This is a genomic window from Bradyrhizobium sp. R2.2-H, from assembly GCF_004346455.1.
GTDB classification, from domain to species: Bacteria; Pseudomonadota; Alphaproteobacteria; order Rhizobiales; family Xanthobacteraceae; genus Bradyrhizobium; species Bradyrhizobium diversitatis.
The window spans coordinates 1-55,362 of the sequence record NZ_SMBR01000025.1 but is presented as its reverse complement, the minus strand read 5'-3'; the positions used below and the strand labels follow the sequence as shown (position 1 = coordinate 55,362).

At 64.6% G+C, this 55,362-nt stretch carries 57 protein-coding genes (1 of these 57 only partly in view); 40 read left to right on the top strand and 17 right to left on the bottom strand.

Annotation, left to right across the window (positions count from 1 at the left end):
* The 9 genes from EDE08_RS37000 to EDE08_RS36960 all read left to right on the top strand — a co-directional run.
* On the top strand, positions 1-470 hold the 3' portion of the coding sequence (locus EDE08_RS37000; protein ID WP_061877700.1) for a motility protein A. Its footprint begins 304 nt before the window's first position; the window shows 470 of its 774 coding nt (coding positions 305-774); its start codon lies beyond the left edge, outside the window; the stop codon is at positions 468-470.
* A 23-nt stretch (positions 471-493) separates the two neighbouring features.
* On the top strand, positions 494-1,324 hold the full coding sequence (locus EDE08_RS36995; RefSeq protein ID WP_131874557.1) for an OmpA/MotB family protein: 831 nt from the start codon (positions 494-496) through the stop codon (positions 1,322-1,324).
* Positions 1,325-1,497: 173 nt separating this feature from the next.
* Entirely contained in the window at positions 1,498-3,399 is a 1,902-nt protein-coding gene (locus EDE08_RS36990) for a potassium transporter Kup (RefSeq protein WP_131874556.1), read from the top strand.
* 140 nt (positions 3,400-3,539) lie between these two features.
* Positions 3,540-5,468, top strand: a complete 1,929-nt coding sequence (locus EDE08_RS36985) for a potassium transporter Kup (RefSeq protein WP_131874555.1) — start codon at positions 3,540-3,542, stop codon at positions 5,466-5,468.
* A 325-nt stretch (positions 5,469-5,793) separates the two neighbouring features.
* On the top strand, positions 5,794-6,120 hold the full coding sequence (locus EDE08_RS36980; protein ID WP_162500327.1) for a rhodanese-like domain-containing protein: 327 nt from the start codon (positions 5,794-5,796) through the stop codon (positions 6,118-6,120).
* Between the two features lie 8 nt (positions 6,121-6,128).
* Positions 6,129-7,307: an aminotransferase gene (locus EDE08_RS36975; RefSeq protein ID WP_131874553.1), complete on the top strand. Its 1,179-nt coding sequence runs from the start codon at positions 6,129-6,131 to the stop codon at positions 7,305-7,307.
* 2 nt (positions 7,308-7,309) lie between these two features.
* Positions 7,310-8,449 (top strand): polyamine ABC transporter substrate-binding protein, encoded by a 1,140-nt coding sequence (locus EDE08_RS36970; protein ID WP_131874552.1) that lies wholly within the window; start codon positions 7,310-7,312, stop codon positions 8,447-8,449.
* A gap of 79 nt (positions 8,450-8,528) precedes the next feature.
* A complete protein-coding gene (locus EDE08_RS36965) occupies positions 8,529-8,759 on the top strand; it encodes a DUF433 domain-containing protein (protein ID WP_131874551.1) in 231 nt (76 codons plus the stop codon).
* 1 nt (position 8,760) lies between these two features.
* Entirely contained in the window at positions 8,761-9,117 is a 357-nt protein-coding gene (locus tag EDE08_RS36960; RefSeq protein WP_131874550.1) for a DUF5615 family PIN-like protein, read from the top strand.
* Between the two features lie 7 nt (positions 9,118-9,124).
* Here the strand turns inward: EDE08_RS36960 and EDE08_RS36955 are convergent, their stop codons facing one another.
* From EDE08_RS36955 to EDE08_RS36930, 6 genes are all read right to left on the bottom strand, one after another.
* Positions 9,125-10,057: a lipid A biosynthesis lauroyl acyltransferase gene (locus EDE08_RS36955; RefSeq protein ID WP_131874549.1), complete on the bottom strand. Its 933-nt coding sequence runs from the start codon at positions 10,055-10,057 to the stop codon at positions 9,125-9,127.
* Positions 10,058-10,065: 8 nt separating this feature from the next.
* Complete coding sequence (locus EDE08_RS36950; RefSeq protein ID WP_131874548.1) at positions 10,066-11,343, bottom strand: beta-ketoacyl-ACP synthase; 1,278 nt, start codon at positions 11,341-11,343, stop codon at positions 10,066-10,068.
* 21 nt (positions 11,344-11,364) lie between these two features.
* Positions 11,365-12,567: a beta-ketoacyl-ACP synthase gene (locus tag EDE08_RS36945; protein WP_131874547.1), complete on the bottom strand. Its 1,203-nt coding sequence runs from the start codon at positions 12,565-12,567 to the stop codon at positions 11,365-11,367.
* Entirely contained in the window at positions 12,564-13,034 is a 471-nt protein-coding gene (locus EDE08_RS36940; protein ID WP_061877689.1) for a 3-hydroxyacyl-ACP dehydratase FabZ family protein, read from the bottom strand. Before EDE08_RS36940 ends, EDE08_RS36945 begins: the two co-directional genes overlap by 4 nt.
* 10 nt (positions 13,035-13,044) lie before the next feature.
* Positions 13,045-13,332, bottom strand: coding sequence for an acyl carrier protein (locus EDE08_RS36935; RefSeq protein ID WP_007592476.1), 288 nt, complete (start codon positions 13,330-13,332; stop codon positions 13,045-13,047).
* A 234-nt stretch (positions 13,333-13,566) separates the two neighbouring features.
* Positions 13,567-13,908 (bottom strand): hypothetical protein, encoded by a 342-nt coding sequence (locus tag EDE08_RS36930; RefSeq protein ID WP_131874546.1) that lies wholly within the window; start codon positions 13,906-13,908, stop codon positions 13,567-13,569.
* A gap of 310 nt (positions 13,909-14,218) precedes the next feature.
* Here EDE08_RS36930 and EDE08_RS36925 point away from each other — a divergent pair, with 310 nt between their 5' ends.
* From EDE08_RS36925 to EDE08_RS38775, 3 genes are all read left to right on the top strand, one after another.
* The gene (locus EDE08_RS36925; RefSeq protein ID WP_131874545.1) at positions 14,219-14,842 is read left to right on the top strand and encodes a ParB-like protein; all 624 of its coding nucleotides are present in this window, start codon (positions 14,219-14,221) and stop codon (positions 14,840-14,842) included.
* 138 nt (positions 14,843-14,980) lie between these two features.
* A complete protein-coding gene (locus EDE08_RS38780; RefSeq protein ID WP_165936396.1) occupies positions 14,981-15,124 on the top strand; it encodes a hypothetical protein in 144 nt (47 codons plus the stop codon).
* A gap of 150 nt (positions 15,125-15,274) precedes the next feature.
* A complete protein-coding gene (locus EDE08_RS38775) occupies positions 15,275-15,442 on the top strand; it encodes a hypothetical protein (RefSeq protein ID WP_165936397.1) in 168 nt (55 codons plus the stop codon).
* Positions 15,443-15,551: 109 nt separating this feature from the next.
* Here the strand turns inward: EDE08_RS38775 and EDE08_RS36920 are convergent, their stop codons facing one another.
* From EDE08_RS36920 to EDE08_RS36910, 3 genes are all read right to left on the bottom strand, one after another.
* A complete protein-coding gene (locus EDE08_RS36920; protein ID WP_131874544.1) occupies positions 15,552-16,055 on the bottom strand; it encodes an MgtC/SapB family protein in 504 nt (167 codons plus the stop codon).
* Positions 16,056-16,065: 10 nt separating this feature from the next.
* Positions 16,066-16,647 carry a peroxidase-related enzyme gene (locus EDE08_RS36915; RefSeq protein ID WP_131874543.1) on the bottom strand — a complete coding sequence of 194 codons (582 nt, stop codon included), beginning with the start codon at positions 16,645-16,647 and terminating at the stop codon, positions 16,066-16,068.
* 223 nt (positions 16,648-16,870) lie between these two features.
* On the bottom strand, positions 16,871-18,610 hold the full coding sequence (locus EDE08_RS36910) for an ATP-binding protein (protein WP_028178555.1): 1,740 nt from the start codon (positions 18,608-18,610) through the stop codon (positions 16,871-16,873).
* Between the two features lie 436 nt (positions 18,611-19,046).
* On the opposite strand from EDE08_RS36910, the gene EDE08_RS36905 reads away from it, so the two are divergent.
* Positions 19,047-20,012 carry a catechol 2,3-dioxygenase gene (locus tag EDE08_RS36905; RefSeq protein ID WP_131874542.1) on the top strand — a complete coding sequence of 322 codons (966 nt, stop codon included), beginning with the start codon at positions 19,047-19,049 and terminating at the stop codon, positions 20,010-20,012.
* A 137-nt stretch (positions 20,013-20,149) separates the two neighbouring features.
* Here EDE08_RS36905 and EDE08_RS36900 read toward each other — a convergent pair whose 3' ends face one another.
* Both EDE08_RS36900 and EDE08_RS36895 read right to left on the bottom strand, forming a co-directional pair.
* Positions 20,150-23,680, bottom strand: coding sequence for a molybdopterin cofactor-binding domain-containing protein (locus tag EDE08_RS36900; RefSeq protein WP_131874541.1), 3,531 nt, complete (start codon positions 23,678-23,680; stop codon positions 20,150-20,152).
* A complete protein-coding gene (locus EDE08_RS36895) occupies positions 23,680-24,162 on the bottom strand; it encodes a (2Fe-2S)-binding protein (protein ID WP_131874540.1) in 483 nt (160 codons plus the stop codon). The genes EDE08_RS36900 and EDE08_RS36895 overlap by 1 nt, the downstream gene beginning before the upstream one ends.
* 240 nt (positions 24,163-24,402) lie before the next feature.
* On the opposite strand from EDE08_RS36895, the gene EDE08_RS36890 reads away from it, so the two are divergent.
* From EDE08_RS36890 to EDE08_RS36855, 8 genes are all read left to right on the top strand, one after another.
* Positions 24,403-25,860 (top strand): 6-hydroxynicotinate reductase, encoded by a 1,458-nt coding sequence (locus EDE08_RS36890; protein WP_131874570.1) that lies wholly within the window; start codon positions 24,403-24,405, stop codon positions 25,858-25,860.
* Positions 25,857-26,753 carry a UPF0280 family protein gene (locus EDE08_RS36885; protein WP_131874539.1) on the top strand — a complete coding sequence of 299 codons (897 nt, stop codon included), beginning with the start codon at positions 25,857-25,859 and terminating at the stop codon, positions 26,751-26,753. The genes EDE08_RS36890 and EDE08_RS36885 overlap by 4 nt, the downstream gene beginning before the upstream one ends.
* A 26-nt stretch (positions 26,754-26,779) precedes the next feature.
* On the top strand, positions 26,780-27,364 hold the full coding sequence (locus EDE08_RS36880; protein ID WP_024338309.1) for an amino acid synthesis family protein: 585 nt from the start codon (positions 26,780-26,782) through the stop codon (positions 27,362-27,364).
* 77 nt (positions 27,365-27,441) lie between these two features.
* Positions 27,442-28,644, top strand: coding sequence for an ABC transporter substrate-binding protein (locus EDE08_RS36875; protein ID WP_131874538.1), 1,203 nt, complete (start codon positions 27,442-27,444; stop codon positions 28,642-28,644).
* A 148-nt stretch (positions 28,645-28,792) separates the two neighbouring features.
* The gene (locus EDE08_RS36870) at positions 28,793-30,682 is read left to right on the top strand and encodes an ABC transporter permease (protein WP_131874537.1); all 1,890 of its coding nucleotides are present in this window, start codon (positions 28,793-28,795) and stop codon (positions 30,680-30,682) included.
* On the top strand, positions 30,679-31,470 hold the full coding sequence (locus EDE08_RS36865) for an ABC transporter ATP-binding protein (protein WP_124158685.1): 792 nt from the start codon (positions 30,679-30,681) through the stop codon (positions 31,468-31,470). The genes EDE08_RS36870 and EDE08_RS36865 overlap by 4 nt, the downstream gene beginning before the upstream one ends.
* Complete coding sequence (locus tag EDE08_RS36860; RefSeq protein ID WP_027571698.1) at positions 31,467-32,171, top strand: ABC transporter ATP-binding protein; 705 nt, start codon at positions 31,467-31,469, stop codon at positions 32,169-32,171. The genes EDE08_RS36865 and EDE08_RS36860 overlap by 4 nt, the downstream gene beginning before the upstream one ends.
* Positions 32,172-32,189: 18 nt before the next feature.
* Positions 32,190-32,657 (top strand): MarR family winged helix-turn-helix transcriptional regulator, encoded by a 468-nt coding sequence (locus tag EDE08_RS36855; RefSeq protein ID WP_131874536.1) that lies wholly within the window; start codon positions 32,190-32,192, stop codon positions 32,655-32,657.
* Between the two features lie 16 nt (positions 32,658-32,673).
* Here the strand turns inward: EDE08_RS36855 and EDE08_RS36850 are convergent, their stop codons facing one another.
* Entirely contained in the window at positions 32,674-33,363 is a 690-nt protein-coding gene (locus tag EDE08_RS36850; RefSeq protein ID WP_131874535.1) for a hypothetical protein, read from the bottom strand.
* 120 nt (positions 33,364-33,483) lie between these two features.
* A complete protein-coding gene (locus tag EDE08_RS36845; protein ID WP_028178544.1) occupies positions 33,484-34,680 on the bottom strand; it encodes an amidohydrolase family protein in 1,197 nt (398 codons plus the stop codon).
* Between the two features lie 157 nt (positions 34,681-34,837).
* Here EDE08_RS36845 and EDE08_RS36840 point away from each other — a divergent pair, with 157 nt between their 5' ends.
* The 6 genes from EDE08_RS36840 to EDE08_RS36815 all read left to right on the top strand — a co-directional run bounded on the left by EDE08_RS36840 (position 34,838) and on the right by EDE08_RS36815 (position 38,326).
* Entirely contained in the window at positions 34,838-35,611 is a 774-nt protein-coding gene (locus EDE08_RS36840; RefSeq protein WP_131874534.1) for a ferredoxin--NADP reductase, read from the top strand.
* 106 nt (positions 35,612-35,717) lie between these two features.
* Positions 35,718-36,038 (top strand): hypothetical protein, encoded by a 321-nt coding sequence (locus EDE08_RS36835; protein WP_131874533.1) that lies wholly within the window; start codon positions 35,718-35,720, stop codon positions 36,036-36,038.
* 92 nt (positions 36,039-36,130) lie between these two features.
* Positions 36,131-37,396, top strand: a complete 1,266-nt coding sequence (locus tag EDE08_RS36830) for a cytochrome P450 (protein ID WP_131874532.1) — start codon at positions 36,131-36,133, stop codon at positions 37,394-37,396.
* Positions 37,397-37,532: 136 nt separating this feature from the next.
* Positions 37,533-37,718: a hypothetical protein gene (locus EDE08_RS36825; RefSeq protein WP_131874531.1), complete on the top strand. Its 186-nt coding sequence runs from the start codon at positions 37,533-37,535 to the stop codon at positions 37,716-37,718.
* Between the two features lie 15 nt (positions 37,719-37,733).
* On the top strand, positions 37,734-37,934 hold the full coding sequence (locus tag EDE08_RS36820) for a hypothetical protein (protein ID WP_131874530.1): 201 nt from the start codon (positions 37,734-37,736) through the stop codon (positions 37,932-37,934).
* Positions 37,935-38,083: 149 nt separating this feature from the next.
* Positions 38,084-38,326: a hypothetical protein gene (locus EDE08_RS36815; RefSeq protein WP_061877670.1), complete on the top strand. Its 243-nt coding sequence runs from the start codon at positions 38,084-38,086 to the stop codon at positions 38,324-38,326.
* 33 nt (positions 38,327-38,359) lie between these two features.
* On the opposite strand, the gene EDE08_RS36810 is transcribed toward EDE08_RS36815, so the two are convergent.
* Positions 38,360-39,610 carry a DUF763 domain-containing protein gene (locus tag EDE08_RS36810; RefSeq protein WP_131874529.1) on the bottom strand — a complete coding sequence of 417 codons (1,251 nt, stop codon included), beginning with the start codon at positions 39,608-39,610 and terminating at the stop codon, positions 38,360-38,362.
* A gap of 128 nt (positions 39,611-39,738) precedes the next feature.
* On the opposite strand from EDE08_RS36810, the gene EDE08_RS36805 reads away from it, so the two are divergent.
* Positions 39,739-40,881, top strand: coding sequence for a mechanosensitive ion channel family protein (locus EDE08_RS36805; RefSeq protein ID WP_131874528.1), 1,143 nt, complete (start codon positions 39,739-39,741; stop codon positions 40,879-40,881).
* A 228-nt stretch (positions 40,882-41,109) separates the two neighbouring features.
* Here EDE08_RS36805 and EDE08_RS36800 read toward each other — a convergent pair whose 3' ends face one another.
* Positions 41,110-42,087 (bottom strand): tripartite tricarboxylate transporter substrate binding protein, encoded by a 978-nt coding sequence (locus tag EDE08_RS36800; RefSeq protein ID WP_131874527.1) that lies wholly within the window; start codon positions 42,085-42,087, stop codon positions 41,110-41,112.
* Positions 42,088-42,204: 117 nt separating this feature from the next.
* On the opposite strand from EDE08_RS36800, the gene EDE08_RS36795 reads away from it, so the two are divergent.
* The 6 genes from EDE08_RS36795 to EDE08_RS36770 all read left to right on the top strand — a co-directional run bounded on the left by EDE08_RS36795 (position 42,205) and on the right by EDE08_RS36770 (position 47,155).
* Positions 42,205-42,915: a TetR/AcrR family transcriptional regulator gene (locus tag EDE08_RS36795; RefSeq protein WP_131874526.1), complete on the top strand. Its 711-nt coding sequence runs from the start codon at positions 42,205-42,207 to the stop codon at positions 42,913-42,915.
* A gap of 39 nt (positions 42,916-42,954) precedes the next feature.
* Entirely contained in the window at positions 42,955-43,833 is an 879-nt protein-coding gene (locus EDE08_RS36790; RefSeq protein ID WP_131874525.1) for an amidohydrolase family protein, read from the top strand.
* A 51-nt stretch (positions 43,834-43,884) separates the two neighbouring features.
* Entirely contained in the window at positions 43,885-44,598 is a 714-nt protein-coding gene (locus EDE08_RS36785) for a PIG-L deacetylase family protein (RefSeq protein ID WP_131874524.1), read from the top strand.
* Positions 44,595-45,278 (top strand): 4-carboxy-4-hydroxy-2-oxoadipate aldolase/oxaloacetate decarboxylase, encoded by a 684-nt coding sequence (locus EDE08_RS36780; RefSeq protein ID WP_131874523.1) that lies wholly within the window; start codon positions 44,595-44,597, stop codon positions 45,276-45,278. The genes EDE08_RS36785 and EDE08_RS36780 overlap by 4 nt, the downstream gene beginning before the upstream one ends.
* Before the next feature lie 84 nt (positions 45,279-45,362).
* Positions 45,363-46,232 carry a substrate-binding domain-containing protein gene (locus EDE08_RS36775; protein ID WP_131874522.1) on the top strand — a complete coding sequence of 290 codons (870 nt, stop codon included), beginning with the start codon at positions 45,363-45,365 and terminating at the stop codon, positions 46,230-46,232.
* Positions 46,232-47,155 (top strand): DUF1932 domain-containing protein, encoded by a 924-nt coding sequence (locus tag EDE08_RS36770; RefSeq protein WP_131874521.1) that lies wholly within the window; start codon positions 46,232-46,234, stop codon positions 47,153-47,155. Before EDE08_RS36775 ends, EDE08_RS36770 begins: the two co-directional genes overlap by 1 nt.
* Before the next feature lie 79 nt (positions 47,156-47,234).
* Here EDE08_RS36770 and EDE08_RS36765 read toward each other — a convergent pair whose 3' ends face one another.
* Positions 47,235-48,476 (bottom strand): amidohydrolase family protein, encoded by a 1,242-nt coding sequence (locus tag EDE08_RS36765; protein ID WP_131874520.1) that lies wholly within the window; start codon positions 48,474-48,476, stop codon positions 47,235-47,237.
* Positions 48,477-48,624: 148 nt separating this feature from the next.
* Between EDE08_RS36765 and EDE08_RS36760 the strand changes: the two genes are divergently transcribed.
* A complete protein-coding gene (locus EDE08_RS36760; protein ID WP_131874519.1) occupies positions 48,625-49,041 on the top strand; it encodes a nuclear transport factor 2-like protein in 417 nt (138 codons plus the stop codon).
* Here the strand turns inward: EDE08_RS36760 and EDE08_RS36755 are convergent.
* Positions 49,038-49,796: a GntR family transcriptional regulator gene (locus EDE08_RS36755; RefSeq protein WP_131874518.1), complete on the bottom strand. Its 759-nt coding sequence runs from the start codon at positions 49,794-49,796 to the stop codon at positions 49,038-49,040. The two genes, EDE08_RS36760 and EDE08_RS36755, sit on opposite strands and share 4 nt — an antisense overlap.
* A 210-nt stretch (positions 49,797-50,006) precedes the next feature.
* On the opposite strand from EDE08_RS36755, the gene EDE08_RS36750 reads away from it, so the two are divergent.
* From EDE08_RS36750 to EDE08_RS36730, 5 genes are all read left to right on the top strand, one after another.
* The gene (locus EDE08_RS36750; RefSeq protein ID WP_245524995.1) at positions 50,007-50,864 is read left to right on the top strand and encodes an ABC transporter ATP-binding protein; all 858 of its coding nucleotides are present in this window, start codon (positions 50,007-50,009) and stop codon (positions 50,862-50,864) included.
* A complete protein-coding gene (locus tag EDE08_RS36745) occupies positions 50,864-51,640 on the top strand; it encodes an ABC transporter permease (protein ID WP_131874516.1) in 777 nt (258 codons plus the stop codon). The genes EDE08_RS36750 and EDE08_RS36745 overlap by 1 nt, the downstream gene beginning before the upstream one ends.
* 39 nt (positions 51,641-51,679) lie before the next feature.
* A complete protein-coding gene (locus tag EDE08_RS36740; protein WP_131874515.1) occupies positions 51,680-52,705 on the top strand; it encodes an ABC transporter substrate-binding protein in 1,026 nt (341 codons plus the stop codon).
* Positions 52,706-52,732: 27 nt separating this feature from the next.
* Complete coding sequence (locus tag EDE08_RS36735; RefSeq protein ID WP_131874514.1) at positions 52,733-54,166, top strand: amidohydrolase family protein; 1,434 nt, start codon at positions 52,733-52,735, stop codon at positions 54,164-54,166.
* A 137-nt stretch (positions 54,167-54,303) separates the two neighbouring features.
* Positions 54,304-55,212 carry an amino acid ABC transporter substrate-binding protein gene (locus tag EDE08_RS36730; RefSeq protein WP_131874513.1) on the top strand — a complete coding sequence of 303 codons (909 nt, stop codon included), beginning with the start codon at positions 54,304-54,306 and terminating at the stop codon, positions 55,210-55,212.
* Positions 55,213-55,362: the final 150 nt, after the last annotated feature.

The following is a 55,362-nucleotide window of genomic DNA, read 5'->3' as shown; positions in this document are numbered from 1 at the left end:
ACGAGCCGTTCCTTGCCAAGGGCATCCGCTACGTCGCCGATGGTTACGACCTCGACTTCATTCGCGACAATCTGGAGCGCGACCGCGACAATTTCCTGATGCACCTCGACGAAGGCAGCAAGATCTACCGCGCCGTCGGCGACTGCGCTCCGGCCTTCGGCATGATCGGCACGCTGCTCGGCATGGTGCAGATGTTCTCCAACATGTCGGATCCGTCCAAGCTCGGCCCGTTCATGGCCACCGCGCTGCTGGCGACGCTGTATGGCGCGGTTGTCGCCAACCTGATCTGTTTGCCGATCGCCGACAAGCTGCATGGCAAGCTGCTCGACGAAGAAACGAACCGCACCTTGATCATCGACGGCATCCTGATGATCCGCGATTCCAAGAGCCCGACGCTCGTGCGCGAAATGCTGCTGGCCTATCTGCCTGAGAAGCATCGTCACACCGAGGGAGAGCCGGTGCCGGCGTAAGGCCGCGCGCCGGGATTTGAGAGATGGCCAAGAAGAAGCGCGGCGATGCTCACGGCGGCGGTCACGGCTGGTTCGTGACCTTCGCCGACCTGATGGCGCTGCTGCTGGCATTTTTCGTGATGCTGGTTGCGTTCTCCACGCAGGACGCCAACAAGCTGAAGATCGTCGCGGGCTCGATGCGCGAGGCGTTCGGCGTTCAGAGCGAAGCGCGCTACTCCGGCATCGTCGAATCCGACGGCCTGCCGACCCGTCCGCGGCTGAAGAATGTCGACCACATCCAGCCCGAGGACGCCTCCAACACGCCGACGCCGGACCAGGAAGACCGCGACAAGACGTCCGGCGCGAAGATCAAGGTCGACCGCAATTTCGCGCTGGCCGCGGCCTCGCTGCGCCAGGCGTTGCAGGACATGCCGGAACTGACCGAGATGTCCAAGCACATCATGTTCGAGGAGACCAAGCAGGGCCTCAACCTGGAGATCGTCGACCAGGACGGCCGCTCGATGTTCGCCGACGGCTCCAAGGTGCCCTATGACCGCACCCGCCGCCTGATCGAGAAGCTCGCGATTCCGCTCAAGGCCACGCCGCTGCGCGTATCCATCGCCGGCCACACCGCGGCAGGATTTGTACCGACCCGCAGCGACTACGGCGCCTTCGATCTGTCGGCCGACCGCGCCAACGCCGTGCGCCAGATCCTCGAGCGCGAAGGCCTGCCGCCGTCGCATATCTTCGCCGTCTCGGGCAAGGCAGATACCCAGCCGTTGTTTCCGGACGATCCCTCGCTCGCGGCCAACCGTCGGGTGACCATCACCCTGATGCGTGAGGATCCGCCGCTGCCGCCGAATCTGAAACCGTAACCCCCTTGCGCTACCATTCTACCTGAGGCATGTCGTCGCTCTGGCGATGAACGTTGCCACGGCGTCACAGCTTCCGTCGCGGCGCCTGCTATGGTGCTGGGCCGATTGACAGGCGCGACGGAAGCGTCAATAGGCGCCGGATCAAATTCAGGGACGAAGCGTTTCTCACCCCCATGACGGCCAGCATCACATCGACCGAGACCCAGGACGGGCAGCCGGTCACATCAGGCTTTTGGGCCCTTACGCTCGGGAGCATCGGCGTCGTTTTCGGGGATATCGGCACCTCGCCGCTTTACGCATTTCACGAGGCCGTCAAGGGCGCTGCCCACGGCGAGCCGGTCTCGCGGATCATCGTGCTGGGCGTGCTCTCGCTGATCCTGTGGGCGCTGCTGATCGTCGTCACCGCCAAATACGTCCTGCTGCTGCTGCGCGCCGACAACAACGGGGAGGGCGGCACGCTGTCGCTGATGGCCCTCGGCCAGCGCGCGCTCGGGCGGCGAAGCTGGGTCCTGCTCGCGCTCGGTGTGGTCGGCGCGTCCATGTTCATCGGCGATTCCATGATCACGCCGGCGATCTCGGTCCTCTCGGCGGTTCAGGGCCTCAAGCTCGCGACCCCCGCGCTCGAGCACTATGTCGTGCCGCTCACCGTCCTCATCCTGGTGCTGCTGTTCGCTGTCCAGAGCAAGGGAACCGCATTGGTCGCCTCGGCCTTCGGGCCGGTGATGGTGGTCTGGTTCACCGTCATCGCCGTGATGGGGGCCGTCCACATCGCCGACGACCCTTCGGTGCTGGCGGCGATCAATCCCTATTACGCGGTTCAGTTCGTGCTGTCGCACGGTGTGATCGGCCTCGTGACACTCGGCGCCGTGTTCCTGGCGGTGACGGGCGGCGAGGCGCTTTATGCCGATCTCGGCCATTTCGGCCGCAAGCCGATCCAGTCGGCCTGGATGTTCTTCGTGCTGCCCGCGCTTCTGATCAACTATTTCGGGCAGGGTGCACTGGTGCTGTCCGATCCCAGCGCGATCGAGCACTCCTTTTATCGCATGGTGCCCGAGAGCCTGGTGTTGCCGCTGGTCGGACTTGCGACTGCCGCAACCGTGATCGCGAGCCAGGCGGTGATCACCGGCGCCTATTCGCTGGTCTACCAGGCCGTACAACTCGGGCTGCTGCCGCGTTTCGAGGTGCGTTACACCTCCGAATCCCACGCGGGCCAGATCTATCTGCCGCGCGTGAACCGCCTGCTGCTGATCGGCGTGATGCTGCTGGTGCTGCTGTTCCACACCCCCAGCAATCTGGCCTCTGCCTACGGCATTGCGGTCTCCACCACCATGGTCGCTGACGGCATCATGGGCTTCGTCGTGATCTGGAAGTTGTGGAACTGGCGCGCGGCGACTGCCGCGGCCGTGATCGTCCCCTTCGTCATCGTCGATTTGAGCTTCTTCAGCGCCAACCTGCTCAAGCTTCTCGAAGGCGCCTGGGTGCCGCTGCTGTTCGGCATTGTCATGGCGGGGACGATCTGGACCTGGCGCAAGGGCTCCGCAATTCTGATCCAGAAGACACGACGGATCGAGGTGCCGCTGGACGATCTGATCCGCAGCCTGGAGAAGCGGCCGCCGCATATCGTCAAGGGCACGGCGGTGTTCCTCACCAGCGATCCGGCCTTCGTGCCGACCGCGCTGCTGCACAATCTCAAGCACAACAAGGTGCTGCACGAGCACAACGTGATCCTGACCATCGAGACCGCGCATACGCCGCGGGTCGATCTTTCGGAGCGGTTCAGGATGGAGAAGATCAGCGACAAGTTCTCCAAGGTCCGTCTGCGCTTCGGCTATATGGAGCAGCCGAACGTGCCGAAGGCGCTCGCCATCGCGCGCAAACAGGGCTGGCAGTTCGACATCATGTCGACGTCGTTCTTCGTGTCGCGGAGATCCCTGAAGGCCTCGGCGCAATCGGGCATGCCGCTGTGGCAGGACCATTTGTTCATCGCGCTCAGCCGGTCCGCCAATGACGCCACCGACTATTTCCAGATCCCCACCGGGCGGGTGGTTGAAGTCGGAACCCAAGTCACCATCTAACCGCAATTGTGCGAGTCATGCATATTTGCATGACCAGGGCCCGAAAACGGGCTAGGCTATGCTGACAGCGCAGGACTATAAGCCGCGCGCTCCTCCGCCGTTGTGCAGTGAAGCATTTTTAGAGGCCACTGGGCTCTCCCATGACAAACGACGCAGCGATTACCGCCCCGGAAACGGCGGCGGTCAATGGGCATGGTGAGGCCCACACCACCGCCGGTTTCGGTGCGCTGACGCTCGGCAGCATCGGCGTCGTCTATGGCGATATCGGCACCAGCCCGCTCTACGCGTTCCGCGAGGCGGTGACGGCGGCTTCCGGGCACGACGGCCTGCCGACGGCTGCGGCCGTGCTCGGCGTGCTCTCCCTGATCCTGTGGGCGCTCATCATCGTGGTGACGCTCAAATATGTCGTGATCCTGCTCCGCGCCGACAACAACGGCGAGGGCGGCACACTGGCGCTGATGGCGCTGGCCCAGCGCGCGGTGGGCGCCGGCAGCACGACCATCGCGCTGCTCGGCATCATTTCCGGAGCGTTGTTTTACGGCGATGCCGTGATTACGCCGGCCCTCTCGGTGCTGTCGGCGATCGAAGGCATGAAGGACGTCACCCTGAAGTTCGAGCCTTACATCGTTCCGCTGACCGTGGTGATCCTGGTCGCTCTGTTCGCCGTGCAGTCCCGCGGCACGGCGCGCGTTGCCGCCTTCTTCGGCCCGATCATGTGTGTCTGGTTCGCGGTGCTCGCGCTGGCGGCGATCCATCCGATCATCGAGCAGCCGCAGGTGCTGTACGCGCTGAACCCGCTCTATGCCGTGTCCTTCATGCTCCACCACGGCCTGATCGGCTTCGTGACGCTGGGCGCGGTGTTCCTGGCCGTGACCGGCGCCGAGGCGCTCTATGCCGACCTTGGCCATTTCGGCAAGCGGCCGATCCAGACCGCCTGGCTGTTCATCGTGCTGCCGTCGCTGGCGCTGAACTATCTGGGGCAGGGGGCACTGGTGCTCGCCGATCCCGGCGCGATCGTCAGCCCGTTCTTCCAGCTCTTTCCGCAAGGTTTTGTCCGCGGCTGCATGGTCGTGCTGGCGACCATGGCGACCGTGATCGCGAGCCAGGCGGTCATCACCGGCGCCTATTCGCTGACGCGTCAGGCGATCCAGCTCGGCCTGCTGCCGCGCTTTGAAATTCGCCATACGTCGGAAGCCCATTCCGGCCAGATCTTCATCCCACGCATCAACCAGTTGCTGCTGGTTGCGGTGGTGCTGTTGGTGCTCATGTTCCGCTCCTCCAGCGCCCTGGCCTCGGCCTACGGCATCTCGGTCACCGGCACCATGGTGGTCACGGCCATGATGGGCTTTGTCGTGATCTGGAAGGTCTGGCGATGGTCGCCATTCGCCGCCGCCGCTCTCATTACGCCATTCCTGTTCCTCGACCTGACCTTCCTCTCCGCCAACCTGCTCAAGGTCGTCGAGGGCGGCTGGGTGCCGCTGGCGCTCGGCGCGCTCATGATCATCCTGATGTACACGTGGCGGCGCGGCAGCCGGCTCTTGTTCGAGAAGTCGCGCAAGCTCGAGTTCCCGCTCGCCGACCTCGTCGCCATGCTGGAGAAGCGGCCGCCCCAGCGCGTGCCGGGAACCGCGGTATTCCTCACCTCGGACCCAATCAGCGCGCCGACCGCGCTGATGCATAGCCTGAAGCACTACAAGGTGCTGCACGAGAAGAACGTCATTCTCACCATCGAGACCGCGCAGACCCCGCGCATCGATCCGTCCGAGCGCGTCAGGCTGGAGCAGATCTCACCGACCTTTTCCAAGGTGACGCTGAAGTTCGGCTTCATGGAATCGCCCAACGTGCCGAAGGCGCTGGCGATCGCCCGCAAGCTGGGCTGGCAGTTCGACATCATGTCGACCTCGTTCTTCCTGTCGCGCCGGGCGCTGAAGCCCGCCGTCCATTCCGGCATGCCGCGGTGGCAGGACCGGCTGTTCATCTCGCTCAGCCGCTCCGCCAACGACGCCACCGACTATTTCCAGATCCCGTCCGGCCGCGTGGTCGAGGTCGGCACGCAGGTGACGATCTAGGGCGGGGCCGGCGCTCTGTCCGTCTTTACCGCTGTCATCGCCCGCGAAGGCGGGCGATCCAGTATTCCAGAGACAGCGCCGCGATACGGTGAGGCCGCGGCGTACTGGATTCCCCGCTTTCGCGGAGAATGACACCGAGTGCGTGGCGAGGGATGAAGCAGGAGCTTCAGGCATCCTGAAGGCCGCACTTCAAGTCGCTGCGATTTAGCTTTAACTTGCGGCTCGGGGCTCAAGCCTTTGTAGCGCTTGATTTTCGTCTCCCGAGAGGCGAGGTTGCCGCCCGCCGGGATCGCCCCGGCTGCGGCTCGCGACGTTGGAGGATGATGTGGCAAATCAAGTACAGGATCTGACCCCGGACGAGGTCTCCAAGGGTGTCGCGGAAGGGCGCTATCTGCTCGTCGACGTTCGCGAACCGAACGAGGTTCAGGCCGAGGCTTACCCTTACGGCGTCGTGGTGCCGCTCTCGACCTTCGATCCCAAGGCGATTCCCGATCCCGCCGGCAAGGAGGTCGTGTTCGCCTGCCGCTCGGGTAAGCGCTCGGTGACGGCCTCACTGGCGGCGCAGGCCGCCGGCCTGCCCTACGACAAGCATCTGGCCGGCGGCATGCTTGGCTGGAAGGCGGCGGGACTTCCCAGCAAGGTCGGTGGCTGATCGGGTCGATGTCGAAGAGCTCCAATCTGAACAAGGTCTTCGCCGACCTTCCCGTCACCATCTTCGAGGCGATGTCGCAGGCCGCGCGCGACAACAATGCCATCAATCTCGGCCAAGGCTTTCCCGACGACCCCGGCCCCGAGGACATCCGCCGCGCCGCGGCCGAGGCCTCGCTGAACGGCTACAACCAGTACCCGTCGATGATGGGCCTGCCGGAGCTGCGCCAGGCAATCGCGACCCATTATGGCCACTGGCACGGCGTCACGCTCGATCCGATGAGCGAAGTGATGGTCACCTCGGGCGGCACCGAGGCGCTGACCTCGGCGATCCTCGCGGTGGTCCAGCCCGGCGACGAGGTGGTCTGCTTCCAGCCGGTCTATGATTCCTATTTGCCCATCATCCGTCAGGCGGGCGGCATTCCGCGCCTGGTCCGTCTCGAGCCGCCGCACTGGCGGCTGAACGAGGACATGCTGAAAAGCGTCTTCAATTCAAAGACCAAGGCGGTGCTGTTCAACAATCCCTTGAATCCCAGCGCGGTGGTCTATCCGCGCGAGGACCTCGAGCTCTTGGCGCGCTATTGCCAGGAGTTCGACGTCATCGCGATCTGCGACGAGGTCTGGGAGCACGTCACCTTCGACGAGCACAAGCACATCCCGCTCATCACCATCCCCGGCATGCGCGAGCGCACCATCAAGGTCGGCTCGGCCGGCAAGATCTTCTCGCTGACGGGCTGGAAGATCGGCTTCGTCTGCGCCGCACCGCCCTTGCTGCGCGTCGCCGCCAAGGTGCACCAGTTCCTGACCTTCACCACCGCGCCGAACCTGCAGGCCGCCGCCGCCTACGGCCTCGGCAAGTCCGACGACTACTTCCTGTCGATGCGCAAGGATCTGACGCGGAGCAGGGACCGCCTGACCAGGGGCCTGGAGAGCCTCGGCTTCCCCGTGCTGAAGTCGCAAGGCACCTACTTCCTCACCGTGGACTTGTCGCCGCTCGGGCTGAACGAGAGCGACACCGAGTTCTGCTGGCGCATCGTGAAGGACTACAAGGTGGCGGCGATCCCGGTGTCGGCGTTCTACGAGCAGGACCCGGTCACTTCGGTGGTGCGGTTCTGCTTTGCCAAGAAGGACCAGACCCTCGACACCGCGCTGGAGCGGCTGTCGGACGCGGTGCGCGGGCGCAAGAGGTAGGGATGACGAACGTCGGCCGCTCGAGGCTTTGCTTTTCCTGGCTTTGCCTTGGTTTTGCATTCGCCGCAGCGCTGATGTTGCTTTCGCCTCCCGCAGCGGCCGAGGAGCGGGTCGTCAACTTCTACAACTGGTCCAACTACATGGCGCCGGGTGTCCTGGAGGCCTTCACCAGAGAGACCGGCATCAAGGTGGTCTACGACACCTTCGATGCCAACGAGACCCTGGAGACGCGCCTGATGGCCGGCAAGTCCGGCTATGACGTCGTGGTTCCCACCGCCTATTTCCTGCAGCGCCAGATCAAGGCCAACATCTTCCAGAAGCTCGACAAGTCGAAGCTGCCGAACCTCGCCAACGCCTGGCCGATGGTGACCAGGCACCTTGCGACCTACGATCCCGGCAACGTCTACGCCGCCAACTACATGTGGGGCACGACGGGCATCGGCTACAACGTCGCCAAGGTGAAGCAGATCCTCGGGCCGGACGCGAAGATCGACAGCTGGGACATCGTCTTCAAGCCGGAGAATTTGGCGAAGTTCAAAGACTGCGGCGTGCACATGCTCGACTCCGCCGACGACATCTTTCCGGCAGCGCTGAACTGGCTCGGGCTCGATCCAAACTCGACCAAGCAGGCTGACCTCGAGAAGGCCGCCGAGGCCGTCGCGAAGGTTCGCCCGTCGGTGCGCAAATTTCACTCGTCCGAATATCTCAGCGCACTCGCCACCGGCGAGATCTGCTTCGTGGTCGGTTGGTCCGGCGACATCATGCAGGCGCGGGCCCGGGCGGCCGAAGCCAAGAAAGACAACAGCAGTGGCATCGAGATCGGCTATGCCATTCCGAAGGAGGGTGCGCAGATGTTCTTCGACAATCTCGCGATCCCCGCGGATGCCAAGAACGTCAAGGAGGCCTACGAGCTGATCAACTACCTCTACCGCCCCGACGTTGCCGCCAAGAACTCGGACTTCCTGTCCTACGCGAGCGGCAATCTCGCCAGCCAGAAGCTGGTCGATCCAAAAATCCTGGGCGACAAGAACATCTATCCGGACGAGGCGACGCTCGCAAAGCTGTTCGTGATCACGGCGCGCGAGCCGGCGACGCAGCGGATCATCAACCGGCTCTGGACCAAGGTGAAGACGGGAAGGTAAAGGCAGTTAGGTTCCAAATTCGCTGTCCCGCGCGAATTGGTGTACTATCTGCCTCAGCTGACAGACTAGGCCTTGAGCAATGACAGATCACCCTCGCATTTCGCTCGCACCTGATGTCCTCGCCGGCAAGCCCGTGACTCGGGGGACCCGCATTGCAGTCGAGTTCATTATCGGATTGATGGCGGACGGTTGGAGCGAAGCCGACATTTTGGCGAACTATCCGGGCATTTCGCGCGAGGACATTCTCGCGTGTCTGGCTTACGCACGCGACTCACTGAGCGTCGAACGGGTTCACCCGACCGCAGCCTGAGATGCGATTTCTCGCGGACGAGAATTTTCCGGGCTCCGCGGTCGACGCACTTCGCGCGTCAGGTCATGACGTCATCTGGATCCGAGCTTCGGCACCCGGTAGCAACGATCGCGTAGTATTGGCGCAGGCGTCGCACGAACAACGGATCCTGCTCGCCTTTGACAAGGATTTTGGGGAGTTGGCCAAAGCGTCATCGCTTCCGACGACGTGCGGTATCGTATTGTTGCGCATCCCTCCGCCTGCACCTGGGCGGATTGGCAAGGTGCTCGCCGACCTGATCTTGGCCCGTGACGATTGGGCGGGCCATTTTTCTGTGATCGAGCCTGGCCGAGTCCGAATGCGGCCGCTGAGCAAATAGCGCCAGCCTACCGCCACCTTCTATGCAGCCACAGCCACTGCTCCGGATGCTCGCGCACCCAGCTCTCCACGACGCTCGTGATCGCCTGCGTGGTGCCCTGGATGTCGATCTTGCCATCGGCATCGCGCACCGGCTTGACCTCTTCGGTCAGCTCGCCGCGGAAGCGGCCGTCGGGCAGGCGGATGATGCGGACGCCGTGGATCGGGCATTCGACCTGGCGCAGGAGGCGCGCCAGCATCGGGTTGGCGCGGGTCTTGCGGCCGAAGAACGTGACCTCGACGCCGGCGGTGAGGTACTGGTCGATCAGCATGGCGACGTGCTTGCCATCCTTCAGCGCCTGCGCGAGCCGCAGCGGCGCCTCGCGGCCGGCCGGGATCAGCGTGCCCATGTTGACCTGGCGCATCTCCTGGATGATGCGGTCGGCCGAGGCGATGTTCGGGCGGCGATAGAGAATCGCCGTTTCCAGTCCATGCGCGACGGCGGCGAGCGCCGGCAATTCCCAGTTCGCAAGGTGTGCGGCGAAGATCAGCGCCGGCTTGCCGTCGTCGCGGATCTGGTCGAACAGCTCGATGCTGCGCGGGGAAATCTCCATTCGACTCTTCTCCGGGCCATCGCGATCGTAGTCCCAGACGTGGTCGATATGGGCGAACTCGGCGCCGACGCGGCCGAGATTGTCCCAGACGCCCATCAGGATCCGGTCGATCTCCTCCGGCGATTTCTCCGGAAAGGCGGCGGTGAGATTGGCGCGGCCGATGCGGTGCTCGCGCAGGCGCGGCCCGATCAGCTTCACGGCGCGCGCGAAGAAGTCCGAGGTCTTGACCGGATCGAAATAGCGCGTGGTGCGCAGCATCGCGACCGTCGCCGCGCCGATCAGGCTTCCGCCGAGCGATTTGGCAGCCTCCCGCGCGCGGGCCTTCATGCTCGCAGGAAGCAGCGTCATGCGTCCGGTCAGACCGGTTCGCGGGTCAGGATCAGCGAGGCGTTCTGACCGCCGAAGCCGAACGAATTCGACATCACCGCGGTCACGCGGGCGTCGCGCGCCTTGTTGCCGACGACGTTGAACAGGATCGCGGGATCAGGAATGTCGTAGTTGATGGTCGGCGGAATGCGCTGATGCTCGAGCGTCAGCAGCGAGAAGATCGCCTCCACCCCGCCGGCGGCCGAGATGGTGTGGCCGACCATCGACTTGTTGGAGGTGACCGGAATCTTCTGCGCGAGCTCGCCGAACACGGCCGATGTCGTGTTGAACTCCATCTTGTCGTTTTCGGGTGTCGAGGTGCCGTGCGCGTTGATGTGGTCGATCTGGTCCGGCGTCATGCCGGCATCGGCCAGCGTCTTGTTCATGCAGCCGATGATCGGCTTGCCGTCGGGCGAGGACCGGGTGCGATGGAAGGAATCGGTGAGCTCGCCGCAGCCGGCAATCACGCCGAGGATCTTCGCGCCGCGCGCAGTCGCCGCCTCGTAGCTTTCGAGCACCAGCGCGCCGGCGCCTTCGGCCATCACGAAACCATCGCGGTTCTTGGAGAAGGGGCGGGAGGCCGCCTGCGGCGGATCGTTCTGGGTCGACAGCGCCGACAGCAGCGAGAAGCGCACCAGCGCTTCCGGGTTCACGGTGCCGTCGGTCGCGACGCACAGTGCGGCGTCGGTCTCGCCGCGGCGGATCGCCTCGACGCCGAGCTGGATCGAGGTCGCACCCGAGGCGCAGGCCGTGGACAGCGAGATCGGCGAACCCTTGGTGCCGAACGTCTCCGCGAGAGATGCGGCGACCGAGCCGAACATGAAGCGATGATGGTAGGCGCTGTACTTGCCGCCGCCGGAAATGCGCAGCAGATCGTCATAGTTGATGTCGAGCTGGCCGACGGCGCGACCCAGTTCGCGACGCTGCGGCCATTCGACCTCGACGGGCGCAACGGCAAGAAAAAGGGGGCCGGGGAAATCGGCCTTGGCGCCGATGCCGGCCTGCTCCAGCGCTTCCTGCGTCGCGATCTCGGCCATCCGTTCGGACAGGGCGGTGGAGGAGAACGGATCGACGCCGACGAAATCGACCGTGCCCGCCATCGTGGTCTTCAGGCCGTCGATCGGAAAGCGCGTGATGGTGCGGATGCCGGATTCGCCGGCGACGAGCTTCGCCCAATTGTCGGTCTTGCCGGCACCGAGCGACGTCAAGATGCCCATGCCGGTGACGACGACGACGGGGCGCCCGAATTTGTCGCGTGCTGCAGTCATGTCGATCCCCGCTTGAGCTAACTAAACTGCCTCGACCAGCGCCATGCCTTCGCCGCGCCAGTGTCCAGCTCCCACCACCACAATCTGGGTGGGCGCACCCTGCATTTCAATCTCGGTGCCGGTCGAATCGTTCGGCGGGAACAGTGCACCACGCGAGATCGACAGCGCAGCGAGCGCAATTCCGAGCGGGAATTGCGTCTCCATGGCGTGGCCGAATACCGTGCCGGTCGAGCGCACCGGAAAGTCGACATGGCTCTTCAGGAAGTCGCGCTCTTCCGAGGTCGCGGGCTCCGCACCGGTCGCTCCGGTGATGATGGCGCCCTTGCCCTCGCGCTTCGGCAGCTTGGCCCACAGCTTCTCCAGCGTCGCGGCCATGTCGCCGGGCCGCTTGCGTTTGGCGAGGTCCGCGACGACGCTCGACAATTTGGCGAACGGCTTTGCGCCGCGCGCTTCCGCATGCGTCTTCGATTCCAGCACCAGGAAGGCGCCGGCGGAGCCGAGCGCGAAGCCGGCGTGGTCCTTGCGCGCCCATACGGGAGCGAACTTGTTCTTGAGGTTGAAGTCGCCGAATTCGTAGAGGACCAACAGGTCCTTGCGCTCGCCATTGTGCGAGCCGCCGACCAGCGCGATGTCACTTTCGCCCGAGGCGATCCGCGCAAGCGCAATGCGGGCGGCATCGGCGCCGGCGACCTCTTCGCCCATGAAGGTGCGCGAAGTGCCCCCCAGGCCGTGCACGATGGCGATGTTGCCGGCGAGCAGGTTGGAGAGCTGTGCCAAAAACAGCGTCGGCCTGAGATCGCTCATCAACCGCTCGTTGAGGAAGCCGGGCGCGTTGGCGCCCTTGGCCTCGGCCGTCAGCACGCCGCTGTCGACGTTGAGATCGCGCTCTCCGCCGCCGGCGGCGACGACCATGTCGATCTTCGACAGGATGTCCTTGTTGCCCTTGATCCCTGCGGAATCGAGCGCAAGACCGGCGGCATATGTGCCGATGCGCTGCCAGGCTTCCATCTGGCGCTGATCGCCCTTCTTCGGGATCTGGCTGTCGAAGGCAACTGGCATCAGCGGATGCACGATGTAGGGCGCGAAGCCCTTCTCGTCGACATTGATTCGCTTCTCCTGAAGCGCGGCCCAGTTGGCGTCCAGACCCTCGCCGAGCGAGGTAGCAAGGCCAATGCCGGTGATCCAGACTTCGGTCTGGCCGGGCTTCGAAGCAGTGTCAATCATGGCGAGACGGCCTGTTGGGGAAAGCCGACACGCTCGGCGACTTTCGCCATGTATCCGCGCATATCCGCATTGGGGAAGGGGATCAGCGTGAAGGTGAGCGCCGAATTGGCGCGCAGCTTGCCGCCGACTCTGATCTTGGCTTCGGTCATCGCATAGCCGGAGCCTTCATGGGTGAGGCGCGCCTCGATGCTCATGAGATCGCCGGGGAAGACCGAGCCGCGGACCTTGGCCTCCTTCACGGCGGCCAGGATCGGCATACGCTCGAACCTGAATACGCCGAGCTGAAGCCAGCCCGAGGCCTGCGCCATCGATTCGATCAGGAGCACGCCGGGCATCAAGGGATAGCCCGGGAAGTGCCCCTCGAAGATGGTGCTTTCCTTCGGGACCTGCGCTTCGACGACGATCGTCTTCTCGTCGACCTTGAGGTCGACGATGCGGTCGATCATGTGGAAGTATTCGAGTTGCATGACTGCGCCCTCAGGCGCTCGCGCCCTTGGCCGCAACCAGTTCGTCGATGCGGGCGCACAGGTTCTTCAGCACGAAATATTGCTCGGTGGTCGCCTTGCCGTCGTTGACCTCCTGAGTCCACTTCTCCAGCGGCAGCTTGATGCCGAACTGCTTGTCGATCGCGAACGCGATGTCCAGAAAATCGAGGCTGTCGATGCCGAGGTCATCGATGGCGTGGCTATCGGGCGTGATCGTGTCGCGCGGGATGTCGCAGGTTTCAGCGATGATCGTGGCGACCTGATCGAATGTGGAAGACATCACTAAGCCTTTGATATATTGCGGATATTTGTCAGATTGTCCAGAGTGGCACGGTGGGTGGGCATCGCGCCCCGAATGACGCCCTCAAACCCCCCTCTGGCCGGGTCGAAAGCCCGTATATCGGAGCGCCGCCCCGAGTTCAATGGAGCCGGGCAGGCCAAGGGGATAGCAAAGGAACAGGCTTGGGGATGCTACCGTGACCCTGCCGCCGGACGGCCAGCGGCGGGCCGGCCCCTAAATATGCGGCGTCGTGATCTTGACGCAGTCGCGGCGACCCATCAGCACGCAATCCTGGGTCCGGCGCAGGTCGGCGATGCTGACCGCGAGCCAGATCCCGATCGCGGTCAGCGCGATGGTGAAGGCCAGTGCCGCGATGTTGGCAAGCATGCGCTGGCGGAAATTGTCGGGTTCGGCGCGGGGCCGTTCGTAGCGCGACAGGTCCAGCCGATCGGGAGCGACGCGCAAGGGTTGTACGGTGCCGTTGCCGCGCTGGGCCGCCGTGGGAGGCGAGGTGCGAGGCCTGAACTGGAGCACCCGGTGCTCGTCATCCGAGCTTATGGGCCGCTGGTTGTTCATGGGGCGGGGATCACTCCGAAGCAGCGATTTAGATAGCATACGTGACGCGCGCGTTGCAGAAAATCTTCTCAATGCTCGCGTGCATTTGTTCATTTGCACTATTTGTGCATGGGCCGGTGTGGAGCTCTCCGGGAACCGGCCGTCGCGGTGGTGGCGCTGGTTGCGCCGCAACGACAGGGATCGCAACGGCCATGGAGTTCGTCCCGCCAGTACCGACTTGTGATCTCGGCGTCCTTTCCGAACGCATTTTGTCGCCGCGGGGCCCATGGCATAGTCACGGGAAGCCGGACCATCCGAGGACCTATCGATCATGACCAATACGCGCGAGCCGCGAGTGCATCCTGTCCCGATCCTGTCGCTCCGGCCGACGCAGATGACGGTCGGCATGCGCGAGGTCAGGGAGAAGCGCAAGCGCTGGCGCGAGCACGACGAGAAGAAGCAGGCTGATCTGCTCGGCAAGCACATGATCCCCGTCGTCTACGGCCCCGATTCGCGCTACTACGTGATCGATCATCATCATCTCGGCCGAGCGCTGCACGATGAAGGCGTCAAGGAGGTGTTGGTGACCATCGTCGGCGACGTCAGGATGGTCGAGCGCAAGGCCTTCTGGGGCGTCATGGACAACAAGCGCTGGGCCTATCCCTACGACGCCAAGGGCGAGCGGCGGTCGTTCCGCGACCTGCCGAAATCGGTCGCCGACCTCAAGGACGATCCGTTTCGCAGCCTGGCCGGCGAATTGCGCCGCATGGGCGGCTTTGCCAAAGACACCACGCCGTTCTCCGAATTTCTGTGGGCTGATTTCCTGCGCCGACAGGTCTCGCGCAAGGTGGTGGAGTCCGATTTCGACAGGGCGATCGAGAAGGCGATGGCCGCGGCCAGAAGCAAGAATGCCATCTATCTGCCCGGCTGGTGCGGTCCGGCGGACGATGAGTAGGCAGTGGCGCCCAGCGGTACCACCAGCCGCACCACATCACGGTCGCTTGAGCGAAATCACTTTCCCGTCTCCATGAAGCGGTCCTGAAACAGGGCCACCCCATCTCTCTGGGGTATCGAGCTTACACAGGAGGCCGGAATGCGCCGTCTGGTTCTTGCCATTGCCTTGCTCGCCGTCGCCTCTGCAGGGATTTCGGCATCGTTTGCCGCAGTTCACCACGCCAAGACATTGACGTTTGCCGATCGTTTTGCCCCGGCGCTCGAGCTGATGACAAAACGCTAGCGGCTGAGTGGCCCCGGACACGCTTGATCTTCCGCAAATTTGCGGCGGCGGCCGGCGGCTATGGTCCGCCTGCATGATTGCCGAAGCAGCATTGCGCCCCGATGTCGAGGGCGAGGTGGGCTCCAGGTCATGCTGACTGGAGACATGGCCATGAGCATCATCTTTCGCATCCTCTTCGTCATCGCCGGCGCGGTCACCGCGCTGTTCGTTGCGCGCGACGCCCTGAACTTCACGATCATCCAGACCTTCGTTGCGATTCTGCTCGTGACCGCCATTCTGGGCGCTGGAAGTCTCTGGAGCCTGCGGCGGAAGACGTGAGCGGCAGCAGGCGATCGGGTTGCGGCAGATGCAGTGCTCGCCAGAACCCTTCGATTCGATGGAGCCTTGCACGCGCTCGCCTCCGAGGCGATTGCGCGGCGTATGATCACTAGCCGCTATTGCGGGGACCCGCAGGCGGCGTGGTCTCCGGCCGGTGCGGATCCTCTCTGCCGCCGAGGATGCGATGCAGCCAGCGCTCGATGCGGCGGCCGATCGTGAGCAGCACGAAGGCGACAGCGAGCGCGAGCAGGACGATCTTCCATTGTCCGGCGCCACAGGCAATGCCGAGACAGGCGGCGAGAAAGGTGCAGGCCGCGCTGGTCAGGCCCCGCACGCGAAAGCGGTCGCTCTCGTGGACGATGACCCCGGCACCGAGAAAGCCGATGCCGGTCAGGATGCCCTGGATCACACGGCTCGTCGCATCGGTCATCTTGCCGGGCTCGGCGAACTGGACTGCGAGCAGCACGACGGTTGCGGTGGAGAGCCCGACGATGCCGAGCGTCTTCAGCCCGATCGGCTTGCCGTGCAGGTCGCGGTTGAGGCCGATCGCGCCGCCGGCGAGCGTCGCCGCGCCGAGGCGAAGCAGGATTTCGGGCCAGTCCAGCTCCGTCATGTCTAGTCCGTCATCTCTTCGGCAGTCGTCCCATCAGGTAGAACTCCTCGTTCGGGCGCATGCCGGTGAAATTCGCCAGCCGGTTCGACAATGCGAAGAATGCGGCGATCGCGGCGATGTCCCAGATGTCGTCGTCGCTGAAGCCGTGCGGTTGGAGCGTGGCGAAATCGTCCTCGGAAATCCGCTGCGCGTCGGTCGAGACCTTCATCGCGAAGTCGAGCATCGCCTTCTGCCGCGGGCTGATGTCGGCCTTGCGGTAGTTCACCGCGACCTGATCGGCAATCAGCGGGTTCTTGGCGCGGATGCGCAGGATCGCGCCGTGGGCAATCACGCAATATTGGCACTGGTTCGCCGCCGAAGTCGCCACCACGATCATCTCGCGCTCGGCCTTGGTGAGGCCGCCGTCCTTCTCCATCAGCGCGTCGTGATAGGCGAAGAAGGCGCGGAACTCGTCGGGACGATAGGCCAGCGTCAGGAACACGTTCGGCACGAAGCCGCTCTTCTCCTGCACGGCGAGAAGCCGCGTGCGGATGTCGTCGGGCAGCGTATCGAGGGCGGGTGCGGGGAAGCGTTGCGCGGCGGTTTTTGTCATGGGCATGTTCCGGCTTGGGGCTGGAGACCATAGTCGATGCGGGTGGCGGGCTCAACGTAGGACGATGGGGGCGTGTGACACACACACGCTGTCATCGCCCGATTTAATCGGGCGATCCAGTATTCCAGAAGCGTTAGTGATTGAGCCGAGGAGCTGCAGCGTACTGGATGCCCCGGTCAAGCCGGGGCATGACAGCGGAATTCGTGGGGGCGGTGTCCGTCCCTTACCGCAGCGGCTTCTTCAGCAGCGAGAAGCGGTCCGGATCGAGGCCCATCGATGGTTGCAGCATCGGGGCTTCGACGCTGGACATCGTCTTCGCCGGCGGTGCCGAGAACACGGGGTCGTTCGGCACGTCGCGCTGCGAGGTGGCACCGCGCCAGCGCTCGAGCACGGCGCTGACGAAATGCATGTCGTGGCCGGAGGTGACGGACGGCACGCTGCTGATGGTGGCTTCGCCGCGCGGCAATTGGTGCGGAGGCACCTCCTTGAAGCGCAGGCGCGTCGGCAGGGCGACGCCTTCGCCGAAGGCCAGCACTTCACGCGTGCCGAGCGACGGTACGAAGGAGAGCAGGTTCGCGGCGGCGTCCGAGACCGCGGCGCGCAGCAGCGCCTGGTCGCGGTCGTTGGCGAGACGCATCGTGAACAGCGTGTTGCACTGGGAGATGATGGTGGCGTCGAGCTCGGCCGGGCGCTGGGTGATGAGGCCGAGATAGACGCCGTATTTGCGACCTTCCTTGGCGATGCGCGACACCGCCTTGCGGGTCGGCCCGAACCCGACGTTGCGGTCGGCGGAGGCATAGCGATGCGCTTCCTCGCAGACGAACAGCAGCGGCGAGACGCCGTCGCTCCACAGGCCGAAGTCGAAGGCCATGCGGCACAGCACCGAGACGACGGAATCGATGACTTCGGCCGGGAAGCCGGCGAGTTGCATCACCGTCATCGGCTTGCCGTTGGCCGGCAGGCGGAACAGATGGCTGATCACCTCGGCCATGGTGTCGCCGCCGACATTGGCGTTGTCGAACATGAAGGCGTAGCGCGGGTCGTTGCGCACGGCTTCGATGCGCGAGATCAACTTGTGGTAGATGATGCGCGAGGAGCGGTTCTCGAGCTTGCCCATGCGCTCGTCGATCAGCGACAGCAGGTCGACGAGGCGATAGGGCACCGGCGTGTCGACGGTGTAGCCGATCTGCTTTGGATCGATGCGCTTGAGGCCGATGCGGTCGGCGTTCTGGTACTGGGTGTAGACGCCCTTGGCCAGCGGGATCACCTCGGCGAGGATGTCGAGCTCCTCGGGCACGCCGGCGCGGCCGCCGAACAGCACGTCGACGATTTCCTCGAAGTTGAACAGCCAGAACGGCAGCTTCAAGTTCCGCGGGTTGAGCACCAGCGCGCGGTCGCCGAAGCAGCGGCCATATTCGTTGTGCACGTCGAGCAGGAAGATGCGCAGGTTCGGCCGCGCTTTCAGGATCTCGTTGAGCAGCAGCGAGACGCCGGTCGATTTGCCGACGCCGGTCGACCCCAACACCGCAAAATGCTTGGACAGCATTTCCTCGACGTCGACATAGGCGACGACGGAGCGATCCTGCTGGAGGAAACCCACGTTGATCTGGTCGGAGCCGGTCGGCGCGTAGATCGTGCGCAGCTCCTGGCTGGTGATCAGGTCGACGGCATCGCCGATGGTCGGATAGTTGGTGACGCCGCGCTGGAATTTGGCCTTGTCCGCGGCGTTGAGGATCTCGCCGAGCAGGTCGACCGAGGCGATGGCGATGTAGCCGTCGGAGCTCGACAGGTTCTCGCAGGAGACCTCGGTGATCATCGCAACGATGACGGAGCTGGCGCAGCGAATGCTGACGAAACGGCCGACGGTCGCCCGAACCTCCGAGATCGGCATCTGGCTTGCCGCCAATAGCCCGACCCGGGCGAGCGATCCGCGAACCGAAATCACGCGTCCAAAGGATGTCACGATGAATGAACCCGGCAAGAGCTAAGGGATTTGCTCCGGACTATGCGCGGCCGTCGCTGGACAAAGGGTTAAACGCCGGGCGCGCCCGCTCCGTTAAATCAGCGACAATTCGGCCAACAGGCTTGGTGCTGATGTATACTTATGGGCGGAATCGCCGGGAAACTGCTGCTTTTCCGGGCCAATGCGTCCGGTCGGCCTTAAGGAAGACTTTACCATCCAGGCGGGCGATCGCCCGTTTGGAAGACCCGCCCGTCCCGGCCGGGCCGTCATTTGCAGGGGCGCTGCGGCTTGATTTGTTGACGGGACCTAATCATTTGTACATTAGTACAAATGAAATCGCTGCCACCGGCGCCATGCGGGGCCCGCGTCGTTGTGCCCCGCGTTCAATCGCGCGATCCGGTCCGGCGGATCGTAGCGACGTCCCTGGGAGAAAATCATGCAGCCCGAACCAATCCTCGATCTCGCCCATCTCGGCCACATGGAGCTGCTGACGCCGAAGCCGGACGAGAGCCTGAAATTCTTCGTCGATGTCATGGGCATGACCGTCAGCGGACGACAAGGCGAGTCGGTCTACTTGCGCGGCTGGGACGACTACGAGCGCTATTCGCTCAAGCTCACGGCCTCGAAGACGTCAGGGATGGGCCACATGGCACTGCGCGCGCGCAGCCAGCAGGCGCTGGAGCGTCGGGTCGCCGCGCTGAAAGGATCCGGCTTCGACATCGGCTGGATCGACGGCGACATGGGGCAGGGGCCGACCTTCCGCTGCCGCGATCCCGATGGCCATATCGTCGAGCTCTATTACGAGACCGAATGGTATCAGGCGCCGCCGGAGCTGAAGCCTGCGCTGAAGAACCAGGCCCAGCGCTTTCCCGCGCGCGGCGTCAACGTGCGCCGCCTCGATCACCTCAATTGCCTCGCCGTCGACATCAAGGCCAACCGCGAGTTCTTCGAGACCTATCTCGGCTGCCGTCTCACCGAGCAGATCGTGCTCAATGACGGCCGCGAGGCTGCGATGTGGCTGACGATGTCGAACAAGAGCTACGACTTCGCCTATTCGCTCGACCATTCCGGCGTGCCCGGCCGCTTCCACCACGTCACCTACGCGCTCGACAGCCGCGAGGAGATTCTGCGCGCCGCCGACATCTTCCTCGAGAACGGCGTGCATATCGAGACGGGGCCGCACAAGCACGCGATCCAGCAGACCTTCTTCCTCTATGTCTACGAGCCCGGCGGCAACCGCGTCGAAGTCGCCAATGCTGGCGCGCGTCTCATTCTCGCGCCCGACTGGAAGCCGATCGTGTGGACCGAGGAGGAGCGCAAGAAGGGCCAGGCGTGGGGACTGAAGACCATCGAATCCTTCCACACCCACGGCACGCCACCGGTGGAGATGAAGCACGGGTAACGTATTCACGCGGCGTCATTCCGGGGCGACGCGAAGCGGCGAGCTATGATGCGCAATTGCGCATCTGAGAATCCATAACCCCGGCTGGTGGTTATGGATTCCGGGCTCCCTCGCTATGCTCGGTCCCCGGAATGACGTTAGTGGGTTGAACTTCGTACCCGCGCGATCGTCTCACGCACGCCGATCCAGGCCGGCTTGTCGGGTGCGAACTGCTTGCGCAAAAACGTCACGAGTTCCTCGACCTGCGCATCGCTCATGCCGTTCCTGAACGCGGGCATGTAGCCGAGATCGCTGGAGACTGGCTCGGAGATGCCGTGCAGGATCACCTGCACGAGATTGTCCGCCTTCGTGCTGTGAATGTTGCTGTTGAGCGCGAGCGAAGGCCGGCTGCCGAACAGCGGCAGGCCGCCGACCTCGTGGCAGACGGCGCAGGCGCCCTGATAGAGGCGCGCGCCGGTGGAAGAGGCGACGGTGACCTGCGTTGCGCTCTCGAGCTTTGCCGCGAGTGCTTCCTGTGCGTGCCGGTCGGTCGCGGCGTCGTTGAACGAGTTGAGATAGACTGCCATCGCACGGATGTCCTGATCGGGCAGAGCCTTGAGGTCCCGGACGATCGGCGCCATCGGACCGGCCGCTACGCCGTGATAGCGCGAATGGCCGGTGCGCAGATAAGCGAAAAGCTCATCCTCGCTCCACGGGATCGGTGCCTGCGAGACCGAGGTTAGCGCCGGCGCCTCCCACCCTTCGGCAAAGCCGCCGGCGAGATAGGCTTCGCGCTGCTCGGCGCCGAGCGCGTTGCGGGGCGAATGGCAGGCGCTGCAATGGCCGAGGCTCTCGACCAGGTAGGCGCCGCGATTCCAAAGCTCGGACTTGGCGGGATCGGGCTTGAACTCGCGCGTCTGGTGGAACAGCGCGTTCCAGCCCGCGAGCAGCGGGCGAAGATTGAATGGAAATGCGAGCGCATTCGCCGGCGGCGTCGCGCGTACTACGGGTTGCGCCATCAGATAGGCGTAGAGCGCCTGCATGTCGGCGTCGCTGGTCTTCGCAAAATGCGTGTAGGGGAAGGCAGGATAGAGCTGCCGACCATCGCGATGCAGCCCATCGCGCATGGCGCGCTCGAAGGCGGGATAGGACCAGGCGCCGATGCCGGTCTCGACGTCGGGCGTGATGTTGGTCGCGAAGATCGTGCCGAACGGTGTCTGGAGCGCACGGCCGCCGGCGTTGAGCGCGCCGCCGGTGGAGGTGTGGCACTCCGCGCAATTGCCGAGCGCAGCAAGCAGCTCTCCGCGCGCGATCGTCGCCGCGGAGTAGACCGATGCGTCGGGGCGCGCGATGGGTGCAATCGCACGGCCCGGCAGCAGCGCCGCGCCGACGCCGATTGCAGCAGTGCAGAGAGCTGCAATGGTCGCGAAGACGCCGGCGCGCTTTGCGAACGGGTTTTGCCAGATGCGGGCCGGCGGCGACGCCGCGGGAGCGGGCAGGGCCTGTGGTGTCGCCGCCGCATCGCCGTGCAGCCCTTTCAGGATGCGCTCGGGCGTGAACGGAGGCTCGCGAAAGCGCACGCCGGTGGCATCGAAGATCGCATTGGCGATCGCCGCCGCGCTCGGCACCGAGGCGGATTCGCCCACGCCGAGCGGTGGTTGATCCTGACGCGGCAGCATCAGGACGTCGATCTTGGGCACGTCCGGGAACGGGATGATGGGATAGGCGCCCCATTCCCGCGCCGCCACCGCGCCGCGTTCGAACGACACTTCCTCCATCAGCGCGCGGCTGGTGGACTGGATGACGTTGCCATGGATCTGGTGGCGCACGCCGTCCGGATTGATCATCAGGCCGGAGTCCTGGCCCGCGACAACGCGCGTGACGCTGACATCGCCGGTCGCCTTGTTCACCGCGACGTCGGCGACCCAGGCCGACCACGCCGCGCCATAGCCGGGAAACTTGCTGTGGACATAAAGCGCATAGGCAAAGCCGCGCCCGTGCACGATCTCGCCGTCTTTCTCTTCGCGGACCGGCCGCGGCGTCCAGCCCGCGCGTTCGGCCACTGCATTGACCAGATCAAGGGCGCGCTGGTCCTTGAGATAGCGCAGGCGATATTCGATCGGATCGACGCCTGCCTCGGTCGCGGCCTCGTCGATATAGGATTCATGCGCAAAAGTGTTCGGCAGTGCCGAGACGCCGCGGAACCATGAGGCGCGCACGATCGGGGGCATGTCATGGGCGACGACACGCATGTGGTCGTAGTCGTAGGGCGGGATCGCGGTGCGGTCGCCCATCTGAAGCACGGCCGGATCGGACGAGATGCGGCCGGTCAACAGCAGCGCCAGAGTTGGCGCGGCGTTCGAGGGATAGCGCGTTGCGAGATCGTAACCGGCAATGCCGCCGTCGGCATCGAGCCCGCCGTTGACGTCGATGAGCTGAGCAGTGCCTTTGGGCTCCCAGGCGTGCTCCTGCTCGCGTGTCAATTGCACGCGCACGGGCCGGCCGACCGCGCGTGACAGCAGCAACGCGTCGGCGGTGACGTCGTCGGCACAATTGCGGCCGTAGCAGCCGGCGGCTTCCAGCCGGATCACCTCGATCTCGCTCTCGGGGCGTTCGATCAGGAGCGCAAGATCGCCGCGCAGCACGTGCGGGTTCTGCGTGCCCGACCAGACCCGGACATTGCCGTCGCTATAGTCGGCGACGGCACAGGACGGGCCGATCGAGGCATGCATCTGATACGGCCACACGTAAGTGCGCTGCATCGGTTTGGCCGCGCCCGATATCGCCTTGTCGACCTCGCCCTTGTCGATCAGCATGCGCGGCGTCGACGGATTGGCGCGCAGCGCGGTTTCGACGTCGGCAAGGTCGGCGAGAGTTGGCGTCGGCTTCCAGCTCACCTCGAGCCGCTCTGCCGCGCGGATCGCATTCTCCTCGCGCTCGGCGACAACGCCGACGAAATCGCCGATGTGCACCACCGCGATCAGGCCGGGAATGTCGCGTACCGAGGATTCATCGACCGCGAGCAGGCTGGTGCCGACGAACGGACCGGCATCGACGCCGGCATAGGGCGGCCGCACCACGCGGCCGTGCAGCATGCCCGGCACGCGGATGTCGTGCACGAAAGTCAGCTCGCCCGTGGCCTTGGCGGGCAGATCCACGCGCGGCGTCGACTGGCCGACGATCGTGTAGTCGCCGACAGGTTTGACCGCGGCATCGTCGGCAAGCTCGAGCCGGATCTCTTCGCCGCCGATCAGCTCGCCATAGCTGACGCTGCGGTTGTCGTGTCCGCGCACGAGGCCGTCCTCGATCCGCAACTCGGAGGCCGGCAGCTCCAGCCGCTCCGCCGCGCGCGCGACCAGGAAGTGTCGCGCTTGCGCTGCGGCCTTCCGCAGGGGCACGGCGGTGATCTGGATGGTTTCGCTGGCGATTGTCGCGCCCTGGTTCGGCACAACCGACGTGTCGCCGAGCACGACCACGACGCGCGCAAAGGAGACGTCGAGCTCTTCGGCGACGATCTGGCCCAGGGCGGTGCGGATGCCGGTGCCGAGATCGACATGGCCGTTATAGGCCGTGACCGCCCCGTCCGCGGTGATGCGAACGAAGGTCTCGGATGTGACCTCGTCCACGGTGCGGGCGACGACGAGCGAGCCCGATGACCGCTCAGCTCCGTTCGAAACAGTGGAGGCCATCAGTCCACGGCCTCGGCGAGCTGGCCGGATGCCCGCATTACCGCGCGCAGGATCTCGACATGGGTGCCGCAGCGGCAGAGATTGTAGCGCAGCGCCGCCAGCGCCTCCTGTTCGGTCGGCCGCGGATTGATCGCGAGCAGCGCCTTGGTGGTCATGATCATGCCGTTGAGGCAATAGCCGCATTGTGCGGCCTGCTCGTCGATGAAGGCCTGTTGCACCACATCGGGCTTGTCGCGGGTGCCGAGTCCTTCGAGCGTCACGATGTCGCGGCCGGCGCAGCCGCTCACTGGAATCACACAGGAGCGTGCCGCCGCGCCGTCGATCAGGACAGTACAGGTGCCACATTCGCCGAGGCCGCAACCATATTTTGGGCCATTGAGCGCGAGCTCGTTGCGCAGCACATAGAGCAGCGGCGTGTCCCGTGCTGCCGTGACCTCGTGGATCCTGCCGTTCACGGTGAGGCGGATCGGTGTCTTCGTCATCCTCGTTCCCAAGCGCGCGTAACTCTACCGTGGCGAACGATACCGTTTGTACACAAACGTGCAAGCGGTGCATCCCGCACTGCAGCGTGGTTGCCTTCTTTGTGGACAGAGCCGATAGGCAAATGAGGTTTTATGCGGCAGTCGCATCTTTTGCGTTGCACCGCCGCTTGACAGCGCCAGGGGACCGCGCGCAACATTGTTCGTGTACGAACGATAACCGCAGTGGCCGCCGGCTCCGACATGGTGATTGAAACGACGAGCGCCGTCATCGACAAGATCCGCTGCGATGCTTGTCCGGTGATGTGCTACATCAAGCCGGGCGCAGCGGGTGCCTGCGACCGCTACGCCAATCACGACGGCAAGCTCGTCCGTGTCGATCCGCATGTGATCCTGGAGCGCACCGTTTCTCATGGCGGCAAGCTCGTTCCTTTCAGTCGCACCGAGGACTGGGACGGCAAGATCGTCCACGAACCCTCGACCTTCGTGACCGCGATCGGCGCGGGCACGACCTATCCCGACTACAAGCCGGCGCCGTTCATCGTCTCCGCTGAGGTCGACGGCGTCGACATGGTGACCGTGGTCACCGAGGGCATCTTCTCCTATTGTGGGATCAAGGTGAAGATCGACACCGATCGCTATCTTGGTCCGGAGACCGCGACCGTTCGCGCGCAGGGCGAGGCGGTTGGCCACGTCACGACCAGCGAATATGGCTCGCAGATGCTGTCGCTCGGCGGCGTGCATCATCTCACCGGTGGCTCCAAGAAGGAAGGCCGCGTCACCTGCGACACGCTGATGGACCTTGCCAACTGCAAGGCGGTCGAGCTCACCATTGACGGTGGCGCCACCGTGGTGGTGCAGGCCGGGCAGCCGCCGATCGTCAACGGCATGAAAGAAGAGCGCATGCGCGTCGGCTGCGGCTCGGCGACGATCGGCATGTTCGCCAAGCAATGGCACGGCAAGGTCGACGAGGTGGTCGTGGTCGACGACCACATCACCGGCGTGCTCTCGGAGCATCAGGCCGGCAAGCTTCTCGACATCGCCGACACCGGCATCAAGATGAAGGGACGGCGCTCGACGCCCGGCCGCTATTTCCAGGTCGCCGATCCCGGCACGGGCTGGGGCGGCACCAACATTTCCGATCCCTTGTCGATCCTCGGGCCGTTCGATGCCAAGGAAGCGAAGCCCGGTCTGACCATGCTGATGGTCTCCACCACGGGCGAGCATTCGTCGTATTACGTGCTCGACGAAGCCTTGAAACCGATCGAGACCGAGATGCCTGCCGAGTTGAGATTCTCGGTCGAGCGGATCCAGGAAAACTGCGAGCCCGCGCTGTGCACGGTGCTGTTCATGGCCGGCGCCGGCGGCTCGCTGCGTGCCGGTGTCACCGACAATCCGGTGCGACTGACGCGCTCGGTGAAGGATGCGCTGACGCGCGTCACCAGCGGCGGCGCGCCTGTCTATGTCTGGCCCGGTGGCGGCATCACCTACATGGTCGACGTGACGCAGATGCCGTCAGGCGCGTTCGGTTATGTGCCGACGCCGGCGCTGGTCGCGCCGATCGAGTTCACGATGACGCTGTCCGACTATGCCGCGCTCGGCGGCCACATGGACTATGTGAAGCCGCTCTCCGAGGTGCAGAATGGCGACGATGTCCGCCAGTTGCCCTGGCATCACCCGATTCCGGGGCGCCGGACATGACGAGGCGCCCGCAAATCGCATTGCTGTCTGATGGCCGGCGGCTGCATTTGCAGGATGGACCGATTGATCTGATCGTGGAGGCGAGGGGACGTGCGGACGACGTGCGCGCGGCCTATGAGGCTGCGGCGCGCCGGTTCACCGGGCTTCTCGACGAGCTATGCGCGGAACTGACTGAGCTGCGTGCGGATGCTGCGACGCGGACTTCGCTGACCGGCGCCGTCGCGCGTCGTATGCACGCCGCTGTCGCGCCCTATGCCGCCGATTGCTTCATCACGCCGATGGCGGCTGTTGCCGGCGGCGTGGCCGAGGAGATTCTGGGGGCGATGCTGCGCGCTGCGGCGCTCGATCGGGCTTACGTCAACAATGGTGGCGACATCGCGCTTCATCTCGAAGCGGACGCGCATTTTTCGGTCGGCCTGATGGACCGGCCCGACCGCGACGGCGTGATGCGGACGATGAGGATCGATGCGGATGACCCTGTGCGGGGCGTCGCGACCAGCGGCCGGCACGGCCGCAGCTTTTCGCTCGGGATCGCCGATGCCGTGACAGTGCTGGCCGCAACCGCTTCGCAGGCCGATGCGGCCGCGACCGTGATCGCCGATGCCGTCGATCTACCGGGGCATCCCGCAATCAGCCGAAAGCCTGCGAACGAGCTTCAGCCCGACAGCGATCTCGGCGCGCGGCTCGTGACGCGCGATGTCGGCGAACTGTCTCACGATGAGATCGCCGCCGCGCTCGAATCTGGCGCGGAATGTGCACGACAATTATTCGATCGTCGGCTGATCGAGGGTGCGGTGCTGCAGCTTTGTGGTGATATGCTTGTCATCGGACCGAAAGATATTGTGCGGCCAGGATCGCGCCCGCGTCAGCTGGAGAACGCGGTTCATGCCTGAACAGGGAAGAGCCTGAGGACACAATCATGAGCGCGATCATCCGCAAGATCGTCACCGTCGTCGAAGAGACGCAGATGGAGATGGGCCGGCAGGTGTCGCCGCCGACGCGGCGTGCGGCTGCGATCGCCGTCATCGAGAATCCCTTCGCCGGAAAATACGTCGAGGATCTCTCGCCGCTGATCGCGATCGGCGAGGAGCTGGGCGAGCTCTTGTCGAAGCGCGCGGTGGCCGCGCTCGGCATCGACGGCGCCAAGGCGCAGAGCTACGGCAAGGCCGCGGCCGTCGGCGAGAATGGCGAGCTGGAGCATGCCGCCGCCATCCTCCACCCCAAGATGGGAGCGCCGGTGCGCAAAGTGCTGGGCAAGGGCGCCGCCCTGATCCCGTCCTCGAAGAAGCGTAGCGGCCCGGGCACGACGCTGGACATTCCGCTCGGGCACAAGGATGCTGCCTTCGTGCGCAGTCATTTCGACGGCATGGAAGTGCAGATCAACGATGCACCGCGCGCCAACGAGATCATGGTCGCGGTCGCCGTCACCGACAGCGGCCGTCCGCTGCCGCGCGTCGGCGGGCTCACGGTTGCGGAGATCAAGGGCGAAGACGGTCTGAGATAGAGCATGATCCGGAAAAGTGCGAACCGGTTTTCCGATAAGATCATGCTCAAGAAGTAGATTTCAAACTGGAGGTTGGGATGCGAGCAAGAAATACTATCGTCGGCGCGGCCTTCGCGCTTCTGGCGGGCGGCATGGCTCATTCGGCCCTGGCGCAGGACATCAAGATCGGCGAGATCAACAGCTACTCGCTGCTGCCGGCGTTCACCGAGCCCTATCGCAAGGGCTGGCAGCTTGCGGTCGAGGAGATCAATGCGGCAGGCGGCATCAACGGCAAGAAGCTCGTCGTCATTTCCAAGGATGATGGCGGCAAGCCGGCCGACGCGCAGACCGCGGCTAACGAGCTCGTCTCGAGCGAGGGCGTTGCGATGCTCGCAGGCACGTTCCTGTCGAACATCGGTCTTGCGGTCTCTGACTTCGCCAACCAGAAGAAGGTGTTCTTCCTCGCGGCCGAGCCGCTCACGGACGCCATCACCTGGTCCAAGGGCAACAAATATACTTTCCGCCTGCGTCCCTCCAACTACATGCAGGCGGCGATGCTGGTGGAAGCCGCCAGCAAGCTGCCCGCAAAGCGCTGGGCCACGATCGCGCCGAACTACGAATACGGCCAGTCGGCGGTCGCCGTGTTCAAGAAGCTGATGTCGGAGAAGCGCCCCGACATCCAGTGGGTCGACGAGCAATGGCCGCCGCAGGGCAAGATCGACGCCGGCCCGGTGGTGCAGGCGGTTGCCGCAGCCAACCCGGAAGCGATCCTCAACGTCACCTTCGGCGCCGACCTCGTCAAGCTCGTGCGCGAAGGCAACACCCGCGGCCTGTTCAAGGGGCGCGAGGTCGTCTCCTTCCTCACCGGCGAGCCCGAATATCTCGATCCGCTCAAGGACGAGACGCCGGAGGGCTGGATCGTCACCGGCTATCCCTGGTACTCGATCAAGACGCCCGAGCATGACGCGTTCCTCAAGGCCTATCAGGCCAAATACAACGACTATCCGCGTCTCGGTTCGATCGTCGGCTACCAGACCATCAAGTCGGCCGCCGCCATTCTCGCGAAGGCCGGCTCGACCGATCCGGAGAAGCTGATTGCCGCGGCGGAAGGGCTGTCCATGCCGTCGCCGTTCGGCGAGATCACCTTCCGCAAGATCGACCACCAGTCCACGCTCGGTGCCTATGTTGGCAAGACCGCGCTGAAGGATGGCAAGGGCGTAATGGTGGACTCGTCCTACAAGAAGGGCGCGGACTATCTGCCCAGCGATGCCGAAGTCGCGAAGCTGCGGCCGAAGGATTAATCTCCGCTGCCGTAGGGTGGGTTAGCCCAGCGGACTTCGCGGAGCGCAGACCGCTTGGCGTAACCCACCACTTTCGGTGCCCCACAAAAAAGCTGGTGGGTTACGCTGCGCTAACCCACCCTACGATTTCAACGAACCCGGACCGCCGATGGCCTTTTATGTCGTACAGTTTCTGACCGGTCTCGCCAGCGCAGCGTCGCTGTTCCTGGTGGCGTCGGGCCTGTCGATCATCTTCGGCGTGACCCGGATCGTGAATTTCGCGCATGGCGCCTTCTACATGATCGGCGCCTACATCGCCTTCACGCTCACCGAGCGGCTTTCGGGCGCGTTTGGGTTCTGGGGCAGCATCGTGCTGGCCGCGCTGGCCGTGGCGGTGATCGGCGTGATCGTCGAGATGGTGCTGCTCCGCCGCATCTATCACGCGCCCGAATTGTTCCAGCTGCTCGCGACCTTCGGCCTGACGTTGATGGTCGAGGACCTCGTGGTGCTGATCTGGGGGCCCGACGATCTCGTCGGCCGCCGCGCGCCGGGCTTCAGGGGTGCCATCGATTTCTTCGGCCAGAACATTCCTAGCTATGATCTGTTTCTGATCGTGCTGGGACCCGTCGTGCTCGGCATTCTCTGGCTGCTGTTCCAGCGCACGCGATGGGGCGTGCTGGTGCGCGCGGCGACGCAGGACCGCGACATGGTCGCGGCGCTCGGCGTCAACCAGAAATGGCTGTTCACGTCGGTGTTCGCGGTCGGCGTCTTCCTCGCAGCCCTCGGCGGCGCGCTTCAGATCCCGCGCGATGCCGTGCATCACGCCATGGATCTGCGCATCATCGTCGAGGTGTTCGTCGTGGTCGTGATCGGCGGCCTCGGCAGCATCGTCGGTGCCTTCGTCGCGGCCGTGCTGGTCTCGGAGCTGAATGCCTTCGGCATCCTGATCTTCCCGAAGATCTCCATCATTCTGGTCTTCCTGGTGATGGCGGCGGTGCTGATCGTGCGGCCCTGGGGGCTGTTCGGCAAGCCGGAGGCGGCCGCGCGCAAGACACCTGGCCTCACCGTCAATCCCTGGCGGCCGCTGACGTCGAACGAACGGCTGGCGGCGCTTGCGGCGCTCGTCGTCGCAGCGATGCTGCCGCTGTTCGCGGGCAATTATCTGCTCACCGTGGGCTCGGAGATCGCAATCTTCGTGATCTTCGCGGTCAGCCTGCACTTCCTGATGTCGGTCGGCGGCCTCGCGTCCTTCGGCCATGCCGCCTATTTCGGGCTCGGCGCCTATGGCATCGCCTTCCTCGCCAAGATGGCGGGGCTGCCGATGATCGTGTGTCTGTTGCTCGGCCCGCTGCTCGGCTGCATGGGCGCCGCCGTGTTCGGCTTCTTCGCGGTGCAGCTCTCCGGCGTCTATTTCGCGATGCTGACGCTCGCCTTCGCGCAGATCGTCTGGTCGATCGCATTCCAATGGGTGAGCGTGACCGGCGGCGACAACGGCATTCTCGGCCTCTGGCCGTCGAGCTGGGCGGCGAGCCCGTCGCATTTCTACTGGCTTGCGCTCGGCGTCGCGGCGCTGGTGACCGTCGCGTTGCGGGCCATGGTGTTCTCGCCGTTCGGTTACGCGCTCCGTGCAACGCGCGACTCGCTTCTTCGCAGCGAAGCGATCGGCATCGATGCCAAGCGGATCCAGTGGACCGCTTTCGTGATTGCAGGCACGACCGCCGGCATCGGCGGGGCGCTGTTCGCCTACCTCAAGGGCAGCGTGTTCCCCGACAATCTCGGCATCTCGCTGTCGGTCGACGCGCTGGTCATGGTGCTGCTCGGCGGTGTCGAGACGGTGTCCGGTGCGGTGATCGGGGCCATCGTCTACAAGGCTTTGAACATCTGGCTGGTGAGCCAGACCGATCTGTCGAAGCTCGTGCTGGGCGGCTTCATTATGCTGATCGTCGTCGTCTTCCCGAAGGGCATCGTCGGCATGCTCGAGATGCTGGCGCAGCGCCGGCGAAAGTCTTCGCCGCCGGGCTCTCCCTTGCTTGCCAAGCCGATCGAGTCTGCCGAATGAGCGCCATACCCCCACTTCTCGCGGTCGAAGGCCTGACCAAATCCTATGGCGGCATCCATGCGGTGCGCGGCGTCTCGTTCTCGCTGCGTGCCGGCGAGATCCTGGCGCTGATCGGCCCGAACGGCGCGGGAAAAAGCACCTGCTTCGACATGCTCAACGGCCAGAACAAGCCTGATAGCGGCCATGTCCGCCTGCTCGGCGAAGAGATCACGGGCAGGAAGCCGCGTGAGGTCTGGCGGCTCGGCGTCGGGCGCACGTTCCAGATCACAGCAACCTTTGCCACCATGACCGTGCGTGAGAACGTCCAGGTCGCGCTGATTTCGCATGAGAAGCAGCTTTACAACCTCTGGGGCTCGGCGCCGAAGTTCGATCGCGGCGAGGCCGGCCGCCTGCTCGAGCTGGTCGGCATGGGCGGCTATGCCGACCGTCCCTGCGGCGAGCTTGCCTATGGCGATCTCAAGCGGCTCGAGCTTGCGGTCGCGCTCGCCAACCAGCCGAAGCTGTTGTTGATGGACGAGCCGACTGCCGGCATGGCGCCGCGCGAGCGCGTCGATTTGATGCGGCTGACCGCGAGCATCGCGCGGGAGAAGTCGATCGGCGTGCTCTTCACCGAGCACGACATGGACGTGGTGTTCGAGCATGCCGACCGCATCATCGTGCTCAACCGCGGGACGTTGATCGCCGAAGGGTCGCCGGCGGAGGTGCGCGGCAATCCGCAGGTGCAGGCGGTCTATCTCGGCGAGGGCCTCGTCTACGATGCCCGCCACCGCGAGGGAACATCGGCATGAAGCTCACGGTGCAAGACCTCAACAGCCATTATGGTCCGGCGCATATCCTGTTCGACATCGGCTTCGAGGTCGGTGAGGGCGAGGTGGTGGCACTGCTGGGACGCAACGGTGCCGGCAAGTCGACCACGTTCCGCTCGATCGTCGGCCTCGTCGCGCAGCGCTCCGGCCGCATCATGTTCGAAGGCAAGGATGTCTCGGCGAAGCCGACTCACGAGATCGTGCGCGAGGGGCTTGGCTACGTTCCGGAGGAGCGGCGCATCTTCACTGACCTGACCGTCGAGGAAAACCTCGAAGTCGGACGCCAGCCGAAGCGGCCGAACGCGCCGCATTGGACGCGCGAGAAGCTGTTCGCGCTGTTTCCGAACCTCGGCGAGATGAAGAACCGGCCGGGCGGCCGCATGAGCGGTGGCGAGCAGCAGATGCTGACCATCGCGCGCACGTTGATGGGCAATCCCTCGCTGGTGCTGCTGGACGAACCCTCGGAGGGCCTGTCGCCGAAGATCGTGGAGCAGATGGTCGATGCCATCCTGACCATGAAGAAGGAGGGCGTCAGCATCGTCGTTTCCGAGCAGAACCTGCATTTCGCGCGATTGATCTCCGACCGCGCCTACATCATCGAGCGTGGCCGGATCTGCTTCGGCGGCACCATGGCCGAGCTCGATGCGCGTCCGGATATCCGCGACGCGCATCTGTCGTTGTAAGGGAAGGGCTGCGAACGGATGGCGAGAAGCGTTGCGGCCAAGAAGAGCGTCAAGCCGGCCAAGTCGTTACAGAAACCCCCTTACGTCCTCGACGAGCAGGTCGGCTTCATCCTGCGCCAGGTCTGGCAGCGCCACAGCTCGATTTTCTCGCGCGATATCGGCACCAACCTGACGCCGACACAATGGGCGGCATTGTCGAAACTGGCCGAGACCGGGCCGTGCTCGCAGAACCAGCTTGGGCGCCTCACGGCGATGGATGTCGCGACCATCAAGGGTGTGATCGATCGCCTCACCGCGCGCGGCCTGACCGAGACCAGCCAGGATCCCGACGACGGGCGGCGGCTCCTGGTCAGCCTGACGCGTGCGGGTCAGCAGCTTGCGGAGAAGCTGGCCCCCAATGCGCTTGCGATCACGCGCGAGACGCTGGCGCCGCTCGACGCGAGGGAGCGCGAGACGCTGATGGCGCTGTTGAACAAGCTGCGGTAGCGAAGACGACAGAAGATCAGGTTTTGCCCGGCCACTTGGCGCGGTAGCGGATTTCGCTGCCATCGTTGAGGCGCCGCCACGTTCCGAATTCCGGCGTATGCGGCGCCCGGGCCGACAATCCAATCGGGTAGATTCGGGTCGGCTGGCCCTGAATGTTCACGCCGAGTTGCCGGTGCGAGGTTCGAAAGGCGAGTTCGACTTCGCCTGCGATGACGGACTGGTCGCCGTCGCGATAGAAGGCGGCCGGGGTCACTTCGCCGGGCATGGTGTTGAGGTCGGTTTGCAATTCGATGGTGATGCCCTGCGCTGATGTCGGCACCGTCACCCCCGCCGGAAAACGGACCTCGAACACGAGAAGAGGATTGGCCGCGTTCGGATTGAGCCACGGCGTCGCGGTCACATAGGCGTAAGCGAGGTAAGTGGCGGCAGCCGTGACGCAGAAGAGGGCGACGATGCCAAGGGACTTCAGGCTGGTGCGTGCGACGCTTCCGTTGCCTGCGTCCCCGCCTGGACGCGTCACCAGCCAGCTGGCGAGCACCGCGCCGGCGATCGCGCCGATGGGGGAGTACACGAACAGTCCCAACAGACCCGATGTGATCGGGTCCGCCCGGTTGCCAAAATCGAGCAGGGAGAACACGAGAAAGATCGCGGCGTAGCCCGCCACCGCGCCGGCGGCGCCAGCGGCAATCCGCGACGAACTCTTCATGATTTCCTCGACGCTCCAGCAATGCACGGCCCTTGCCGCCCTGCTCGGATTAGACGCAGCGGGGAGGAGACTTGTTCAATGCCTTCGATGGGCCAAGCTAAGCGTCGCGCTCCGGCTGCGTCACTTCGCCACCACCTCCGGCACCTTCCCGGCAGGCGGCGTGTTGCGGCTGCGTTGTGTTCGCACGATGCCGTCGATGATGGTCATGCCGATGCCGGGGAGGTCGCCGAGCTGGACGCTCTCCAGGATGTTCTTGCCGGGCGAGTGCTGGGCCTTGTCCATGATGACGAAGTCGGCGGAACGGCCGACCTCGATCAGGCCGCAATCGAGCTGTCGCATCCGCGCGGTGTTGCCGGTGGCAAGGCAGAACGCGATCTCGGCCGGCAGATCGCCGAGCGAGGACAGCATCGAGACCATGCGCAAAATGCCGAGCGGCTGCACACCGGAGCCGGCGGGCGCATCGGTGCCGAGGATGACGCGATGCAGGTCGCCCATCTCGCGCGCAGTGCGCAGCGTGAACAGGGCCGAGCGCTCATTGCCGTTGTGCACGAGCTCGAGGCCGCGCTTGCAGCCCTCGCAGATGCAGCGGATCTGGTCGTCGGGCAGCGCGGTGTGGCCGCCGTTGATGTGGCCAACCACATCGGTGTCGGCCTCCAGCACCACGTCCTTGTCGATCAAGCCGGAGCCGGGGATGGAGGGGCCACCGGTGTGGATCGTGCTCTGGATGCCGTATTTGCGGGCCCAGCCGACCATCTTCCGCGCTGTCGGGCCGTCCTTGACGCCGCCGAGGCCGACTTCGCCGAGCAGCTTGACGCCGTTGGCAGCCATCTCCTTGAAATCCTCCTCGACCATCTCGCATTCGATCACCGGCGCGCCGGCGTGAACCTTCACGCCGCCGGGACGAAGGGTCCAGAACGCGCGCTGGGCGAACACGGCCATCGCCTTGAGGCCGACGACGTCGCGGGGCCGGCCGGGCATGTGAACTTCGCCCGCGGAGATCATGGTGGTGACGCCGCCATGGAGATAGCTGTCGATCCAGTTGATCTGGTTCTGGCGCGGCGTCCAGTCGCCGGCGACGGGGTGGACGTGACTGTCGATCAGGCCTGGCGCCACCGTGGTGCCCTGGGCATCGACGATGGTGGTCGCGCCTTCGACGTTGCAGTCCTTGAAGCGGCCGATCGCGGTGATCTTGCCGTTCTCGGCGACGATGGTGTCGCCGTCCAGGATCGGCTTTTCCAGGGCGCCGGACAGGATCAGGCCGATATTGCGGATCACCAGCTTCGAGGGTCCGGTGGCCTGGGGTGCGTCATGCGCCATGGAAAGGGCTCCTTATTCCTAACTGCAACGCTTCCGATCTTGGGCAGCCTTGACCGCGGGATCAAGCCGGATTATTCATTAGTATACGAATGATCGTGTACAAACGACGCATAGCTGCCGGCCTCGGAACCGCAATTGACGCGACAGGGAAGGTGAGATGAGCAATTTCAATCAGGAAAGCGTTTTGAGCGTCCACCACTGGACCGATACGCTGTTCTCGTTCAAGACCACCCGCAGCCCGACCTTCCGCTTCCGAAACGGCGAATTCACCATGATCGGGCTCAAGGTCAGGGAGAAGCCGCTGCTGCGGGCCTATAGCGTCGCCAGTGCCAATTACGAGGACACGCTGGAATTCTTCTCGATCAAGGTGCCGGACGGCCCGCTGACCTCGCGGCTCCAGCATCTGAAGGAAGGCGACGAGATCATCGTCAGCCGCAAAGCCACGGGCACGCTCGTGATCGACAATCTGGAGGAGGGGCGCAACCTCTATCTGATCGGCACCGGCACCGGCCTTGCGCCGTTCCTGAGCGTGATCAAGGACCCTGAAACCTATGAGCGGTTCGAGAAGGTGGTGCTGCTGCACGGCTGCCGCCACGTCAAGGAGCTCGCCTATGGCGAGATGATCACCGAGCATCTGCCGAAGGACGAACTGATCGGCGAGTACATTCGCGAGCAGCTGATCTACTACCCGACGGTGACCCGCGATCCCTTTCGCAATCGCGGCCGCATCACGGACCTCATCACGTCAGGCAAGCTGTTCACCGATATCGGCCTGCCGGTGCTGGAAGCCGCGCATGACCGTGTCATGATCTGCGGCAGCCCGGCGCTGGTCGCGGACACCCGCGTGCTCCTGGGGGAACGCGGCTTCGCCGAGGGCAATCACGGCGAGCCGGCCCAGTTCGTGGTCGAAAAGGCCTTCGCCGAGCGCTGAACGCGCAATTCTTGCCCGAGAAGACCGTATTTTCGCCGCCCGGCGGGCGTTGCAGCGCCGATTCGGCGCTTGATACACTGTGGGAGCGAATCAGCGGAGTTCCCACATGGTTGCGGACAGCGACAGTAACATCGCCTGGCACCGGGTTCAGTTGAAGAAGAACCGCGCCGAGTTGAAGGCGCTGGAGACCGCGCGCTTCACGATGGGCGAGATCGCCTCATCGAAGCGGGATGGCCAGACCCAAAAGTCGATCGGGGAACTCAAGCGGAAGATTGCACAGTCGGAGCGCGTGATCGCCGATCACGACAAGCGCACGCGCCGTCCGCTCGCAACCGACCTGCAGAGCCTCAGCAATGGCAGCTGGAGCCATTGGGACGCCTACACCCAGCAGCGCAAGACCGGCCAGCGTTCGCCCGGGCGCGGATAGACGCCTCTCGTCGACGATCGACGAGGCGACCCTTGCACGGGCCGCGCCGCGCACCATCTGGGTGAAACGCCAGCAATCAGTCCGGTGATTCCATGACTGTGCGCCTCGATTTTACCAGCGAGGTTTTTTTCCGCGATCCGCCCAAGGCCATCGCGACGTTGCGCATGTCCGGCCCGGTGGTTGCGACGCGATTCCCAATCGTCGGCGATGTCTGGATCACCACGACCCATGATGCGACAGCGCAAGTGCTGAAGGACGGCGCGACCTTCACGCTGCGCAAGGAGGACGGCGACGTCGCGGGTCTGCGCTGGTGGATGCCGAGATACGTCAGGACCATCGCCAACAACATGCTGACGATGGACGAGCCTGATCACACCCGGCTGCGCAGCATCGTGGACGAGGCGTTTCGCCGCCGCGCGATCGTTGCGATGGCGCCGCGCATCCGTGCCATCGCCGACACGCTTGCGGACGAACTGTTCGCAGCGGGAAGCCCGGCCGATCTCGTCCAGCGCTACGCGCGCATCCTGCCGCTCGCGGTGATCTCGGAACTCCTGGGCCTGCCGCCGGCCGATCGCCCGAAGTTCATCGCCTGGGCCAACGAGATGTCCTCGTTGACGAATGTCGTCAGCTTCTTCCGCCTGCTGTTCGCGTTCCGCAAGATACGAGTCTACCTCGAACGGCAGTTGCAGATTGCACGCGTGCAAGGCGGCGAGGGCCTGATTGCCGAACTGGTCCAGGTCGAGCGCGAAGGCGGCCAGATCACGCCGAACGAGATGGTCTCGATGGTGTTTCTGCTGCTTGCGGCGGGATCCGAGACGACCACTCATCTCATTAGCGGCTCGGCGTATGAGCTTCTCAGGAATCCCGGTTTGCGTGACTGGCTGGAACAGGACTGGAGCCGCGTCGGGCTTGCGGTGGAGGAGTTCCTGCGCTTCGTGTCGCCGGTGCAATTCTCTAAGCCTCGCTATGTGCGCCGCGACGTCGAGGTCGAAGGCGTGCGCTTGAAGAAGGGCGACCGCGTCATGGTGATGCTTGCCGCTGCGAACATGGATCCGGCGGTGCACGATCGTCCCGAGCGCCTCGATCTCGAGCGCAAGCCGAACCGCCATATTTCATTCGGCACGGGAATCCACTTCTGCCTCGGCCATCAGCTCGCGCGCATCGAGGCGGCCTGCGCGCTGGAAGCGCTGTTCGTGCGATGGCCGAAACTCGATCTTGCCGTCGATCCAGCCGAGGTCCATTGGCGCAAACGGCCGGGCTTGCGCGCGATCGCGAAACTTCCCGTCACGGCTGAGAGCCGTGGAACACCGGGGCGGGCAGGAGCGAGCCTTGAGCGTTCCCTCACCGCGGCGAGCTGAGATCCGCGTCCCTTCGGAAAATCTTTGCCGCGCGTGATCGGTCAGGAACGGTGTGCCGCTGGACCTGTTGTCTCTTGGACGCGCAGATCCTTGGCCGTGCATGTCTCGGATCGACGTCCTAACGGGAGACAAGATCATGACCAGCAGGATGCCACCTGTTCCGCCGGACAATCAGAGCCACAAGGGAACTGGCGACAGCAAGCAAACGTCCGCCGATCAGGCGCCACACGGCCAGCAACGTGCGCAAAATCCGGACCAGCAGGGACAGCAGGGCAACATCAAGCAGAACACGATCAATCAAGGCTACCAGCAAGATCGTTGAGGAGGGCGACATCCCATGTCGACATCCACCAAGACCCCGAACAGCATCCGTCAGGGCGGACCCGGCGCATCGCACGAGAACGCGAAGGCGCCGCTGGAGATCAAGAAGCCACCGGCGGACAACCCGCAGCGCAGCCACAGCCGGATTTCCGGCGGCGGTGGAGAGCACGATTCCCATCACAGGCACGACGAGGCCGGAAAGGGCGGAGGCAGGTGACTGGAGGCAGGTGACTCATGAGCAGCAGACAACCCAAACTGTACGCGCCGAGCGACAAGAACATGCGTGAAAATTCCCTGATCGGTGGATCGAAGGGGGCCACCGTGAAGCACTAAGTCTTCGGAAGGTCACTGCAAGAGGAGAGACAAATGCCGAGTGGGCATGGCAGCAAAACGCATTTCAGATCGGGCATGCATGGCAAGGGCGACGGCACCGGCGGACTGACCGACGTACCCAAGGATATGATCGGCGACAACATGGTGCTGTCCAACCGCGACAAGAAACAGCATTCCGACATTCGTGGCATGGACGGCAAGTCCATTCAGACTGAACAATATCAGGACCACGCAGCCAACCGGCTTGAGGAGGAGCCGGAGACCGACGAGACCTGAGATCGTTCCTCCCGCCAACTTGCGGACCGGTGTTCAGCCGGTCCGTTTTCTTGTGGGCGCAAGATCGCGCTCCCAGCCGAACACCGAACGGCCATCGAGATCCGGGGAGGCAACACGCTCAGTGGCGATGAAAGCCTCGACCGAAGGGCCGCGTGCGGTCCGCTCCAGCCGCCGCGCCTGGTCGTCCAGACGCTTGATCGCATGCATCTCTTCCTCGCGTCCGAGCTTCGCGTTCTGGATCGCGCCCTTCAGCACCCGGATGGTCTCGTCATAGACCTTGATCGGGACGGGGTAGGGATGTCGGTCCTTGCCGCCATGGGCGAGCGAGAAACGTGCGGGGTCCCTGAAGCGATAGGGTGCGCCGTGCACGACCTCCGCGACCATCGCGAGCGAACGCACGGTGCGCGCGCCGACGCCCGGCGTCAGCAGCAGTTCCGGGAAATCGACAGGACCCCGCTCGGCTGCGGCGGCCAGCGTGCCGTGCAGGCGGCGCGCGAACACGTCCTTGGGACGGACGTCGTGATGGGCGGGCATGATCAGATGCGGCAGGGTGCCTTGTGCCGGCGTGGACTCGGTCCCGATGAGCCGTTCGAATTCGGAGACGATGCGATCGGGGCCGAGATCGCAGAGCAGTTCGAGCTGCGCCGTCCGAGAGATGTCGGCGCGATGATCGGTGAGATTGACGATCTCCCCCTGCTGCGGCCCGTCGATTGCGCTGTGCGGCGCATCGACAAAGCTCTTCAGCGCCTCGGAATGCCAGTGATAGCGTCGCGCCTGCCGCTTGTCGCCGTTCATGCCCTGCTGCACCACCGTCCATTTGCCGTCGGCGGTGACGAAGAAGCCGTGGAGGTAGAGATCGAAACCGTCCTGCACGGCTGCGCTGTCGACCTTCGCCACCAGGCGGCTGGCGCGGGTCAGCTTGATGCTGTCGAAGCCGACGCGCTCGCCGAGCTGCATCAGCTCGTCCGGCGTCTTGCGGGAATGCTGGCCCCGACCGCCGCAGACGTAGATCCCGAGCTCGTCCTGAAGCGGTCCGAGCCCGCGCTTCAGCGCACCGATCACCGAGGTGGTGATGCCCGAAGAGTGCCAGTCCATGCCCATCACGGCACCGAACGATTGGAACCAGAACGGATGTGACAGGCGCTGCAGGAACGCATCGCGCCCGTAATGCAGCACGATGGCTTGAGTGACGATTGCCCCCAGCGAGGACATGCGGCTTGCCAGCCAGGGCGGAACCCGCCCGGTGTGGAGAGGAAGATCGGCGCTGCCGGTACGTCTGGTCATGAGCGCCCCGAAACTAGCCGAATTCTGCAACGCTTGCATCAGGGGAATGCTGCGTTGCACTGAGCGGGGGAGCGAAGCTAATCGGCAGGCGTTGAGCGGGCTGCGCAAATGCAATGACGGGGACAGCAATGAGTTGGCAGGACCTCATGGCCGAGATCGACGGGATGCTCGGCTGGATACCCTCTTGGTTCGTCGGCCTCAGCCTCGTGGCCGGCGCGATTCTGCTGGCTCTTGCCTTCTATCGATTCGCGACCTGGCTGCTCAATCGTACCTTTGGAGCCCGTCTCCCGCTGCTGGGCGTGTTCATCGATCGCACCGCCGGTCCCGCCCGGCTCGCGCTGAGCCTGGCCGCCGTCGCATTGGTGCTGCCCTTCGCGCCGCTCGATGACGAGATTCGAACGCCGCTGACTCGCCTGTTCGTCGTAGCCTTCATCGCGCTGATCGGCTGGATCTCGATCCGGATCGTCGACATGAGCGCGGCGCGATACCTGCAAAATTTCCGAGACGTCACCGAGAACTTCATCGCGCGCAAGCATGTCACGCAGGTACGCGTGTTCAAGCGCGTCATCGACACTATCATCGTCATCATCACGGTCTCCACTGCGCTGATGACGTTCGACTCCGTGAGGCAATACGGCGTCAGCCTGTTTGCCTCCGCCGGCGCGGCCGGCATCATCGTCGGTCTCGCCGCGCGCCCGCTGCTGAGCAATCTGATCGCCGGCCTGCAGATCGCGATCACCCAGCCGATCCGGATCGAGGACGCCGTGATCATCGAGAACGAATGGGGCTGGGTCGAGGACATCGCCTCGACCTATGTCGTGATCCGGCTGTGGGACTGGCGACGCATGGTGGTGCCGCTGTCCTATTTCATCGAAAAGCCGTTTCAGAACTGGACGCGCGACACCGCATCCCTCATCGGCGTGATCGCGCTCCATGTCGACTATCGTGCCGACGTCCAACGCATCAGGAGCTGGCTGAAGCAGGCGGTGAAGCAGTCAAAGCTATGGGACGGCGAGGTGGTCAATCTCCAGGTGATCGATGCCGACGCGCGCACCATCGAGCTTCGGGCGCTGGTCAGCGCCAGGAATGCACCGCAGTCCTGGGACCTCCGCTGCGAGATCAGGGAGAAGCTGGTGGCCTTCATCCGGGACGAGATGCCGGAGGCGCTGCCGCGCGAACGCGCGATCCTGATCCCGTCTGGCGACGATGATGCTGATTTCGTGCGGCGCGTCACGCCGCCGGAGAAGACGCGGGCTGGCGGGCGCAATTGACTCCGCGATCAGCCGGCGCCGACCACGGCTGCATCGGCTGGCCGATCCGTGCGCCGACAGCGAATGCGCCCCATTCGCGTTCTGCCTTGCGCGTTCTGCCTTGGCGAAGCGGCTTGCTGTCCGGCGCCAGTAGCCTTGCTTCGCCGTCGGCGCGCGGGCGGGCACCGTCAGCGAAGCAATGACCGCGGATGCAAGCAGTGCGGTGCGCGATGCGCCTGGAAGGGCGCTTTACTGCGCGCGGATGTTGGCGGCCTTCAGCACCGGCTCCCATTTGGTCGCCTCTGCGTGCATGTAGGCGTCAAACTCCTTGGCAGAGGAGCCGACCGGCGCTGCGCCGATCTTGCTGAGCGTCGATAGCACGCCGGGATCCTGCAGCGCGGCCTTCAGATCGGCTTCGAGCTTGGACACGATCTCCGGCGGCATGTTTTCCGGTCCAAGAACGCCCCACCAGACCGAGACGTCGTAGCCGGGCACGCCGGCCTCGGCGATGGTCGGAACATCCGGCAGCGCCTTCGAGCGTTCGGCGGAGGTCACCGCCAGCGCGCGCACCGGCCCGCCCTCGAGCTGGCCGATCGCTTCGGCAAGCGGATTGATGCTGAGCGGGATCTCGCCGGCGATCACGGCTGTCAGCGCAGGTGCGCCGCCCTTGTAGGGGATCGCGACGATCTTGGTGCCGGACATGTATTTCAGCAGCTCGCCTGCAAGATGCGCCGAGGTGCCGTTGCCGGACATGCCGTAGGAGAGCTTGTCCGGCTCCTTCTTGGCGGCGGCGAGGAGATCGCCGAGCGTCTTGTAAGGGCTGTCCTTGGCCACCACGATCGCGAGCGGGGACGAAGCGACTTCGGTGATCGCGGTGAAATCCTTGAATGTGTCGTAAGGGACGCTTGGATAGATGAACTGGTTGAGCGGATGGCCGCTCGCGACCAGGATCAGCGTGTAACCGTCAGGCGCGGACTTGGTCAGCGTTTGCGAGGCGACGATGCCGCCTGCGCCGGGACGATTGTCGATCACGGGCTGCTGCCCCCAGGTCTTCGCCAGCGCCTGGCCCAGCGTGCGCGCGAGCACGTCGACTGCTCCGCCCGCTGCATAGGGCACCAGGATGTGGACCGGCTTGCTCGGATAGCTGTCGGCTCGAGCTGTGCCCGCTGCCAGCAGCAATGTGGCGCCCAGCAGCAGGCGGCCGATCTTCTTGTTCAAATCCAACATATTCCCAGCACTCCATAGGCGTCGTTCGCGTTCCAGCGGCGCTCTTTCCAGGCCGACTGTACCCTGCCATCGTTTTTGTTGACGAGACCTGATCTTTTGTACGATAGTACAAATCACATGATACGCAAGCCCACCAGCAGGGAAACAGCCCGCAAGCCGAACATGCGCGAGGCGATCCTCGCTGCGGCCGAGGAGCTGTTCGCCACCAACGGCTTCAATGCCGTCTCGGTGCGAGATATCGCGCATGCCGCCGGGGCCAATCCGGGCAGCGTGACATATCATTTCAGGACCAAGGACGGGTTGCTGCTGGAGATCTACCGGCGCCATTGCGGGCCGATGAACTTGCGCCGTTCCGAGCTGCTTACCGCCGCCAGGCGCGTGCGCGATCTCCAGGACCGGCTGGAGGCGATCGTGCGCGCCTATGTGGTGCCGGCCTTCACCTCGGGCAGCGATCTCGCGGGCGGCGGCGCGCGCTTCACGCGGCTGCGCGCGGTGATGTCGGCGGAGGGCAACGAGGTCGCGCGAAAGATCATCGCACAGACCTTCGACGACACCAGCCACGCCTTCATCGATGCGATCCATGAGAGCTTGCCGCACATTCCGCGTACGGACATTGTCTGGCGCAGCCACTTTCTGCTCGGTGCGCTCTATTATTCGCTGGTGACGCCGGAGCGCGTTTCGCGCTTGTCGCGCGGCGAGGCTGACGGCAGCGATGCCGCAGGCGCCATCGAGCAATTGGTGCAGGCCACGGTCGCCGCATTCCAGGCACCCGCGCTCGATCAAGCTGCGCCGGCGCGGCGGCGGCCGGTCATCAGCAGCAAGCCTTGAAACAAGCGGTCTCGCTTCGGCGGGCTCACCTGAACGACGATGATGTACACGCCGACCATTCCGCCGCCCGATCCAAACACGCGCACGCCGAAGTTCGAGCTGCCGAAGCTGTCCTGCGATACGCATTGCCACATCTTCGGGCCCGGCGCGAAATATCCTTACGCGCCGGATCGCTCCTACACGCCGCCTGACGCGCCGCTGGAGGATTTTCGCGCGCTGCACGCCAAACTCGGCGTCGAGCGCGCCGTCATCGTCAATGCCAGCGTACACGGCACCGACAACACGGTCGCGCTGGATGCCATCGCGCAGAGCGGCGGCGCCTACCGTGCCGTCGCCAATATCGACGACACCATCACCGAACGCGGGCTCCGCGTGCTGCATGACGGCGGCTTCCGCGGCTGCCGCTTCAATTTCGTTCGCCATCTCGGCGGCGTGCCGGACAGACGTGTGTTCGACCGCATCGTCGCGATGGTCACGCCGCTCGGCTGGCACATCGATCTGCACTTCGATGCGATCGACCTGCCGGAATATGCCGACATGCTGACAAAGCTGCCGCTGACCTACACCATCGACCATATGGGGCGGGTGAAGGCGGCCGACGGGCTCGATCAGCTGCCGTTCAGGATCCTGATCGAGCTGATGCAGCGCGATGAGAAGTGCTGGGTCAAGATCTGCGGCTCGGAGCGGGTGTCCTCGGCCGGTCCGCCGTTCACGGATGCGGTGCCGTTTGCGCGAAAGATCGTCGAGACCGCGCCGGATCGCGTCATCTGGGGCACGGACTGGCCGCATCCCAACGTCAAGGTGATGCCGAATGATGGCGATCTCGTCGATCTGATCCCGCTGTTCGCGCCGGAGCCGGAGTTCCAGCAGAAGATTCTGGTCGACAATCCCGCGCGCCTGTTTGGCTTCGACCAATGAAGGGGCTCCGATCAATATGATGCCTACAAACGAAAGAAGGGAGTTCGTCCCATGAAAACAGGTCTCGTGATCACCGCCCATCCCGGCGATTTCGTCTGGCGCGCCGGCGGCGCCATCGCGCTGCATGCGAAGAAGGGCTATCGCATGAAGATCGTCTGCCTGTCGTTCGGCGAGCGCGGCGAGAGCCAGTTCGCCTGGAAGGAGAAGGGCGCGACGCTGCAATCGGTGAAGGCCGGCCGCAAGGACGAGGCGGAGCGGGCCGCAAAGCTGTTGGGTGCCGAGATCGAGTTCTTCGACTGCGGTGATTATCCGCTGAAGCTCACCGAGGCGCATTTCAACCGCATGGTCGACATCTACCGCGAGCTCAATCCCAACTTCGTGCTGACGCACGCGCTGGAGGATCCCTATAATTTCGACCATCCGAATGCGGCGCATTTCGCGCAGGAGACGCGCGTGGTCGCGCAGGCGATGGGCCACAAGCCCGGCGCGCAGTACAAATATTCCGCGCCGCCGGTGTTCCTGTTCGAGCCGCACCAGCCGGAGCAGTGCAACTACAAGCCGGACCTCCTCCTCAAGATCGACGAGGTCTGGAAGGAGAAGCACGAGGCGTTCCAGATCCTCGCCGCGCAGAAGCATCTCTGGGGCTATTACGAACGCGTCGCGCTCAACCGCGGCATCCAGGGCAGCCGCAACACCGGCGTGCCCATGACCTATGGCGAGGCCTATCAGCGCCTGTTTCCGACCGTCGCTGAGGAATTGGCATGAAGCCGGTCGTCGTTCGCAACATCAAGCGCGCCGATCCCGCCGGGATGGCAGAATACGGTGTCTCAACCGTGCACGAGGCCTATGGCCGCATCGGCCTGATGAAGCCGTATCTGCGTCCGGTCTGGGCGGGCGCGTCGGTCGCCGGACCGGCGGTGACGGTGCTGGCGCAGCCCGGCGACAACTGGATGATCCATGTCGCGGTCGAGCAATGCAGGAAGGGCGACGTCCTCGTCGTCGGCTGCACCACCGACAATACCGACGGCATGTTCGGCGAGCTGCTTGCGACGTCGCTAAGGGCGCGCGGTGTGCAGGGGCTGATCATCGACGCCGGCTGTCGCGACGTCAAAGCGCTGCATGAGATGCGCTTTCCAGTGTGGTCACGCGCGATCTCCGCCAAGGGCACGGTGAAGGCCACGCTCGGCTCGGTCAACATCCCGGTCGTTTGCGCCGGCGTCAATGTCGATCCCGGCGATATCATCGTGGCCGATGACGACGGCGTGGTGGTGGTGCCGAAGCGCTATGCGGCCGAGGTGGCCGAAAGGGCGAAGAAGCGCAACGCGGACGAAGGCGGCAAGCGCAAGCGGCTCGCTTCGGGCGAACTCGGCCTCGACATGTACGGCATGCGCGAGGCGCTGACGACGGCCGGACTGGTGTATGTCGACAATCCCGAGGACGTCTGAGCGGCAATATTGTTTGAGCATGATCTCTCCGGAAAACCGCTGCACACTTTTCCGGATCATGCTCTAGAGAAGCGGAGTGGGCGGATGGATCGTCTCAAGCTGAAAGCCGTTCTCGGCAGCCACCCTCACGTCCAGGCGGTGAAGAGCGGCGGGCTTCGTTCAGACCTGTTCGATCTCGACTTCATCGAGTACACGCCGACCAACACGGCGTTCAAGCCGATGGTGCGCGAGCAGGCCTTCGACATCTGCGAGATGGCGATCGTCACCTATCTGATGGCGAAGGCGCACGGCAAGCCGCTGGTATTGCTGCCGGCGACCATGCTCGGGCGCTTCCAGCATGCCTACGCGCTCTACAATCCTGAAAGGGGGACGCTCGGGCCGACCGATCTCGAAGGCAAGCGTGTCGGTATCCGCTCCTTCACGACCACGACGGGCGCCTGGATCAGGGGCATCCTCGCCAACGACTACGGCGTCAATCTCGACAGGATCCACTGGGTGACGTTCGAGGATCCGCACGTAGCCGAATATGTCGACACCACCGAGCGTGCGCCGAAGGACAAGAAGGTCCTCCAGATGCTGCTCGACGGCGAGCTCGATGCCGTGCTCGGCGAGACCTCCGATAATCCCAAGCTGAAGCCGCTATTCCCTGATCCCGCCGCCGAGGCCGCCAAATGGTATGCCCGTCGCGGCGTCGTGCCGGTCAACCATCTCGTAGTCGTGACTGAGAAGCTCGCGAAATCGCGGCCCGACGTGGTCGCGGGCGTCTATGATCTGCTCAAACGGAGCAAGGAGCGGGCAGGGCCCGCGGCGACGCCCGACCTCATCCCGTTCGGGATCGAGGCAAACAGAAAGCCGCTGGAGCTGATCATCGATTACGCATTCCAACAGGCGCTGATTCCGCGCCGCTATGCGGTCGAGGATATCTTCGACGAGACGACACGAGGATTGAACTGATGGCAGGTGATCCCAGGCGCTGGCAGATCGGGCTGGTCGGGTATGGCGAGGTCGGGCGGATCCTGGCCGAGGACTTGCGCCAGCAGGATATCAAGGTGTCAGCCTACGATATCAAGCTCGGTGGCGAGCAGGCTGCACCGCTGAAGGAGCATGCGGCAAGATTCGGCGTGGTGCTCGCAGCGTCTCACGCCGAGCTGACCGCGAAATCCGATTTCATCATCTCCGCGGTCACCGCGAGCCAGGCCGTTCCGGTCGCAAAGGCCTGCGCGGCGGCGATCAATCAGGGTACCTGGTTTCTCGATTTCAATTCGGCAGCGCCGGGCGCCAAGCAGCGCGCCGCCGCCCTGATCGACGGCGCGGCCGGGCGCTATGTCGAGGGCGCGGTGATGACCTCGGTGCCGCCCTATCGCATCAAGGTGCCGCTGCTGCTCGGTGGGCTCGGTGCGAGGGAGCTGGAGCCGCTGCTGAACGCGATCGGCTTTGCCGCGAAGGTTGCGAGCGACAGGCTCGGAGTGTCCTCCGCGGTGAAGATGTGCCGCAGCATCATGATCAAGGGCTTGGAAGCTATGGTCATCGAAAGTTTTACGACCGCACGGGCCTATGGCGTCGAGGATGCGGTGCTGGCCTCGCTCGCGGAAACTTTTCCCGGCATCGATTGGGAGAAGCAGGGCGCCTATGTCTTCCAGCGCGTGATCGAGCACGGCCGTCGCCGCGCCGAGGAGGTGCGTGAGGTCGCCGAGACCGTGCGCGAGGCGGGTTTGACGCCATGGTCCGCGCAAGGCACTGCCGAACGGCAGGCCTGGGTGGCTGATCTCGCCGATGAGGGGCTGTTCGGTCCCAGGGGCACGGAAGACTTCGCCCGCAGCGCGGATTGGCGGACCGAGGCTGACCGGATCCTCGCGAAGATCAACCGCACCAAGTAATCAGCTCAAGACCGCGCCGCCGGTCTGAAAACTTTCCGCGTGCAACATCGCGGTGTCCGGGACATGAGCGGAGCCGCTCTCAGCTCCTGGGAGTGAACAGGGTGGGCCGCAGCCGCGCGAATGTCTGCCGGCCGCCCTTGAAGCCCATCAGGACGTCAGGCAACTCGGCGATAGCGAAGCGGCTGTCTTGCGTATCGAGCACGATAAGGTCGGCGGGATTGCCGACCTTGATGCCGTAATCGTCAAGGTTCATCAGCCGGGCCGGCAGCTCGGTCACCAGATCGAGGCAGGTGTCGAAATCGCTCACCGAGGCGTGCGCGACATTGGCGTAGAAGTTCGCCATCCGCAGCAGTGAGGCGTCGCCGAACGGCGTGAAGGGATTGAGCACGTTGTTGGTCGCGACCGAGCACACGACGCCGTCGCCCGCAAGCTTGTGGGCGAGTGTCAGTCCGCGCGGCGCGTTGTGCGTGGCCTCGCGCCCCATCAGATAGAGATCGGTCGCGGGCAGCACGGTGACGGCAACGCCGGCGCTTGCCAGCTGCGCGGTGGCGGCTTTGAGCGGCTCCGGCGGCAACGCCGACAGCTTTGTTGCATGGCCGATCGCGGCGCGTCCGCCGTAGTTGCGCTGCTCAGTCTGGCGGCAGACCTCGTCGAGGTGCCACCACGAGGGGTCGAGGTCGAAATCGAGATGAAGGTCGACATCGACGTCGAATTCCTGGGCTAGATCGAAGATGCGCGCGAGATGGGCGTTCGGGTCGGTGTCCATGTAGGGACAGCCGCCGATGACCTCGCCGCCTTCGCGCAGCGCCTGGATCAGCAGCTCCTCGGCTCCGGGATCGTTGGTGAGGCCTTCCTGCGGGAAGACGCAGAGCTCGAGATCGACCGCCCAGGCGTAATCGCGCTTCAGCGCCTTGACCGCCTCGAAGCCGCGGAGACCGATGCGGGGGTCGATTTCGACATGCGTGCGCATCCGCGTCGTGCCGTTGACGATGGCGCGTTCAAGCACCTTTGCGCCGCGTGCGTAGACGTCCTCGATCGTGAAATCCTTCTTCATCGCGGCGACGGCGCGGATCGCTTCCGAGACGCTGCCGTGATCGTGCCCGCAGCGGCCGAGCAGGCAGGCCTTGTCGAGATGGATGTGGGTGTCGACGAAGCCGGGCAGGGCGAGGCGGCCGTCGACGTCGACCTCGGCGGCCTCGCAGGTCAGCTTCGGCTCGATCGCGGCGATGCGGCCGCCGTTCACGCCGATATCGACGGGTGCGGCGGATGAGCGCAACAGCGCGTTGCGGAAGATCAGGTCGAAGGCGGTCTCGATGGCCATGGCGTCGGATTCAGCTATGGCAACCTAGCCGAAGCTGAGGGAACAGGCAGCTCCAGATTGTGTGCACTTATGCCGCCCCACTGTTCAAAAAATGTGCATGCACTTTGGCGCGCGGATCGTAAGATATCTCCCGCCTGGAGAACCCGCCATGTCCGCCCCCGCACCAGCCGAACGTTCGATGACTGACGCCGAGATTGTCGAAGCCTATCTCACCGCTTCGATGATACCGGATCCCGACGCCGCTGCGGCCTATATGAAGCCGGGCACGGTCATCACGTTTACCGGCGGGCGGACGTTCGACCATCCGCGCGGGCCGACCGGCTTCAACGCGAAGCGCTATCGCTGGGTCAAGAAGAAGATGGACCGGTTCGATGTCTGCCCCGGCGCGGACGAGACTGTCGTCTACAGCGTCGGCACGCTCTATGGCGAATGGATGGACGGCACGCCGTTCGAGGGCAACCGCTATGTCGATCGCTTCGTCGTGAGGGGCGGGCAGATCGTGAAGATGGACGTGTGGAACGACAGCGCCGAGCGCATTCTCGTTCAGCGCGGGATCGAGGCTTAGCCCCTCCGCGCGATTTTCGGCAGCTTGACGACGCGATCGCTCGTCACCTCGTCGGCATAGGGCGCGAGGATATCGAGGAGGTCGCGGCCGCGCTGCGGAGTGGGAGCAACCAGCGCGCGATTGGCCACGGAATCCAGGTGATGATGCATCAATTCCATCACCTTGGTCTCGTCGCCCTTGGCGAGCGCGGCAATGATGGCGCGGTGCTCGTTGATGGCACATTCGCTGGAATGCGGCCGGCTGTAGAGCGACAGCGTCAGGCAGCAGCGATAGGCGACCTCGCTGACATAGCGCACCAGGATCGGGCTGTTCGTCATGTGCGCGAGGAGGATGTGGAATTCGGTGGCGAGCCGGATCGAGACCGCATCCGTGCCGCCGCGCGCACGATCCTCGGCGTCGACATGGGCGTTCAGCTCGGCGATCTGCGCCTTGGTCAGCTTGCCCGCGAGCTGGCGCACGACGAGTCTTTCGAGCTCGATGCGGATGTCGAAGGCATCACGCGCCTCCTGCCAGCTCGGCGTTGCCACCACCGCGATCCGGTTGCGGCGCAGCTCGACCAGGCCCTCCGCGGCGAGCTGGCCCAGCGCATGGCGGGCAATGGTGCGGCTGACGCCGAAACGCTCGCCAAGCGCATCCTCCGGCAGCTTGGCACCGGGCTCCAGCGCCTGCTCGATGATCGCGCGCCGGAGCGCGCGGCAGATCACGCTGACCTTGTCCGACGATTCAGAAGTCTTGCTGCTGGGGCGCGCCGCCATCGGCGAATCCTTGGGATGGGTCGAAGCCTCTCTTTAGCACAGCCTTGTTAGCACAGCCTTGCAGCGATCCGGCGCTCCAATTGCATGCAGTTTAATGTCCAGATTGCCTAAATCGAGTCCGGCCGTTCGCCGAGGGTATCTGGCAAATCATTGATTTTGCGGGGACGGCAGGCTGGCACCTAGCTTGCATGCACTTTGGCTGTGATGCGCATGCAACCCAACGCCCAGTTTGACGGCCAGCCCGTTCCCGAAGGCGCCGCCGCCACGGCCATCGAGCTGTCCGAGGCCTCCGTGACCTTCGGGCGCGGCGACCGCGCCGTGCCCGCCCTGTCGAAGACCACCTTGAAGATCGCCGACGGGGAGTTTGTCGCACTGGTCGGCCCGTCAGGATGCGGCAAATCGACCATTCTGCGTCTGGTCAGCGGCCTGGTGCAGCCGACCAGCGGCGTCGTCATCGTCGGCGGCCGCGAAGTCGCGGCGCGCGCGATGCGGGTCGGCATGGCCTTCCAGAATCCGACCATGCTGCCGTGGATGACCATCGAGCGGAACATCATGCTGCCGCTGAAGATCGTCGAGCCGTTCCGCTCGAATTTCCGGAAGCTGCGCAAGACCGAATTCCGCGACAAGGCCAACGCGCTGCTGGAGCAGGTCGGCCTCAAGGGCTTTGGCAGCAATTACCCCTGGCAGCTCTCCGGCGGCATGCTCCAGCGTGCCAATCTGTGCCGCGCCCTGATCCACGAACCGCGCATGCTGCTGCTGGATGAGCCGTTCGGCGCGCTCGACCAGTTCACCCGCGAAGAGCTGTGGGCGATCCTGCAGAACCTCTGGATGATGCACAAGCCGACGGTGCTGCTGGTCACCCACGATCTGCGCGAGGCCGGCTTTCTCGCCAGTCGCATCTGCGTGATGAGCGCGCGCCCCGGCCGCATCCTCGACGACAGCCGCGTCGAATTTGCGCGCCCGCGCACCGTCGCCATGACCTTCGAGCCGGAATTCGTCGCGCTGAACCAGAAGCTGCGGACCTTCATCGAGGATGCGCGCAGCGCGGCTGAGCAGGGGACAGGCTGATGTTCGGGATCGATATCAGGCAGAAGGCGTGGTCGGCGGGGCTGATCGTGTTGTTCTTCGTCGCCTGGGAGCTGTTCTGCCTGATGACCGGCATGTCGGATCTCGTGCTGCCGCGACCCTCGCAGGTGTTCTTGACGTTGTACCAGCGCTTCCCGGTGCTGTGGCCGCACATCGTGCAGACACTGGCGACCACCATGTTCGGCTTCGTCCTCGGTGTCGCGCTCGGCGTCACCCTCGGAGCCATCATCGGCGTGTCGAAGACGGCCTACGACACCTGCTATCCGCTGTTGATCGGCTTCTCCTCCATCCCCAAGGTCGCGGTGGTACCGATCTTCGTGCTGTGGTTCGGCTCCGGCACGGTGCCGGCGGTGCTGACCGCGCTGTCGATCTGCTTCTTCCCGATCGTCGTGAATATCGCCACCGGCCTTGCGACCACCGAGCCCGAGCTCGAGGACGTGCTGAAGGCGCTCGGCGCCAGCAAGCTTGACATCCTCTGGAACGTCGGCCTGCCCAGGACCATGCCCTTCTTCTTCGCTTCGCTGAAGGTCGCGATCTCATACGCTTTCGTCGGCGCGGTGCTGTCGGAGACCGTCGCCTCCAACCGCGGCATCGGCAACGTCATGATGACCGCGTCCTCCAATTTCAACGTGCCGCTGGTCTTTGCCGGCCTGTTCGTGCTCGCCGGGCTCGGCGTCGCACTCTACGTCGTGTTCTCGCTGATCGAGGGGCGGGTCACCGGCTGGGCGACGCGCAAGAACGACGTGATCGCAACCTGATTTTCCAACTGTCACGCAACGAAGCTTGAGGAGGTCTCGATGTTGAGAAACGTAACCGCCGCGCTGCTGGGATTGGCGCTGTCCGCCGGTGCCGCCACGGCGCAGGAAACCACGATCAAGTTCACGCTGGGCTGGAAGACCCAGGGCAGCGATGCCGCGTTCTTCTACGCCAAGGACAACGGTTTCTTCAAAGAGGAGGGGCTCAACGTCGTCATCGACCAGGGCGAGGGCTCCGGTGCCACCGTCACGCGCGTGATGTCCGGCGCCTATGACGCGGGCTTCGGCGACGTCAACGCCATCATCCAGAATGCCGCGACCAAGCCGCAGGAGGCGCCCGTCATGGTCTACATGATGTGGAACCAGCCGCCGTTCGCGATCGTCGCCAAGAAGACCAGCGGCATCAACACCATCAAGGATTTCGAAGGCCACACGCTCGGCGGCGCGCAGGGCACGCCGACGACGCGCCTCCTGCCGGTGTTCACGCGCAAGAACGGTCTCGACGGCGAGAAGATCAAGATCTCCAACATGGCGCCGAACCTGCAGGAGCCGATGCTGATCAAGGGCGACATCGATGCCGCCCTCGTCTTCAATATCACCAGCTATTTCAACCTGGTGCTCAACCGCCAGGATCCGGACAAGGACTTCAAATGGTTCTCGTTCGGTGAGTACGGCCTCGATCTCTACTCCAACGGCGTGATGGTCTCCCGCAAGCTGATCGCCTCGAACCCGAAGGCCGTCGCGGGCCTGGTGCGCGCCATCAACAAGGGCGCGATCGCGGTCGCCAAGGACCAGAACGCCGGCATGAAGGCCGCGACGAACTACGACAACCTCATCAACGCCGACGTCGAGAAGCGCCGGCTGCAATATTCCTTCGAGAAGCTGATCGTCTCGCCGGAGATGAAGGAGATCGGCATCGGCGACATCAAGGACGACCGCATGACACGCGCCATCGGCATCGTGGTCGAAGGCTATCAGCTCGCCCGGACGCCGACGCCGGCGGAGGTGTTCTCGCGCGAGTTCCTGCCGCCCCGCGCGGAGCGGGAGCTGGTGTATACGGCCAACTGATCTTCAACGGGTCTTGGAGCGACGGTCATGGCCACGGAGATTTCGGCAACGAGCCTGTTCCGTGGCCCTGACCTCGGTGTCAGCGACAACGTCGTGCTGCAGCACGACGGCGGTGTCATTACCGATATCGCGGAAGGAGCGGGGCCGGGGCCACGTTCCTTCGTCATCCCGGCCTTCGTCAACGCCCATGACCACGCCCGTGCCACCGCATCGTCCTTCGGCGCGGTCGGCATGCCCCTGGAAAGCTGGATCCTGCGCACCGCACTGGGCACGCCGGTCGATCCCTATCTGACCGCGGCCTCCGCATTGGCGCGTTCGGCCAGGGCCGGCTGCGCGGCGATGATGGTGCACTACACGCGCCCGAGCGGGACGATGCCCCTGGTCGACGAGGCCAAGGCCATCGCGAAGGCCGCGTCCGACGTCGGCATCCGCATCGCGTTTGCGATGGCCGTGCGCGACCAGAATCCGATCGTCTACGGTGATGCCGAGCCGGTGCTCTCGGGTCTCTCCGGCGATGCTCGCAAGACCGTCGAGGAGCTGTTCGTCCGCGCGCCGATGTCGCCAAAGGCGTATATTGAACTCACGGAGGCCATTGCCTCGGCCATCGCCGGTCCAATGGTGGACGTGCAGCTCGGGCCTGCCGGCGTGCAATGGTGCTCGATGCCGCTGCTGGAAGCGGTGGCGGAGAATTCGGCGCGGACTGGCCGCCGGATTCACATGCATCTGCTGGAGACCGTGTACCAGCGCGCCTGGGCCGATCAGAATTTTCCAGACATGGTGCGCTGGCTTCGCGACGTTGGCTTCCTCTCCGAGCGGCTGACGCTGGCGCACTGCATCCATGCGCGCCCGGATGAGCTTGAGATGATCGCGGCCTCCGGTACGCGCATCGTCACCAATTTCAGCTCGAACATGCATCTGCGCTCTGGCCTCGCCCCGATCGCCGCCGCGCACGAATGCGGCTGCGCCGTCGCCGTCGGCGTCGACGGGCTGGCGCTGGACGAGGACGACGACATCTTGCGCGAGATGCGGCTGGTGCAGATGGCCCATGGCGGCCTCGGCTTCAGGCAGACGTGGACGCCGGCCGAGATGTTCTCGCTCGCCATCCGCAACGGGCGCCGCGCCACCGGCGCGCCCGGGAGCGGCGAGCTCGATACCGGAAGCCCCGCCGACTACGTCGTGATCGATCTCGACCGGCTCGACCGCGACCGGATCATGCCGGTCGACCCCATGGCGCTGCTGTTCGCGCGCGGCAATGCGTCCCTGGTGAAGGAGGTCGTCGTCGCGGGCAGGACGATCGTGAGGGACGGGGTCTGTTGCGGCGTTGATCTGCCGGCGATCGAGCAGGAATTGCGCGCCCTGTATCGGACCGGCGCGGGCAAGCTCGCGAACTTCCAGCGGATGTGGCCGCCCCTGGCGGAGCGGTTGAGCGGCTGGTTCGAACAGCAGCTGACGTGCCAGTGAAACGGCTCCCGTTCGCCCAGTATTGAAAAGTGCGATAGCTGGTAGTCGCTGCCCCGTCTGGCGGGCGCTGCATGCGTCGGTTATCACCTCCGCGATTCCGTCGCGACAAGGTCGACGACCCTATTGAGGAGCAGCCGATGCGTCTACCCGTTCTTTTCCTGGCCCTGAGTAGTATCGCCGGCGCAGCGTCAGCCGAAGACCTCTCGGGCACGCTCCAGAAGATCAAGGACACCAGGAAGATCACGCTGGGCTACCAGGAGGCCTCGGTCCCGTTCAGTTATCTGGACGGCAACCAGAAGCCGGTCGGCTTTGCCATGGACATCTGCCTCAGGATCGTCGAGGCCGTGAAGAAGCAGCTCGGCATGCCCGACATCGCCGTCGACACGCTCGCCGTGACCTCGTCGAACCGGATCCCCTTGATGGTCAACGGCACGCTCGATCTGCATTGCTCGGCAACCACCAACAATGCCGACCGCCAGAGGCAGGTCGCCTTCACCAACACGCATTTCCTCAGCGCGACGCGGTTCGCGGCCAAGAAGGCCGCCAAGATCAACACCATCGACGATCTCAAGGGCAAGGCGGTCACGGCGGTGGCGGGATCGGTCAACCTGACGCAGCTTGCCAAGGTCAACACCGAGCGCAATCTCGGCATCAATGTGATGCCGGCCAAGGACCAGGCCGAAGCCTTCCTGTTGCTGGAAACCGACCGCGCCCAGGCCTACGCGCTCGACGACGTGCAGCTCGCCGTCGCCATCGCGCGGTCGAAGGAGCCGCAAGCTTACATGATCAGCGAGGAGGCGTTCTCGAAGCCGGAGCCGTACGGCATCATGCTGCGGCGGGAGGATGCGCCATTCAAGGCGCTCGCCGACCGCGCAACAGCGGAGCTCTATGCAAGCCCGGAGATCGAGGTGCTCTACAAGAAGTGGCTGCAATCGCCAACCCCGCCGAACGGCCTCAACTACAACGTCCCGATGTCTCCGGCCTTGCGCAACGCCTTCAAGAAGCCGAGCTCGAGCGCCGACCCTGATGTCTATGTGGTGAATTGAGGCTGAGACGCTGCGCATTATTGCGCCCTCTCCCCTTGTGGGAGAGGGCAACTCCTGTCCAGACCGGATAGATAGGTAACACAGTAGACCGGATGGATGGGTGACAGTTCTCTGTCGGCTGGGAGGATCAGCCGATGCCTTGGCGGGAGA

Coding starts and splice junctions, on each gene's coding strand:
- EDE08_RS36780 (WP_131874523.1), top strand. CDS start 44,595: ATGAAGCCGGTCGTCGTTCGCAACATCAAGCGCGCCGATCCCGCCGGG.
- EDE08_RS36825 (WP_131874531.1), top strand. CDS start 37,533: ATGACCAGCAGGATGCCACCTGTTCCGCCGGACAATCAGAGCCACAAG.
- EDE08_RS36750 (WP_245524995.1), top strand. CDS start 50,007: ATGCAACCCAACGCCCAGTTTGACGGCCAGCCCGTTCCCGAAGGCGCC.
- EDE08_RS36805 (WP_131874528.1), top strand. CDS start 39,739: ATGAGTTGGCAGGACCTCATGGCCGAGATCGACGGGATGCTCGGCTGG.
- EDE08_RS36950 (WP_131874548.1), bottom strand. CDS start 11,343: ATGACTGCAGCACGCGACAAATTCGGGCGCCCCGTCGTCGTCGTCACC.
- EDE08_RS36995 (WP_131874557.1), top strand. CDS start 494: ATGGCCAAGAAGAAGCGCGGCGATGCTCACGGCGGCGGTCACGGCTGG.
- EDE08_RS36905 (WP_131874542.1), top strand. CDS start 19,047: ATGCAGCCCGAACCAATCCTCGATCTCGCCCATCTCGGCCACATGGAG.
- EDE08_RS36730 (WP_131874513.1), top strand. CDS start 54,304: ATGCGTCTACCCGTTCTTTTCCTGGCCCTGAGTAGTATCGCCGGCGCA.
- EDE08_RS36745 (WP_131874516.1), top strand. CDS start 50,864: ATGTTCGGGATCGATATCAGGCAGAAGGCGTGGTCGGCGGGGCTGATC.
- EDE08_RS36875 (WP_131874538.1), top strand. CDS start 27,442: ATGCGAGCAAGAAATACTATCGTCGGCGCGGCCTTCGCGCTTCTGGCG.
- EDE08_RS36945 (WP_131874547.1), bottom strand. CDS start 12,567: ATGATTGACACTGCTTCGAAGCCCGGCCAGACCGAAGTCTGGATCACC.
- EDE08_RS36890 (WP_131874570.1), top strand. CDS start 24,403: ATGGTGATTGAAACGACGAGCGCCGTCATCGACAAGATCCGCTGCGAT.
- EDE08_RS36835 (WP_131874533.1), top strand. CDS start 35,718: ATGGTTGCGGACAGCGACAGTAACATCGCCTGGCACCGGGTTCAGTTG.
- EDE08_RS36830 (WP_131874532.1), top strand. CDS start 36,131: ATGACTGTGCGCCTCGATTTTACCAGCGAGGTTTTTTTCCGCGATCCG.
- EDE08_RS36915 (WP_131874543.1), bottom strand. CDS start 16,647: ATGACAAAAACCGCCGCGCAACGCTTCCCCGCACCCGCCCTCGATACG.
- EDE08_RS36855 (WP_131874536.1), top strand. CDS start 32,190: ATGGCGAGAAGCGTTGCGGCCAAGAAGAGCGTCAAGCCGGCCAAGTCG.
- EDE08_RS36760 (WP_131874519.1), top strand. CDS start 48,625: ATGTCCGCCCCCGCACCAGCCGAACGTTCGATGACTGACGCCGAGATT.
- EDE08_RS36970 (WP_131874552.1), top strand. CDS start 7,310: ATGACGAACGTCGGCCGCTCGAGGCTTTGCTTTTCCTGGCTTTGCCTT.
- EDE08_RS38775 (WP_165936397.1), top strand. CDS start 15,275: ATGAGCATCATCTTTCGCATCCTCTTCGTCATCGCCGGCGCGGTCACC.
- EDE08_RS36885 (WP_131874539.1), top strand. CDS start 25,857: ATGACGAGGCGCCCGCAAATCGCATTGCTGTCTGATGGCCGGCGGCTG.
- EDE08_RS36940 (WP_061877689.1), bottom strand. CDS start 13,034: ATGCAACTCGAATACTTCCACATGATCGACCGCATCGTCGACCTCAAG.
- EDE08_RS36740 (WP_131874515.1), top strand. CDS start 51,680: ATGTTGAGAAACGTAACCGCCGCGCTGCTGGGATTGGCGCTGTCCGCC.
- EDE08_RS36820 (WP_131874530.1), top strand. CDS start 37,734: ATGTCGACATCCACCAAGACCCCGAACAGCATCCGTCAGGGCGGACCC.
- EDE08_RS36920 (WP_131874544.1), bottom strand. CDS start 16,055: ATGACGGAGCTGGACTGGCCCGAAATCCTGCTTCGCCTCGGCGCGGCG.
- EDE08_RS36800 (WP_131874527.1), bottom strand. CDS start 42,087: ATGTTGGATTTGAACAAGAAGATCGGCCGCCTGCTGCTGGGCGCCACA.
- EDE08_RS36845 (WP_028178544.1), bottom strand. CDS start 34,680: ATGGCGCATGACGCACCCCAGGCCACCGGACCCTCGAAGCTGGTGATC.
- EDE08_RS36775 (WP_131874522.1), top strand. CDS start 45,363: ATGGATCGTCTCAAGCTGAAAGCCGTTCTCGGCAGCCACCCTCACGTC.
- EDE08_RS36880 (WP_024338309.1), top strand. CDS start 26,780: ATGAGCGCGATCATCCGCAAGATCGTCACCGTCGTCGAAGAGACGCAG.
- EDE08_RS36900 (WP_131874541.1), bottom strand. CDS start 23,680: ATGGCCTCCACTGTTTCGAACGGAGCTGAGCGGTCATCGGGCTCGCTC.
- EDE08_RS36815 (WP_061877670.1), top strand. CDS start 38,084: ATGCCGAGTGGGCATGGCAGCAAAACGCATTTCAGATCGGGCATGCAT.
- EDE08_RS36770 (WP_131874521.1), top strand. CDS start 46,232: ATGGCAGGTGATCCCAGGCGCTGGCAGATCGGGCTGGTCGGGTATGGC.
- EDE08_RS36925 (WP_131874545.1), top strand. CDS start 14,219: ATGACCAATACGCGCGAGCCGCGAGTGCATCCTGTCCCGATCCTGTCG.
- EDE08_RS36895 (WP_131874540.1), bottom strand. CDS start 24,162: ATGACGAAGACACCGATCCGCCTCACCGTGAACGGCAGGATCCACGAG.
- EDE08_RS36790 (WP_131874525.1), top strand. CDS start 42,955: ATGATGTACACGCCGACCATTCCGCCGCCCGATCCAAACACGCGCACG.
- EDE08_RS36735 (WP_131874514.1), top strand. CDS start 52,733: ATGGCCACGGAGATTTCGGCAACGAGCCTGTTCCGTGGCCCTGACCTC.
- EDE08_RS36965 (WP_131874551.1), top strand. CDS start 8,529: ATGACAGATCACCCTCGCATTTCGCTCGCACCTGATGTCCTCGCCGGC.
- EDE08_RS36850 (WP_131874535.1), bottom strand. CDS start 33,363: ATGAAGAGTTCGTCGCGGATTGCCGCTGGCGCCGCCGGCGCGGTGGCG.
- EDE08_RS36840 (WP_131874534.1), top strand. CDS start 34,838: ATGAGCAATTTCAATCAGGAAAGCGTTTTGAGCGTCCACCACTGGACC.
- EDE08_RS36860 (WP_027571698.1), top strand. CDS start 31,467: ATGAAGCTCACGGTGCAAGACCTCAACAGCCATTATGGTCCGGCGCAT.
- EDE08_RS36785 (WP_131874524.1), top strand. CDS start 43,885: ATGAAAACAGGTCTCGTGATCACCGCCCATCCCGGCGATTTCGTCTGG.
- EDE08_RS36930 (WP_131874546.1), bottom strand. CDS start 13,908: ATGAACAACCAGCGGCCCATAAGCTCGGATGACGAGCACCGGGTGCTC.
- EDE08_RS36955 (WP_131874549.1), bottom strand. CDS start 10,057: ATGACGCTGCTTCCTGCGAGCATGAAGGCCCGCGCGCGGGAGGCTGCC.
- EDE08_RS36870 (WP_131874537.1), top strand. CDS start 28,793: ATGGCCTTTTATGTCGTACAGTTTCTGACCGGTCTCGCCAGCGCAGCG.
- EDE08_RS36960 (WP_131874550.1), top strand. CDS start 8,761: ATGCGATTTCTCGCGGACGAGAATTTTCCGGGCTCCGCGGTCGACGCA.
- EDE08_RS36765 (WP_131874520.1), bottom strand. CDS start 48,476: ATGGCCATCGAGACCGCCTTCGACCTGATCTTCCGCAACGCGCTGTTG.
- EDE08_RS36810 (WP_131874529.1), bottom strand. CDS start 39,610: ATGACCAGACGTACCGGCAGCGCCGATCTTCCTCTCCACACCGGGCGG.
- EDE08_RS36935 (WP_007592476.1), bottom strand. CDS start 13,332: ATGTCTTCCACATTCGATCAGGTCGCCACGATCATCGCTGAAACCTGC.
- EDE08_RS36795 (WP_131874526.1), top strand. CDS start 42,205: ATGATACGCAAGCCCACCAGCAGGGAAACAGCCCGCAAGCCGAACATG.
- EDE08_RS36990 (WP_131874556.1), top strand. CDS start 1,498: ATGACGGCCAGCATCACATCGACCGAGACCCAGGACGGGCAGCCGGTC.
- EDE08_RS36985 (WP_131874555.1), top strand. CDS start 3,540: ATGACAAACGACGCAGCGATTACCGCCCCGGAAACGGCGGCGGTCAAT.
- EDE08_RS36975 (WP_131874553.1), top strand. CDS start 6,129: ATGTCGAAGAGCTCCAATCTGAACAAGGTCTTCGCCGACCTTCCCGTC.
- EDE08_RS36865 (WP_124158685.1), top strand. CDS start 30,679: ATGAGCGCCATACCCCCACTTCTCGCGGTCGAAGGCCTGACCAAATCC.
- EDE08_RS36755 (WP_131874518.1), bottom strand. CDS start 49,796: ATGGCGGCGCGCCCCAGCAGCAAGACTTCTGAATCGTCGGACAAGGTC.
- EDE08_RS38780 (WP_165936396.1), top strand. CDS start 14,981: ATGCGCCGTCTGGTTCTTGCCATTGCCTTGCTCGCCGTCGCCTCTGCA.